47 protein-coding genes, 1 tRNA gene, 1 other RNA gene and 1 pseudogene (1 of these 50 only partly in view) are annotated in these 46,713 nt (G+C 56.4%); 18 read left to right on the top strand and 32 right to left on the bottom strand.

Translation table 11 applies throughout. The features are described from left to right. Positions 1-446 (bottom strand): IS6 family transposase (locus ABJD00_RS07510; protein ID WP_413858170.1); only part of this gene is annotated, 446 nt, incomplete at its 3' end. Here ABJD00_RS07510 and ABJD00_RS07505 point away from each other — a divergent pair. Together ABJD00_RS07505 and ABJD00_RS07500 are read left to right on the top strand one after the other, a co-directional pair. Beyond that, entirely contained in the window at positions 397-942 is a 546-nt protein-coding gene (locus ABJD00_RS07505) for a recombinase family protein (protein ID WP_413831569.1), read from the top strand. The two genes, ABJD00_RS07510 and ABJD00_RS07505, sit on opposite strands and share 50 nt — an antisense overlap. Positions 943-1,037: 95 nt before the next feature. Then, positions 1,038-1,496: a hypothetical protein gene (locus ABJD00_RS07500; RefSeq protein WP_413831567.1), complete on the top strand. Its 459-nt coding sequence runs from the start codon at positions 1,038-1,040 to the stop codon at positions 1,494-1,496. Between the two features lie 392 nt (positions 1,497-1,888). On the opposite strand, the gene ABJD00_RS07495 is transcribed toward ABJD00_RS07500, so the two are convergent. The 20 genes and pseudogenes from ABJD00_RS07495 to ABJD00_RS07400 all read right to left on the bottom strand — a co-directional run bounded on the left by ABJD00_RS07495 (position 1,889) and on the right by ABJD00_RS07400 (position 24,060). Then, positions 1,889-2,554 carry a VPLPA-CTERM sorting domain-containing protein gene (locus tag ABJD00_RS07495; RefSeq protein ID WP_413831565.1) on the bottom strand — a complete coding sequence of 222 codons (666 nt, stop codon included), beginning with the start codon at positions 2,552-2,554 and terminating at the stop codon, positions 1,889-1,891. A 524-nt stretch (positions 2,555-3,078) separates the two neighbouring features. Next, positions 3,079-3,663 carry a hypothetical protein gene (locus ABJD00_RS07490; protein WP_413831563.1) on the bottom strand — a complete coding sequence of 195 codons (585 nt, stop codon included), beginning with the start codon at positions 3,661-3,663 and terminating at the stop codon, positions 3,079-3,081. After that, positions 3,660-5,201: a hypothetical protein gene (locus ABJD00_RS07485; RefSeq protein ID WP_413831561.1), complete on the bottom strand. Its 1,542-nt coding sequence runs from the start codon at positions 5,199-5,201 to the stop codon at positions 3,660-3,662. The genes ABJD00_RS07490 and ABJD00_RS07485 overlap by 4 nt, the downstream gene beginning before the upstream one ends. Before the next feature lie 841 nt (positions 5,202-6,042). Then, positions 6,043-6,132, bottom strand: a tRNA-Ser gene (locus ABJD00_RS07480). Positions 6,133-6,359: 227 nt separating this feature from the next. Continuing rightward, positions 6,360-7,079, bottom strand: coding sequence for an alanyl-tRNA editing protein (locus tag ABJD00_RS07475; protein WP_413831559.1), 720 nt, complete (start codon positions 7,077-7,079; stop codon positions 6,360-6,362). Continuing rightward, entirely contained in the window at positions 7,076-9,499 is a 2,424-nt protein-coding gene (locus ABJD00_RS07470; RefSeq protein ID WP_413831557.1) for a DUF3772 domain-containing protein, read from the bottom strand. Before ABJD00_RS07470 ends, ABJD00_RS07475 begins: the two co-directional genes overlap by 4 nt. After that, positions 9,499-10,533 (bottom strand): cysteine synthase A, encoded by a 1,035-nt coding sequence (locus ABJD00_RS07465; RefSeq protein WP_413831555.1) that lies wholly within the window; start codon positions 10,531-10,533, stop codon positions 9,499-9,501. The genes ABJD00_RS07470 and ABJD00_RS07465 overlap by 1 nt, the downstream gene beginning before the upstream one ends. A gap of 58 nt (positions 10,534-10,591) precedes the next feature. Then, entirely contained in the window at positions 10,592-11,707 is a 1,116-nt protein-coding gene (locus ABJD00_RS07460) for an NUDIX domain-containing protein (protein WP_413831553.1), read from the bottom strand. Between the two features lie 4 nt (positions 11,708-11,711). Then, positions 11,712-12,158, bottom strand: a complete 447-nt coding sequence (locus ABJD00_RS07455) for a TrgA family protein (protein WP_413831551.1) — start codon at positions 12,156-12,158, stop codon at positions 11,712-11,714. A gap of 20 nt (positions 12,159-12,178) precedes the next feature. Next, on the bottom strand, positions 12,179-13,387 hold the full coding sequence (locus ABJD00_RS07450; protein WP_413831549.1) for a class I SAM-dependent methyltransferase: 1,209 nt from the start codon (positions 13,385-13,387) through the stop codon (positions 12,179-12,181). 177 nt (positions 13,388-13,564) lie between these two features. Continuing rightward, positions 13,565-14,962, bottom strand: coding sequence for a cryptochrome/photolyase family protein (locus ABJD00_RS07445; protein ID WP_413831589.1), 1,398 nt, complete (start codon positions 14,960-14,962; stop codon positions 13,565-13,567). Between the two features lie 97 nt (positions 14,963-15,059). Further along, a complete protein-coding gene (locus ABJD00_RS07440; protein WP_413831547.1) occupies positions 15,060-16,286 on the bottom strand; it encodes an aminotransferase class V-fold PLP-dependent enzyme in 1,227 nt (408 codons plus the stop codon). A 226-nt stretch (positions 16,287-16,512) separates the two neighbouring features. Then, the gene (locus ABJD00_RS07435) at positions 16,513-16,818 is read right to left on the bottom strand and encodes a hypothetical protein (protein WP_413831545.1); all 306 of its coding nucleotides are present in this window, start codon (positions 16,816-16,818) and stop codon (positions 16,513-16,515) included. A gap of 348 nt (positions 16,819-17,166) precedes the next feature. After that, positions 17,167-18,861, bottom strand: a pseudogene (locus ABJD00_RS07430) (BCCT family transporter). A gap of 318 nt (positions 18,862-19,179) precedes the next feature. After that, positions 19,180-19,596, bottom strand: coding sequence for an HIT family protein (locus tag ABJD00_RS07425; protein WP_413831543.1), 417 nt, complete (start codon positions 19,594-19,596; stop codon positions 19,180-19,182). Between the two features lie 280 nt (positions 19,597-19,876). Continuing rightward, positions 19,877-20,863, bottom strand: a complete 987-nt coding sequence (gene acuI / locus ABJD00_RS07420; protein WP_413831541.1) for an acryloyl-CoA reductase — start codon at positions 20,861-20,863, stop codon at positions 19,877-19,879. 90 nt (positions 20,864-20,953) lie between these two features. Next, the gene (locus ABJD00_RS07415; RefSeq protein WP_413831539.1) at positions 20,954-22,057 is read right to left on the bottom strand and encodes a dimethylsulfoniopropionate demethylase; all 1,104 of its coding nucleotides are present in this window, start codon (positions 22,055-22,057) and stop codon (positions 20,954-20,956) included. Continuing rightward, on the bottom strand, positions 22,057-22,539 hold the full coding sequence (locus ABJD00_RS07410) for a DinB family protein (RefSeq protein ID WP_413858158.1): 483 nt from the start codon (positions 22,537-22,539) through the stop codon (positions 22,057-22,059). The genes ABJD00_RS07415 and ABJD00_RS07410 overlap by 1 nt, the downstream gene beginning before the upstream one ends. 23 nt (positions 22,540-22,562) lie before the next feature. After that, entirely contained in the window at positions 22,563-23,270 is a 708-nt protein-coding gene (locus ABJD00_RS07405; RefSeq protein WP_413831535.1) for a DUF1326 domain-containing protein, read from the bottom strand. Position 23,271: 1 nt separating this feature from the next. Continuing rightward, complete coding sequence (locus ABJD00_RS07400) at positions 23,272-24,060, bottom strand: DUF2182 domain-containing protein (RefSeq protein WP_413831533.1); 789 nt, start codon at positions 24,058-24,060, stop codon at positions 23,272-23,274. 69 nt (positions 24,061-24,129) lie between these two features. Between ABJD00_RS07400 and ABJD00_RS07395 the strand changes: the two genes are divergently transcribed. The 4 genes from ABJD00_RS07395 (at position 24,130) to ABJD00_RS07380 (ending at position 27,542) form a co-directional block, all read left to right on the top strand. After that, positions 24,130-24,885, top strand: coding sequence for a FadR/GntR family transcriptional regulator (locus ABJD00_RS07395; protein ID WP_413831531.1), 756 nt, complete (start codon positions 24,130-24,132; stop codon positions 24,883-24,885). 75 nt (positions 24,886-24,960) lie between these two features. Further along, positions 24,961-26,361 (top strand): selenium-binding protein SBP56-related protein, encoded by a 1,401-nt coding sequence (locus ABJD00_RS07390; RefSeq protein ID WP_413831529.1) that lies wholly within the window; start codon positions 24,961-24,963, stop codon positions 26,359-26,361. A 13-nt stretch (positions 26,362-26,374) separates the two neighbouring features. Next, positions 26,375-27,028, top strand: a complete 654-nt coding sequence (locus ABJD00_RS07385; protein ID WP_413831527.1) for a hypothetical protein — start codon at positions 26,375-26,377, stop codon at positions 27,026-27,028. A 121-nt stretch (positions 27,029-27,149) separates the two neighbouring features. Then, positions 27,150-27,542, top strand: coding sequence for a DUF805 domain-containing protein (locus ABJD00_RS07380; RefSeq protein WP_413831525.1), 393 nt, complete (start codon positions 27,150-27,152; stop codon positions 27,540-27,542). 9 nt (positions 27,543-27,551) lie between these two features. On the opposite strand, the gene ABJD00_RS07375 is transcribed toward ABJD00_RS07380, so the two are convergent. Beyond that, on the bottom strand, positions 27,552-28,358 hold the full coding sequence (locus ABJD00_RS07375) for a nucleotidyltransferase domain-containing protein (RefSeq protein WP_413831523.1): 807 nt from the start codon (positions 28,356-28,358) through the stop codon (positions 27,552-27,554). A 152-nt stretch (positions 28,359-28,510) separates the two neighbouring features. Between ABJD00_RS07375 and ABJD00_RS07370 the strand changes: the two genes are divergently transcribed. Next, a complete protein-coding gene (locus tag ABJD00_RS07370; protein WP_413831521.1) occupies positions 28,511-28,957 on the top strand; it encodes a universal stress protein in 447 nt (148 codons plus the stop codon). 106 nt (positions 28,958-29,063) lie between these two features. Here ABJD00_RS07370 and yghX read toward each other — a convergent pair whose 3' ends face one another. Next, on the bottom strand, positions 29,064-29,951 hold the full coding sequence (gene yghX, locus ABJD00_RS07365; RefSeq protein ID WP_413831519.1) for a YghX family hydrolase: 888 nt from the start codon (positions 29,949-29,951) through the stop codon (positions 29,064-29,066). A gap of 101 nt (positions 29,952-30,052) precedes the next feature. Between yghX and ABJD00_RS07360 the strand changes: the two genes are divergently transcribed. Further along, a complete protein-coding gene (locus tag ABJD00_RS07360; RefSeq protein WP_413831517.1) occupies positions 30,053-30,406 on the top strand; it encodes a DUF4345 family protein in 354 nt (117 codons plus the stop codon). 46 nt (positions 30,407-30,452) lie between these two features. Here ABJD00_RS07360 and ABJD00_RS07355 read toward each other — a convergent pair whose 3' ends face one another. Both ABJD00_RS07355 and ABJD00_RS07350 read right to left on the bottom strand, forming a co-directional pair. After that, positions 30,453-30,818 carry a VPLPA-CTERM sorting domain-containing protein gene (locus ABJD00_RS07355; protein ID WP_413831515.1) on the bottom strand — a complete coding sequence of 122 codons (366 nt, stop codon included), beginning with the start codon at positions 30,816-30,818 and terminating at the stop codon, positions 30,453-30,455. Beyond that, the gene (locus ABJD00_RS07350) at positions 30,815-31,195 is read right to left on the bottom strand and encodes a hypothetical protein (protein ID WP_413831513.1); all 381 of its coding nucleotides are present in this window, start codon (positions 31,193-31,195) and stop codon (positions 30,815-30,817) included. The genes ABJD00_RS07355 and ABJD00_RS07350 overlap by 4 nt, the downstream gene beginning before the upstream one ends. A 279-nt stretch (positions 31,196-31,474) precedes the next feature. Here ABJD00_RS07350 and ssrA point away from each other — a divergent pair. From ssrA to ABJD00_RS07320, 6 genes are all read left to right on the top strand, one after another. Further along, positions 31,475-31,823, top strand: a transfer-messenger RNA (tmRNA) gene (gene ssrA / locus ABJD00_RS07345). A 113-nt stretch (positions 31,824-31,936) separates the two neighbouring features. Then, positions 31,937-32,365 carry a hypothetical protein gene (locus ABJD00_RS07340; protein WP_413831511.1) on the top strand — a complete coding sequence of 143 codons (429 nt, stop codon included), beginning with the start codon at positions 31,937-31,939 and terminating at the stop codon, positions 32,363-32,365. Positions 32,366-32,429: 64 nt separating this feature from the next. Next, positions 32,430-32,795, top strand: coding sequence for a hypothetical protein (locus ABJD00_RS07335; RefSeq protein WP_413831509.1), 366 nt, complete (start codon positions 32,430-32,432; stop codon positions 32,793-32,795). A 336-nt stretch (positions 32,796-33,131) separates the two neighbouring features. Beyond that, positions 33,132-33,947 (top strand): chromate resistance protein ChrB domain-containing protein, encoded by an 816-nt coding sequence (locus ABJD00_RS07330; RefSeq protein ID WP_413831507.1) that lies wholly within the window; start codon positions 33,132-33,134, stop codon positions 33,945-33,947. Next, a complete protein-coding gene (chrA, locus tag ABJD00_RS07325) occupies positions 33,944-35,197 on the top strand; it encodes a chromate efflux transporter (protein ID WP_413831505.1) in 1,254 nt (417 codons plus the stop codon). Before ABJD00_RS07330 ends, chrA begins: the two co-directional genes overlap by 4 nt. 77 nt (positions 35,198-35,274) lie before the next feature. Further along, a complete protein-coding gene (locus ABJD00_RS07320) occupies positions 35,275-35,778 on the top strand; it encodes an SspB family protein (protein WP_413831503.1) in 504 nt (167 codons plus the stop codon). Between the two features lie 7 nt (positions 35,779-35,785). Here ABJD00_RS07320 and ABJD00_RS07315 read toward each other — a convergent pair whose 3' ends face one another. Then, positions 35,786-36,355 (bottom strand): hypothetical protein, encoded by a 570-nt coding sequence (locus tag ABJD00_RS07315; RefSeq protein WP_413831501.1) that lies wholly within the window; start codon positions 36,353-36,355, stop codon positions 35,786-35,788. Between the two features lie 171 nt (positions 36,356-36,526). Between ABJD00_RS07315 and fumC the strand changes: the two genes are divergently transcribed. The 3 genes from fumC to ABJD00_RS07300 all read left to right on the top strand — a co-directional run bounded on the left by fumC (position 36,527) and on the right by ABJD00_RS07300 (position 38,439). Next, a complete protein-coding gene (fumC, locus tag ABJD00_RS07310; RefSeq protein WP_413831499.1) occupies positions 36,527-37,918 on the top strand; it encodes a class II fumarate hydratase in 1,392 nt (463 codons plus the stop codon). Further along, a complete protein-coding gene (locus ABJD00_RS07305) occupies positions 37,915-38,130 on the top strand; it encodes a DUF4169 family protein (RefSeq protein ID WP_413831497.1) in 216 nt (71 codons plus the stop codon). Before fumC ends, ABJD00_RS07305 begins: the two co-directional genes overlap by 4 nt. A 90-nt stretch (positions 38,131-38,220) precedes the next feature. Further along, positions 38,221-38,439: a ribbon-helix-helix domain-containing protein gene (locus ABJD00_RS07300; RefSeq protein ID WP_413831495.1), complete on the top strand. Its 219-nt coding sequence runs from the start codon at positions 38,221-38,223 to the stop codon at positions 38,437-38,439. Positions 38,440-38,643: 204 nt separating this feature from the next. Here ABJD00_RS07300 and ABJD00_RS07295 read toward each other — a convergent pair whose 3' ends face one another. Further along, positions 38,644-39,396: a cytochrome c biogenesis CcdA family protein gene (locus ABJD00_RS07295; protein ID WP_413831493.1), complete on the bottom strand. Its 753-nt coding sequence runs from the start codon at positions 39,394-39,396 to the stop codon at positions 38,644-38,646. A gap of 93 nt (positions 39,397-39,489) precedes the next feature. On the opposite strand from ABJD00_RS07295, the gene ABJD00_RS07290 reads away from it, so the two are divergent. Beyond that, complete coding sequence (locus tag ABJD00_RS07290; protein WP_413831491.1) at positions 39,490-39,720, top strand: sulfurtransferase TusA family protein; 231 nt, start codon at positions 39,490-39,492, stop codon at positions 39,718-39,720. 49 nt (positions 39,721-39,769) lie between these two features. On the opposite strand, the gene ABJD00_RS07285 is transcribed toward ABJD00_RS07290, so the two are convergent. The 5 genes from ABJD00_RS07285 to ABJD00_RS07265 all read right to left on the bottom strand — a co-directional run. Beyond that, positions 39,770-42,454 (bottom strand): Rne/Rng family ribonuclease, encoded by a 2,685-nt coding sequence (locus ABJD00_RS07285; protein WP_413831489.1) that lies wholly within the window; start codon positions 42,452-42,454, stop codon positions 39,770-39,772. Positions 42,455-42,857: 403 nt separating this feature from the next. Beyond that, positions 42,858-43,541, bottom strand: coding sequence for an HAD family hydrolase (locus ABJD00_RS07280; protein WP_413831487.1), 684 nt, complete (start codon positions 43,539-43,541; stop codon positions 42,858-42,860). A gap of 99 nt (positions 43,542-43,640) precedes the next feature. Beyond that, complete coding sequence (locus ABJD00_RS07275) at positions 43,641-43,973, bottom strand: hypothetical protein (RefSeq protein WP_413831485.1); 333 nt, start codon at positions 43,971-43,973, stop codon at positions 43,641-43,643. Positions 43,974-44,149: 176 nt separating this feature from the next. Further along, positions 44,150-45,484 (bottom strand): sigma-54-dependent transcriptional regulator, encoded by a 1,335-nt coding sequence (locus ABJD00_RS07270; RefSeq protein WP_413831483.1) that lies wholly within the window; start codon positions 45,482-45,484, stop codon positions 44,150-44,152. A gap of 7 nt (positions 45,485-45,491) precedes the next feature. Next, positions 45,492-46,713, bottom strand: partial view of a sensor histidine kinase gene (locus ABJD00_RS07265; RefSeq protein WP_413831481.1) — the 3' portion only. It continues 563 nt past the right edge of the window; 1,222 of the gene's 1,785 nt are visible here — the last part of the coding sequence; the start codon falls outside the window, past its right edge; it ends in the stop codon at positions 45,492-45,494.

Raw genomic sequence — 46,713 nt, 5'->3', positions numbered from 1 at the left:
AACGCCGCGCCGTAGGAGCCCAGTAGATCCGTGACGAATACATCTGGACAACCATGCTTACGCATTGCTTTCTTTAAGAATTGCAACGCAGCCTTCTTGTCTCGCGTCTTCGTGACGAAGCTCTCGAGGACTTCGCCCTCGTGGTCCACGGCGCGCCAAAGATAGTGTCTCTCGCCGTTGATCTTCACGAACATCTCGTCCAGGTGCCAACGCCACTTGCTTGATTTCATGCCGTCGATCCGGCGCTTTCGGATCTCCGCAGCAAACACCGGGCCAAACCTATTCCACCAATAACGGACAGTTTCGTGCCTGACATCGATCCCCCGTTCGTAAAGCAGGTCTTCGACATTCCGCAGCGAAAGTGGAAACCGAACGTACAGCATCACTGCAAGACGAATGATCTCGGGATTGGTTTTGAAGTATTTGAATGAGGCGGGTTTGGTCATGGAAGAAAGCTATGCGACCGCCCTACCCTGCTCAAGCCAAGTTATTCTGACAAGACCCTATGACGAACTAAGCTGCCTGAATGCCGTCATGCACAAAGCCAACGAGTTGGGCTTGCGGTCCAAATTGCACCGCTTCAAATCTGGGCGGGTCCAGGGGGACAATCCATTCTCACGCGGCCACATCTACGCACTGCTCCGCAACCCGATCTACATCGGCAAAATCCGACATAAAGCAAAGGTCTGGGACGGTCAGCATGACGCCATCATCGACATCGAACTATGGGACCGAATTCAAGACAAATTGCAGGCCGCCAGCGCACGGCCAAGATCAAGGAGTGGGTCTGAGAACAGTCGCACCAGGAACGGCACGGCACCGCTAACAGGCAAACTTCGGGACGAGACCGGCGATCGATTGCCCCCAACGCACACGAGACGTCATGGTCGGCGGCTTGGGGCGGGGTCAGAAGTGCGCCGAACGCTGGGAGACCGACCCTAACCCAACAAGTTTTCTCAAATCAGAAATACCACATACTGCATGGTGTAGTATGACAGCTAGAACAGGCCGCAACCGCAGCCAGAAAGAGGGATCAAATGGGCAGACGCACAGGATCAAACGAGGCCCGTCGCCGTATCGAGGCGTTCGCGCAAATCGACATGCGGGTCGAACCGCCTGCCAACGCAAACCTATCGCCAGACGAGCGTGAGATATTCGACGACCTGACCCGCGCCCGAGAACCCACGGCATGGCTGCCGCACGAGGTGTTGACCCTCGCCGACATCGCCCGACTGCGCGCCAAGATGGCCCAACTATGGCACGCGGCAGAGTTGCTAGGGTTCACCCAGACGACAGCCAGCGGCAAGGGCTGCATTAGCGCGGAACTTGAGGCCTACGCAAAATTGGATGCCATGCAGATGACAAAGGCGCGCTTTCTGAAACTCGGATCATTGGTCGATCCCAAAACCCTGCTTAACAGCGCCAAGGTCTACGATGAGGCCCGCCAGATCGAGCAGGTGGCAGAGGTGGACCCCGACACTGTCCTGCTGGCCTAGGCTCCGGACCTGTTAAACGACCAGAAGCAGTCGTTCATTGCGTAGTGCACGAATGACCGCTCTGCGGACGAAGCAGCCTGATGCTGATGCAGAAAACTTCGCCGCCTCGCATCCACCAAATCTTGGAGCTGGTCGCGGCAGTGCAGCGTGATGTCCCGAAAGCGGACATTCAACGTGGCTAAAAACCGCAAAACCCAAAGCTGCCGTTCGCTGCGAACCTGTCGGACGTCTGAGTTGCGGACAATGAAGACTTTGGGTGCGGCTGCGCCAAGGTCAGCTTCCAGCGATTTCACTTAGACAAGCAAAAAGAGCATCGGCGCAGACCGACACCCCTTCTGCAGTATCTCGTACGTTGGAGCGCTTGGTTCCAAGGTGGTCATCAGGGCGTAAACCTATGCGGCGCGTTTTTTCCGGCGCAGTAGGCCAGCAGCACCGGCCAAGCCAGAGAGAAGAAGCAATCCACCTGCAGGCAGTGGAACCGCGGTCAACGACACGTTATCAATCAGGCCACCGAGCGTTTCATCGCCACCGGTCGCCGCAAACAGGAGCTCATACGTGCCGCCCACGTCAATTTTGACGGTTTCCTCAATTAGCGTCCATTCACCAAAGCTGAAATCGTCGTTGGGGCCGGATGCGGACCCGCTCACGCCGGCAATGCTGTAATCAATACCGTTGGTATCGGTTCCGATAGAGTTCACGCGGGGCGAATAGAAGAACGACAGCAAGTAGTTCCCAGCGCTCAGAAAAATGTCCTGCCCGATCACCGAATTGGACGACCCGGTGGACGCACCACCATTGCCGTTGTGGCTGTCAAGCTCAACGTATTTCGTGCCCCAGAGCGTATCTAGAACGCCGCCGACAGAATTTGTTTGGATTTCGACGCCTGCGCCGGACTGGACTTCCCAACCACTCAATTCCGTCCCCTGAAACACTCGCCAGCTTCCATTGAAGTCTGGAGTATCTTCGAAACTGCCGTTATCGACGAGGTTCACGGTCGAAGCTTGAGCAGCCGCTCCAAAGCTTGCAGCTGCAATAGCTGCGATAATCAAGGTTTTCATAAAACTAGTCCTCATTACAGGGCAAGGCCCGTCACACTTCTGCCTTGTTTTAGACTTGATGTCCGTAAGTCACAACCAAAAATTCTGATCAGCCCCTGCAGAGTGGTCCAGTTTGATGTTTGTGCATGTTAGCGGCCTTGATCTATGACAACATGAAAACCCTTGGCGACAAGGCTGCTTTGGGCTCAATGCCGTCGTAGTGGGCCCCGTAGTCCAACGACCGCTTCAAACAGCCGAATGTCCGAGCATCGGGCCACGCGGTTGAAAGTGTTGATTTTCCTGTGCTTCAGGAATGGCTGCTTATGGAGCGCAGTCCAAGCTTACCTCGCTGCGCCGCCGCATGTCCGCTCTGAGCCCGAAGCAGACGTTAATGCACAAAGCAGGGAATGACGGTTCCAAGCCCAGAACGGACATAGCCCTTTTGAGGCATCGGCAGCTCTCACCGTCGCTTAAGTTCTGTACTTAGATATGATACGAAAACGAGGCTGGGGTCGCCAATTAGCCCAAAATGAGAGAAAGTAGTCTCATCTGGTTTGGGAAAAAAGCTGCGTCAGGGTTGACTGGTCTGGCAGCCCTGTCGGCTCAACGCCAATGGACAGCTGGTAGTCTTTCAAACCGTCGAGCGGTTCGTCATCTGAACCAAATCCCTTTTCTTTGAGCGACGCGCGCATACGTTCAATAACAGACTGATATTGAACCACCACTTTTTCGCCGACTCGAAGGGACGTTTTGTCTTCGTGTGACGCAATGCGCCAAGGCATTAGAAATGCTGTGTACTGCACCATTCCTTCGGCTAGGCTTGCCTCTGGGTTGCCCTCGCAGAACTGTCTGATTTGCAGCAAAGACAATTCCAAGGTCTGCCACGGCGTAATGTCAAAAGTATCAGATGCAAGCGCGTTTGACGCACTGAGGTAACCGGAAACATACCCGGCTGAGATCGCGTACTCCCGAGAGTCCTGAGCCAGAGATAGGAAGGACGAACACTTTTGACGGCCTGGACCTTCGACTGAATAACGTCCATCCGAATCTGCGGCGAAGCCCGGTGTGACCGCAACTAAAAAGGCGACCACGAGGGCCGCCTTTCCGCAGAGACGTGAGGCATGCGTCATGCTTGCTTCCGACGACGGCGAAGTGCTGCCAGACCACCAAGGCCCGTCAGAAGCATCAGAGCCGGCATGGGCAGGGGCACCGGTGCCAATTGATCATCATCCGGTATGAAGGTGGTAATCGGCGTCTGCGAGATATTGAAAAGACCCGCCGTGGTTTCGAAACCCAGACCCGTTTGGAATACCAAACCGTTTTCCGGATCCAACATCAGGGCTTCGGAAATGCCCGTCAGCTCAAAAATGCCAACACGTTCATCGAACGACACTGTTTGACCGGGCAGAATCGAATAGGTTGGGCGCGTACCAACATCGGGCAACTCAACCAGATTACCATCATCATCAACGATATGAGTGACGGTCAGTGTGTACCCGTCCGCGTCATCCACAAAGTCGAGACTCGGGGCTTGAACCGCAGTGAAAACAGCATTTTGCTCGACATCAGCGATGGTCTGGGTTGCTTGATAAACATAGCCCGTTGCAATGTCGGGGTCGATCCAGACAATACCTTCGTCGTTGATGAGTTGTTCGATGGCGACCTCAAACGTGAAGCCGCCGTCCTCTGACGGTTCTGCGTCAGGCAGAAGCGCGGATTGTTCGGAAGCACCACTGGTTTCGGTGGTGAGCGAAGCAAGTGCGCCTTCAATTTCGAGTGTCCCGAGAGGCACGTAACCGTTCACTTCATCGAAACCCCAGCGTCGCTCTTCCAGAATAAATTGCGACGTCAAGTCATAGTTTTCGTTTTCCAGTGAATCGAGAAGGTTGCCCTCGCCTTCGTCCGAAAACACGGTTTCAAACCAGTTTGTGTCACCGACAAAGACGGTAGCAAAGAGCCCGATACTGTCCGGACCACTTTCACCTTCTTCAATACCTGCAATGACCAAAATATCGTTTTCTTGAAGCAGATTATCATTTTCAAAGGTGCCGGTAGAGTTTAGCGCAACGGCAGCAGTTGTACGAACCAATGCTCCTTCGCCGGAATTTGTTGTAAACAAGGAGCCGAGCGAGTTGGTTTCAAAAAGTGTGTTGATAATATCTGAGTCGAGCAGGCTGAAGTTCTCGCCGACGACGTCGTCATTGATGTTTTCAGAAACATTTGCGAACCCGAAATCATCACTGTCCAGGACAAATCGCGCTGTGATCTCGTCAAATTCCCAAACGTTCTCAGGCAAGACCCATTTATTGATGAAGTTGTCACCCGCGTATGGATCGTTGGCTCCTGCCGAGTAAATCGGAACGGGCGTACCCGAGTTGTTCTCTCCGTTCCACTCAGCCCCGCCATATGGCAAGCCGTCAACGAAGATTTCTTCGCGCAGCTCGCGTTCAGCGGCACCGTCGACATAGTCTGTGTCACCCGGACCAGTGCCCGTTTGCGGGGACATGAAACCACCGCTGATATCATTTGCAAAAGTGTTTTCGGCCGGTTCCTCAGGAGCGAACGAAAACGCGGTTACATCGAAAGTGGCAATTAGGTCTACTGGGGCGGCGTATGCAGTTGGAGCCCCAACTATTGTCGCCACAAGAGCGGTATAAATCGGTTTCATAATCGTCCTTCTCTAATCTTACCATTTAACAGGGCCGATTTTCTCAGAATATTCGGAAATCTCTGTACTTCACATCTGTATATTGCAACCTGTAGGCCTCTGTCAAAGAACAATTTTTACTGTTTCCAATACCCGTCCAAACTGTTTCCACCGAGGTGGTTTTTTGCATTTTTTTGCACGTCTGTGGATTGCCAATGAGGGTTTCTTTGCATGTATAGCTTGTGGCATCGCGACACAGCGACCGGGTAGGCATTGATGCGGTTTCAGCCTTGGTTGAATTTCCTCATTCATGGCAGATTTTGATATCTTGAAGGAACTTCAACTGAACAGACTTCGAAGCGGATATTGGCGTGTGTGCAACCGGAGGCGGCTAAGTCCGCAAGGCGGTCGCAGGTGCAATCCAAGGCGAACGGCGGCTTCGTCCGCAACTCGGTCATAGACCCCTCGAAATTCCCTGCGGTCGAGACCAATGTCTGCTTTTCTTGCTGCTATGCAGCGCGTAGCCAAGGCGCTCAGCTTGCTGCACATGCGAAAGGCGCGATTTCCTTCCGTCCGCTTTGGGCTCTAACCAGACGTTCGCTACGGAGCGCCCAAGGTCCGCTTTGCCGCCAATCATCAGCTTTTGGCCTTCTAGGTCCAGAGCCTAGCGATCTCTGAAATTGAAAAGCCCCCGACAGCAGCATGACGCCGGGGGCTTGGTTGCGTCTTCGCGCTGGACACAAGTTTGGGAGCCTGCAAAAACGGCTGATCAGCTTGCGAATCCTAGCACTTTTCAGATTGGCGGGTAAGATTATTGACCACGGAAAAAAAATCAATAGAAAAAACATATTGCGGGGGTATCTGGCGGACAGACAGGGATTCGAACCCTGGAGACGGTCTCCCGCCTACACACTTTCCAGGCGTGCGCCTTCGACCACTCGGCCACCTGTCCGTGCGGGCGGTTTACCCAATTCTGCCACCCGAACGCAAGCGGGTTGACGAAAGAATATTTGCGTTGCGTTCATTTGTTGACAGCGGGTAGCCGTATTGGAAACGACCATAAACGTAATTTGCGACTGAACCCGCCTTTATTACAGGGCAACCCACGAACCGCCCTGCATTCTAACGCACTTCTGGGAATACCACCGTCATCTCAAGGGCCGTCCCCTACTCCAATGGTTAGCCGTTCAGATGCAGATAGATGCGGCGGTTCATCCGCCCCTTCTTTTCGATCTTACCGATGCGCAGAGGGCCGATTTCACCTGTGCTGGTCACGTGCGTTCCGCCGCACGGTTGCAAGTCGATGGTGTCGGTGCCGTCGCCGATCCGGACCAGCCTGATTTGTCCGGCGTCACGCGGAGGTTGCACGGACAGCGTTTTAACCATCCCAGGATTGGCTTCAAGTTCCGCTGAGGTGATCCATTCCTCGCTGACGCCCAGATCGGCGCTTACGTGCGCGTTCAGCGTCGCCTCAAGGGCCGCGCGGTCTTCTGGCGCGTCTGCCATATCGAAATCCAGTCGGCTGCGCTCTGCCCCTATTGAACCGCCCGTGACTCCGAACGGGACCACAACCGACAGCAGATGAAGAGCGGTGTGCATCCGCATGTGTCCATAACGACGCTTCCAGTCGACTGCTTGTTCGACCACGGAGCCAACTTGGGGCAATGCGCGCGGTTCGGCGGGCACAAGGATGATGGTCTCGCCCTCACCCTTGATTGCCGTGGCTATTGCCATGCTTTCGTCATCCCAATGCAGCACCCCATTGTCGCCAGGTTGGCCACCACCGGTTGGATAAAAATTGCTTTGATCCAGCACAATGCCACCCTCGGACGTATGCGCCAGCACCCGAGCCTCGGCACGTCGCAGATAGGCGTCTTCACGAAAAAGGGCTTTCGTCATCTCCCTTCTCCATCGCCGTCACCGTCACCGTCAACATCTGGGTCAAACTCGGGTACTGGGGTGGCCGCTGGCGGTTCCTGAGCGGCAGGCGCTGAAGGGGTGCTTTTGGTGTCCGTTTTCAACGCCTCTGGGTTGCGCAGCCATACGTCCCTTTGAGCAAAGGGAATTTCGATCTCTTCTTCGGTAAACCGCGCTGCAATCTGGTGATTGACCTCGCTCTTCACGACGAGCATCCAGTTCACGTCTCGCAAGATCATACGGATTTCGAAATCAAGACTGTCCGCCCCGAACCCTGCAAAGACAATCGCGGGGGGCGGGTTCATCAGTGCCATTGGATGTGCTTCGGCGATTTCGCGCAAGATGGCTTCGACACGGCGGGTATCCGTGCCATAGGCCACGCCCACTGGTATGATAACGCGGCCCACGGTGTTGCCGCGCGTAAAGTTGGTCACTGTTCCCGAAATCAGATCAGCATTCGGGACAATCACATCGGTGCGGTCAAAGGTCTCGATCCGGGTCGAACGCACTGAAATCGAGCGGACATAACCCATCTGCCCGCCCACTTCGATCCAGTCGCCTTCTGAGATAGGACGCTCGATCAGCAGGATAATCCCAGAGACGAAATTGCTGACGATGGTCTGCAAACCAAAGCCGATGCCGACCGACAACGCGCCCGCGACAATCGCAAGGTTCGACAAATCCATACCAGCAGACGTGATGGCCACAAGACCGGCAAGGAATATCCCAACATATCCCAGCCCCGAGACAATCGCGACTTGTCCGCCCGGATCAATCCGAGTCTTGGGCAGCACGGCCACCTTGAGCGCATTTTGCGTCGCTCTTGTGATCGCGTAGCCCAAGCCAAAGACGATGATCAAAGTGAAAAAGCTGGCCGGGGAAATGGTTATGCCGCCAACGGTCAGTCCGCCACGCACCCTCGTCCACATTTCGGACATGTCCGTCACCCGAGCGCCCCAGATCAGCGGCAAAACAAGCAAGGCGGCAAGCACAAGGACAAAGCTGCTGAGTGTCGGGATCAGGCTGTCATCGATGCTATCTTTTCCGGAGACGGCCCTGAAAATATCATAAACAAGTACCTGCAAAAGTCGGACTGTTCCGAAGAGGTACAATGTGACGATGGTGGGATAGATCAGGTACTCGGCCGCGTTTCCATATCCAAAAGTTGCCAAGGCCGGGGCGACAACCCCTACAACAATCAGGACCTGTCCAAGCCACACGACAAACCGCAGGTATAAATCTCGATCTGCCGCGATATCTTCTTCGCCGATGTTGCGGCGCGCTTGACGCATGATCCAGCCCATCCGCATCAACAGCAGGCTTGCCACTAAGGTAAGTGGATAGTGCAGGACGGCATCAGTCGCACGGCTATAGCGATCGAACTGTGACAGCTCCAAAAGCAGGACGTATAACGCGAGCATTCCGCCCATTGCCAGCACATAAAGCCTTGCCTCGGCGCGCCGTCTGGGCGTCAGACCGCCCGGCCCGCTGCGATGAAAATCGTCACGCGGAAACACCCGACCCACCAGCCAAAGCGTGAAAAAGAGCACAAAACCAACGGCCTCTAATGTATCCAGCAGTGACTGGCCCCGCGCTGCAAATAAGCCCGTTGCTCCGGCACCGCGTACAATCGCCCACAAGCCCAGCATCGGCAGAATGATCTGGCCAAGGGAGACAACAAAATCAGCAATTTGCGCTGTTGCGCGGTTGTCATCGCGTAGCAACCGCTGTGCCAGCCATTCCGACCAACGACGCGCCCGAGCCAGAAGAATGGCTCCAAGCGTTATCAAAAAGAGCACGAGTGGCAGGTTATCGCGGGCTTGTTCCCGCCGTGATGGGGTTCCCCATGACTGCTGGGCGCCCGCTACCGCCGCAAGTGCGCTGTGGCGCAGTTGGCGAATGGCATCTGCCCAGTGTGCCGGATTGATCGGCCATGGGCCTGCATCCAGCAGGGCGTTGGCTTGACGGTCACGGATAATCTGGTCGATTTCAGAAATTATTCCATTGGTGCGACTAAACGCTTCTTCGGCGATGCGACGTGGCGTGGTGAGCCGCTCAATTTGGGCGTTCAGCTCCGCGCGCCGGTTCGCGATTTCTTCGGCCTCGGTCTCGCCCTCTTCCGGGGATGGACCCAACGCTTCCACTTGTTCCTGCAAAGTAGCGATACGGTTGTCATTGCTGTTTAACTGGCCTTGGAACTCTTGGCGCCAATCCACGATTTCGGCGCGCAGATCTTCCAATACCTGATTTGAAGCTTCGGCATTCTCAACAGCTTCTTCTGCGCGCTCGGCAACGGTCTGCCACGCGGCGTAATCTGGCGCTGTGTCTTGTGCAGCACCGATGCCGACCCAAATCAGAAAAGCGAACGCAGCAACAGCTGCGCGCACCGCGCTCCGTGCCATCATACGTCCTCAAACACGCCGGGGATGCTGGCAGGCGCACGATCCAGCCAATCCGGAACGGGCAGTCCCTTTTCCTTAAGGAATTCGGGGTTGAACAGTTTGGACTGATAACGTGTTCCATAGTCACACAGGATCGTCACAATGGTGTGTCCGGGCCCCAGATCCCGTGCAAGACGCATCGCACCTGCCACGTTCACCCCTGTCGATGCTCCCATGACCAACCCTTCGTGTTGCAGTAGGTCAAACACGATTGGCAGCGCTTCGGCGTCCGAAACATTGTAACAGAAATCTGGTTTGAACCCTTCGAGGTTCTTGGTGATGCGCACCTGCCCAATCCCTTCGGCGATGGAACCACCCTGCATTGAGATCTCTCCGGTGGTGTAGTAGCTAAACAAGCCCGCACCGTCCGGATCGGCCAGTCCGATTTTTACCCCCTTGGGTTGGAGCACCTCGGCAACGCCCGCAAGCGTACCTCCCGACCCGCAGGCGCAGATGAAACCGTCGACTTTTCCATCTGTTTGTTCCCATATTTCGGGTGCCGTGCTGTCGATGTGCGCTTGCTTGTTCGCCACATTGTCAAACTGGTTTGCCCAGATCGCTCCATTCGGTTCTGTTTTGGCAAGTTCGGCCGCCAAACGCCCGGAATAACGCACAAAATTGTTGGGGTTGCGATAGGGTGCTGCTGGCACCTGGATAAGCTCCGCACCCGCAAGGCGCAACATATCCTTCTTTTCCTGACTTTGGGTTTCAGGGATGACGATCACCGTCTTGAACCCCATTGAGGCCCCGACCACGGCCAAGCCAATCCCGGTGTTTCCCGCCGTGCCTTCGACGATGGTTCCCCCGGGGCGCAACTCTCCGCTCGCGACAGCGTTTTTAATGATCGACAGCGCAGCACGGTCCTTGACCGACTGGCCCGGGTTCATGAATTCGGCCTTGCCCAGAATTGTGCAGCCAGTCAACTCGCTGGCCTTGCGTAGCTTGATAAGAGGGGTGTTTCCAACGGCGGCGGCCAGATCAGGGGCAAAGCGCATGGCGGCGATCCTTTCGGGTGGTGTTACTTTATTGGTGTAGCGGGCGCGCCCTACGACCTCAACCCGCAGCGTGTGCGCGCAAGCGATCACGATGCCGGGCCAACCAGTACGTCAACATTGTTAGCGGGACATTGCCCGTTCGGCCCTCTTCGGCCATGTCCAAAAGTGCCTCGAACGGCATGACATGAGCGCGGATGTTTTCACCCTCTTCGGTTTCACCGCCGACTCGAGCTTGCGTACTGGGCAAATCACACAAGCCGACGAACATATGAAAGTACTCGGTCGTCGCGCCGGGAGAGGCATAGTAGTCACCCACGGCCTCCAGATGCTGCAGTTCCAACCCAGCTTCTTCGCGCGCCTCGCGCCGGGCGGTGTCACCGGGCATTTCGCCGGGATCAATGAGCCCAGCGACCGGTTCCATCTGCCAAGCCACAGGGTCATGGCGCCCTATCGGGCCCATACGAACTTGCTCCACCAGCAAAACGCGATCGCGCACCGGGTCGTATGGCAACACAAGGGCTGCGTCACTGGAGACGAAAACGGACCGGTCGAGAACGTCCGACATTTCGCCGTCAAACGTCTCATGCCGCAGTCTTAGTTCATCGAAACCAAAGAAACCGGTATGGGCACGCCACCGTTTGATCATATCGACACGGCCGTTCAGCACCCCTGCCCCATGGCGCTCGGACTGGGCAAGAACCCGGCTCCACGCCCGTTTTCGAATCTGAGGAAAGCGCGCCGTGATCACTTCCGGGGACAAGTTGCCAAACCCATCCATGACTTCCTCCGCCGCGGCGACACTCATAGCGGCCCATTGCTTCGCCCACCCGTCAAAGTCCCAAGGGGTGTCTGTGGCACGTACATCCGGGGTTGGCATATAGACGTCGGCGCGGCTGCCGTCGGCCAGCGCGTAGTCTTGGATATCGTAGTCAAACCCCGCCTCATAAAAGTTAAGGCGCGCGATGTCCGGTTCTGTCAGTCCCTTGACTTTGAGGCCGTGCACCTCGTCTCCGTTCGATTTGATGAGCACAGGGAAAGGGCCGTCTTGTGCTGCCAATACGGTGTGGTCGGGCAACACCCCTTCGGCGTAGTCCAGGTGTTCAGACCCACGCCCCAATACGCATTCCAACAGCGGCAGATGGCGCATCGTGCCGTAAAAAAATAGGGTTTTCATGGACCTATCGCCAGGTTCGCCAAGCGTATTCGGTCATCAGTCCCACGATCATTCCACCGATCAGAAGGGTGGACCAGATCGGGATGGTCGCCATCTCAATCGCCCAATCGGCCCCAATTTCAAAAATGTCGACGAGGGCCTCGAATGCGTTGTCATACCGGTTCTTCATCGCAATGCGGGTCATTTCGTTGCAGGACTGAATGAACAGACACCAGAACACCAACACCACGGGTGCGGTCAGGCCAACATTTATTGCGGAAACAGTACCGCGCCCGGCGCGGCTGCCAATGACTGTCCAACCCACAATGACGCCAACTACGACGTTCACGTGCACGAACCAGCCAAAGTTTGTGTCTTCTTCGAAAATGGGCAGCCCCATAACCATGAAAGACACAATGAAGCCCAGCACCCCCATGCCACCGGCTGCCATTAATCGGGCTGCGTCAGGCATCGTACATTTCCTTCATATTTCTACCCGGGTCGTTTAATCGTGATCTGCGTTACGTCACAGTTGGCACTTTCAAACGTCGCAGCACAAGACGTCAGGTAAAAATTCCACATTCTGCGGAACCGGTCGTCAAAGCCCATTTCGGCAATCTGGTCCCATTTGTCGTTGAACGTTTCGTGCCATCGGCGCAACGTGATGTTGTAGCTTTCGCCAAACTCCACAGAGCGTTCGATGCCCAAACCGGCCTTTGATATCTGCGCACGCAGGGCTTTGGGGCTGGGCAACATGCCACCGGGAAATATGTACTTCTGTATAAAATCTACACCCCGCTGGTAGACGTCCCATCGGTTGTCTTGGACGGTGATGATCTGCAAAGTGGCGTTCTTGCCGGGTTTCAAACGCTCGCGCACGGTGTCGAAATAGACGGGCCAATATTTCTGTCCTACAGCCTCGAACATTTCGATGCTCGCGATCCCGTCATAAAGACCCACTTCATCCCGGTAGTCTTGCAGCTTGAACTCAACCAAGTCCGAAAGCCCAGCTTTTTCAATGCGATCCTGCGCATACTTAAACTGCTCTTCGCTGATTGTGAGCCCCGTCACCTTCAACCCACGTTCTCGTGCGGCGTATTCGGCGAACCCACCCCAGCCACAGCCAATCTCAAGGATATGGTCACCGGGTTGTGCGCCCATCTGATCCACCATGCTGGCGTATTTGGCGATTTGGGCGGCTTCGTGGTTTTCCTGACCTGTTTTGAACAGAGCGCTGGAATAGGTCATCGTGTCGTCCAGCCATAACCCGTAAAAGTCATTGCCCAGATCATAATGATAGCTGATGTTTTTACGCGCCTGATCGCGGTGATTGCGCTGCAACCAAAATCGGAACTTTTCGAACTGGCGCACAAGGCCAAGGCCCGGAAACCCATCATAAATCGCTTCGTTGTCCGCGTGGACCCAGTCCATAAAGGCTTGCAGGTCGGGCGTAGACCACCATTCATCAAGGTAGGCGTCGCAAAACCCCAGATCCCCCTCGCGGATCAGGCGCGCAAAGAGATCATTGTTATGGATATGCACCTCGGCGACATGGCCCGGCTTGTGCCCTTCGGCGCGAAAGCGGCGTCCGTCTGGCAGCACGAAATCGATGCGGCCCGTATTCAGATCCTTTAACATCGCAAAGGCGCGGGCAAAGTAGCGTGGCAGGTTTTGCTCGCCATCGGTGGTGGTCTTGATCATGCGCTCTCCCGTTCGCAATTATTGCACGCTAGCCAGACAGGATGTTTCGCGCAACTGATTGATGGCGCGTATTGCATAAAGGCACGTGTTTGTAGGTGATTAACTGGTCCAGTTGCCTGCGTGTCAGGCGCGTTTTTCTGGATCAATCGCGAGACGTGTGGTGGGTACGCAGACACCTCAGAACCCTTTGTTCTCATAAGCGCCGAGCGCGCGCTTGCGCCCTTCGTCCGCTGGCACAATCGGATTGGGATAAGTGTCGCTGGCCGACATGCCCCAACTGCGCGGTATCGCGTCGAAATAGCTAAGCGCATCTTTGTGCGGCTTGCTGCGCCCTTCGGCAATCCATCGCGACACATAGTCCCTGTTGCGATCGAACTTGTCGAGTTGCGTCACCGGGTTGAACACACGGAAATAGGGCGTCGCGTCCGGCCCCGAACCTGCAGACCATTGCCAACCCATCGCATTGCTGGCCGGATCCCAGTCGATCAGGCAGTCCTCGAACCACTTTTGACCTATCTTCCAATGGGTAAGCAGGTGTTTGGTCAGGTAGCTTGCCACGATCATGCGGCCCCGGTTGTGCATCCGGCCGGTCACGTACATTTCGCGCAAAGAAGCATCGACAAACTGGATACCTGTGCGCCCTCGCGTCCATGCCGTCACTTCGGTGCTGTGCGCATCCGTGTTCCAAGGAAAAGCGTCCCAGTCTTGTTTCCAGTTCTGATCCAGAATGCGGGGTGTGTGATGCATCAGATGATAGGCAAATTCGCGCCAGACCAATTCTTTCAGAAATGTCTCTGCCCCGGCTTTGCCCTCATGCAGCGCACGCAAGCCTGAATGCCAGCATTGGTGCGGACTGATCTCTCCCAAGGCGAGGTTTTCGGACAAACCAGACGTGCCGTCTGTAGCGGGCAAATCGCGACCCTGATCGTAGTGCGCGACCTTTTCGTCGATAAACGTGCCCAGACGGGATTGCGCAGCACCTTCGCCAAGACGGACATGAGAGCACACGATATCTGCCCCACGCTGCATCTCTGCGCCCAACGCCCATTCGGCGATGTCGTCGCTGTGCGGCCAAGTGTCAGGAGCCGGAATATGTGCTGGCGTAGGCAGTGGTACGTCCACGTCGCGGCCTTTCACCGATCTCCACATCGGGGTGTAGACTTTGTAGTATCCGCCGATCTTCGTCTCGACCGTCCAGGGTTCGAACAACAGATGCCCGCCAAAGCTGCGCGTGTCGATGCCTTGCTTCTTGAGAGTTGCCTTTACTTCGGTGTCGCGCGTCACCGCGTCCGGATCATAGAGGCGCGACCAGAAAACGGATTTAGCGCCGGTCTCCTTGATCAGCTCTTGCAAGACATCTTTTGCGTTGCCGGTGCGCATTATCAGCCGGCTGCCCTTACCGGCCAGCGTTTCGGCCAGATGCGCAACCCCAAGACCCCAGCGCCATTTTGGCGCAGCGCCCAGATCGGTGACGGACCTATCGCGGATCACCACCGGTATGACTGGCGCGCCAGCGGCACAAGCCGCCGTCAATGCCGCATGATCGCTCATGCGTAAATCGCGGCGAAACCACATGATAATGGGGGGCGTGCTCACTGCCTGTTATCCTTTTGTTTACAGGACTTACGTAGCGCGTCGTGGCCTGGATCAACACGCGGTGCAGAAAGTCGCCTCACAAAACCGTTTCGAGGGCGCCCAGCAGCTGATCCACCTCTTGATCATTGGTGTAATGGGTAAAGCTGAGGCGCAACACGCCTCTGGTCGGGTCCACTCCCATCGCCTCTAGCGCACGACCCGCATAGAAATCCCCGCCCCCCGCCATGATTCCATGATCCGCCAATTGGGCAGCCACAGCGACCGGATCGCGCCCTAGATCCAATGCAACGGTGGGGGCACGCACGTCGGCATCTGTCGGACCAAGGACCCGCAAATCGTTGCGCTCTTTCAACGCATCCAAAACGCGAGCCAATGCTGTGACTTCGCGCGCGCGCATCAGATCATGCACCACCTGTCCGCGGGTGCCCGCGTCGCCTGTCTCGTCCGGAATGTGATGGGCATAAAGCGCATCGACATAGTCGGCCATCCCCGCGCAAGCCGCGACTTGCGCATGATCAGGACCTGCGGGCGTAAACCGTTTATAGAGGCTGTCAGCGTTGAAATGGTGCCCCTGATTGGGGAGCAGTTCCCCAAGCGTTCTGCGGATGACCATCAAACCCTGATGCGGCCCGTAGGTCTTGTAGGCGGAAAACAGGTAGATGTCTGGACCCAGCGCACCGACATCAGGAAATCCGTGCGGGGCATAGGATACGCCGTCCACACAAACAAATGCACCCGCCGCATGTGCCAGTGCAGTGATTTCGGTGACCGGGTTTATCTCTCCGACCACGTTCGAACAGTGTGGAAAACAGACAAGACGTACTGACTCGTCCAGCATGTGCTCGAGCGCACCCGGATCCAGATGGCCTGTGGCAGGGTCGACTTTCCACTCGCGGACTTCGATTCCGCGCTCGGTCAAACGACGCCATGGACCTGTGTTGGCCTCGTGATCCTGGTTGGTCACAACAATCGCCTCGCCGGGACGCAACATTTGTCCGAACGCCTGCGCGAGGACGTAGGTGTTTTGGGTTGTTGACGGGCCAAAGCTTAACTCATCCCCTTCGACCCCGAGGATGGCTGACATGCGCGTGCGGGCTTCGTCCATCTCTTCGCCACCAAGGCGCGAGGCGTTGTAGTCTGAATAGGGCTGCACTTTGCGTTGCGTGTAAAAGCGCGTCAGTCGGTCGATGACCTGTGAGCACGCATAGCTGCCCCCGGCATTTTCAAAAAAAGCCTGACCCTGCAAAGAGGGTTCTGCGAACGCCGGAAACTGCGCGCGAACAAAGTCGAGATCGAGAGACATTCAAAACAGCCTTTACCTGAGTTGGGCCAAGACTATGGAAACACGCGCAGACCGCAAGACGTTGCGTGTATACTTGTGCGCGGAAACGTTACGTCGTCGATAAATCAAACGCCGTTGGGGCGAGATCGAGACACCTGCCGCCAATGGCAGGAAAATGCGGTATGGCCCCTTGGGCCAAAACCCGGGCGCCCCCTGACGGGAGCGCTTGGTTCATAAGTGCGTCGCGTTAGCGGAAGACGCCGACAAGATACTCAGGTTCAACTGCGATACTGGCGGTCTGAGTAAATGTCAGGCTTGAAGCCTCGGCACGCGACACGAAAGTCGGCTGTGTATAGACCTGAAAGGCACAGGAGGCTGCCGGCCCGGTGCTTGCATAGATCAGCGCCCAAGTGTTTGCTGTGCCCGCCGGGCTGGGTGTGTAGACGCAACCGTTGCTCAGGGTCATGTTGGAATTGCTATCCAAATAGTTTGGTCCGGCGCTGGCCGCCGACGCTGCGATGCAGAGGCTTGCCGTGATCATTAGTGAGCGCATTTTGCGTCTCCCATTCAGTGGTTGAACTGTTGTATTGAGATCAAGCTAGCCACGGACTTGGGTCACATATTGGCCCAATTGCGATAACACTGGGGCAGATTAAATTTTAAGCAATTTGAACGAATTAGACGATTATTCTACATTTACGGGAGTATTTAAACTTCCCGCAGGGCGTGTCAAAACAGACGCTGCCGTATTCTGAACACGATCGATGAGGCACAACCTGAGCATGCAGAGCCCTCTGATCCGCATTCATCTTGAAGCCGTATCTTTGCAACGAAAAAGGGCCCCAACCGCGATAGTTGGGACCCTTTTGTTTTTCATACGCCGCGCGGGCGCGATTTGGCGTTACTCTGCCGGAGACAGTCCGTTGCCGGTGGCTCCTTCGATCTCAGAGTGAACCGAAGGCACACCAGCCGCTTCGCGACGGCTGTCGTTAAACACCGCCTTAATCAGCGAGATGCACATCAAGACCATCACCACCGAGAACGGCAGCGCACCGATGACCATAGCTGTCTGAATGGCACTGGTGCCCCCCGAGATCAGCAATCCTGCTACAACCAGACCCAGAGCAGCGCCCCAGAAAAGGATATGTGGACGCGCCTTTGGCCCCTCGTCACCAGCTGCGTTGATCGTGTTTACGATCAGAACAGCGGAGTCGGCCGAAGTCACAAGGAAGGTCATCAGCAAGATCACGATCAGCATCGCCATTCCCCACGCCAGAGCCTGAGCAATTGGTGCCAGCATGAATTCGGTCATGGCAAAGATCTTGTCGCCGTTGCCCGCATCAAAGATCACGCCATTTGCGCCACCGTTGAGTTCCAGGTCGATCGCTGTGCCACCGGCCCATGCGAACCAGACAAAGCACATGATCGATGGGACGATCATCGCGCCCAACACAAATTCGCGGATTGTCCGACCGCGCGAGATACGCGCAAGGAATAGCCCGACGAAAGGTGCGAATGCGATCCACCATGCCCAGTAGAACACTGGCCACCAGCCCTGCCACTGTGTCAGCAAGAAACTCTCAGAACCCTCGACGCCGTCTGATGACCAGACATTGAAGCTCATCTGTGGCAGCGCAATCAGGTAGTCCCAGATGCCCACAATGAACGCTGTGGCGCCAAAGAAGGTGGCGCCGAAAATGATAAAGAAGCCAAGCAGAACAATGGACAACACCATATTGATGTTGGACAGCCACTTGATGCCTTTGCCCACACCAGAAAGAGCCGAAATGGTCGAGGCCCCCATGATGACACACAACGCCACGATGATACCTGTCATGTTGGCGTTGTTTTCAGCGTCCACAAGACCGCCGATACCGATCCGGGTCAGACCCGCGACGAACTGATCCACACCAAAGCCCAGCGTTTGCGCCACCCCGAGGATGGTCGCAACGACGGCAACGATATCGATGATGTGACCAAGAACGCCCGACAATGATTTGCCGAACAGAGGCGTCATCGCCGACCGGATGGTCAGCGGCAGTCCGCGACGGTAGCTGAAGAAGGCCAATGACAGGCCCGCGACGGCGTAGCATGCCCAGGCACCCAGACCCCAATGCAAGAAAGACTACTTGTAGGCCATGCGCACGTTGTCCGCGGCACCCCCTGTGGTGATGCCCTGAATGGTTTCGGGGTTCGAGCCAAAGTGCGCAACCGGTTCAGCCACCGCCCACGTCAGCATACCAACGCCGATTCCGGCGCCAAACATCATCGAAAACCAAGAGAAATTCGAGAATTCAGGTCCCTCGCCCGGCTGGCCCAAGTTGAGCTTGCCCGCGGCCGGCCACAACGCGAGGCCAAAACACACGATAATAAAGAAGGCGACGACCCAGATGTACCATGCAGCAAAGTTCGACAGAATTACACTATTGAGCCCTCCAAGCACCCGGCCTGATTGTGTGGGCCAGAAGATGCACCACACCACGAGGATGCTGATTATGATTTTACTTATGACTGTGACGTTGACGCTAAAACCGCGATAAAAACCGACATCCGCGGTTTTGATCGGCAGCTCCGTCAGCGGAGGCTTAATTGCCATGTTTCTCTCTCCCTGTATGTCACTACTGTGACGGCAGTACACCACGGCACTCGGATTTCGCGAAACGTTAGTGCGCGCCAAATGGGTCGCTATGGGCTCCAAATCGGCATTTTTCGACCGATACTGAAATTTAGCCCAAATTCTTCAGATTTTGGTTCGTCAATTGGATTTCCTGCTCCGAAGAGCGTGGATAAGGTTTTGTGCGGTTGCGGTGGTTTGTGTCGTTCACAACCAGCACTTAGTAGATCCGCCCAGACAAAAATACGTTGTGTGCGTAGATGAAGCAAAGCGTGCAATAGCGGCACACGTTTCACGTTTTCACAACTGAGCACTGATCCGTTGGGCGTGCTGCTTGATGGCATCCATATCGCCCATCTGTCCGGCGGGGCGCATCGGCACACCTGAATGGCGCGGATGGATGTGAAAATGCAGATGGAACACCTCTTGCCCACCTGCGGCTTCATTGAACTGCTGCAAGGTGATCCCTTCAGCGTCAAAAGCACCCTTGGCCGCATTGGACACCTTTTTTACTGTCGCCATGACGGCGGCCAGTTGTTCGTCACTTGCATCCAGCACATTGCGACATGGCGTCTTGGGGATCACCAAACAGTGCCCGTCGGTGCGCGGCATGATGTCCATGAAACACAACGTTTCGTCATCCTCATACACTTTGAAGGATGGGATTTCGCCACGCAGGATTTTGGCAAAGATATTCTGGTCGTCATAGGCGGTCATGGCAATGTCTCTTGTCTTTTGTGCAGGTGACGTTGCCGGCAGGTTATCGGGCGCGCGTTAAGATGCCCAGTGTTTAGGTTGCGCCGATACTGTCTTTGTAAAGGTGCAGATGTGATTTTGGCGCCGGGTCCGTCCAACCCGGAAAACCTGCCACATCCGCTGTAGCTCGAGCATCGAACAAGCACGCAACGGCCCTCGTCGTACCCCCAATTTCGCATGTATTAAAAAAGAGCTACGCTAATCGGGCCAGCCTACTTAAGGCTGACCCACTGCTTCAGCCTTAGGCGTTGAGGTCAACGACCACACGGCCTTTGACTTGGCCTTTTAGGATGTCAGAGCCGAGTTGCGGCAAGTCCGAAAGCGTGGCGAGCTGGATCATCGCCTCAAGTTTGTCCATCGGCAGATCCGTGGCGACACGCTCCCATGCCCGCACCCGGTTGTCGTAGGGTTGCATCACGGAGTCGATTCCCAACAGGTTCACACCGCGCAGCAGGAAAGGAATGACTGTTGCCGGCAGTCCGGCACCGCCAGCAAGGCCGACTGCGGCGACGCTTGCGCCATACTCCATTTGTCCCAAGACACGGGCCAGCATTGCGCCGCCAACAGCATCGACGCAGCCGCCCCACGTCTCGCCCTCAAGCGGGCGCTTGGTGGTTTCGTTGATCTCTTCACGGGCCACGATTTGGCTGGCGCCCAAGGACGTCAGATAGTCAGCAGTTTCAGGCCGCCCCGTCACACCAGCAACCTTGTAGCCGAGATTGGCGAGAATGGCCGTCGCCACGGATCCAACGCCACCAGCCGCACCTGTGACCAGCACCGGACCAGCCTTGATACCATGATCTTCCAGCGCCATGACAGCCAGCATGGCCGTGAACCCGGCAGTGCCAACGGCCATCGCTTGACGCGTGTCGAGGCCACTCGGCAGCGGTACCAGCCAGTCGGCCTTCACTCGCGCCTTTTGTGAATATCCACCCCAATGGGCCTCACCCACACGCCATCCGGTCAGCACGACCTTGTCACCGGGGGCATAGCGGTCGTCGTCGGAGGCCTCCACGGTGCCGGCAAAGTCGATGCCTGGCACATGCGGATATTTACGCACCAGACCGCCACCGGGACCAATGCACAGCCCGTCTTTGTAGTTGACGGTGGAGTACTCGACCGCGACGGTCACCTCACCGGTGGGCAGATCATCCAGACCCAACTGCGCGACCGAAGCGGATGTCTTTCCGCTTTCTTCGTCCTTATTCACCACCAGTGCATTAAACATATCGTTCTCCATGTGCGTGCGGACCTGTGATCCGAACTTCTTTTGACTAAACATACCGCGAGGTCATGGGCGACGCCCAAGTCCCGCTGGTCACAACCAGAATGACTCCTGAACCATCGCGCGGCGCATACCATCCGGAGTTTCAACTTCCAACGGTGTGCCGGGATCCCAGTGGGTCATGCGGACCATACCAATGGACACATTGGTGCTGAAATCCGGCGACCAGGCGGCACTTGTCACCTGCCCCACGCGGCGGCCGCCTGCAAAGATGGGCCAAGGGCGATCACATGGACCAACAGCGTCTCCATCGATCGAGATTGGTCGGATTTCCTGTACCGGACCTTCCTTGGTCACGCGCAACAGTGCATCGCGTCCGATACAACCAATGGCCGTCTGGGTGTCGCAAAACCGGCCCAGTCCACATTCATGCGGCGTGTTGTCGTCGGTCATGTCATTGCCATAAGATAAAAGGCCCGCCTCGATGCGCTCGATCCCGTTGGGACACCCGGCGCGGACGTTCAGGTCTTCGCCCGCTTCGAACAGCGCATTCCATAGCGGCATGCCGATCTCTGTACCGTCCACATAAATCTCGAAACCACCCTGTTTGGAATAGCCCGAGCGCGCGATGGCAAGGTCCTTGTCCATGAACTGGAACATGTCGAACTTGAAGAACCGGATGTCGCGAATACGGTCGCCAAAGACGCGTGCCATCAGATCATCGGCTTTGGGCCCTTGAATCGCGAGCGGAGAGACATCGGGTTCGTCCACAAGCACGTCAAGGCGATAGCCATTGGCGATCCCCTTGACCCAGAGTAGCAGGTCAGAATCCGCGATCGATATCCACCAGCGGTCCTCGCTGAGCTTTACGGCCACCGGATCGTTCAGCATGCCCCCTGTCTCATCCACGATGGGCACGTAGTAACACTGGCCGGGCAACATGCGGCGCAAATCGCGCGGAGTTAGCATCTGCATCAGGCGACCCGCATCCGGGCCGCGCAGTTCAACCTGACGTTCGACGGCCACATCCCAGACCTGCACGTGGTCTTTAAGGTGCCGGTAGTCAGCCTCAACACTCTCAAATACCGTGGGCAAGAGCATGCGATTGTAAACGGTGTAGGCTTTTACACCGGCGGCTTCGACGCCGTCAGAAAACGGAGTGCGGCGCAGGCGGCGCGATGGGGAAATGACTGCCATCATTCATCCTCTGGCATAAAGATAATGTCACTGACCGGAGCCTTGAGTCCGGCGGCTGTCATCATCGCATGGACCTGCCCGCGGTGATGGGTTTGATGGTTGAACATATGCGCCACACAGACTTCAAGTGGTTGCTTCATGCTCCGCTCTAAGGTGCCGGAATACCAAGACAAACGACGCTTCATGTCCAGTGTGCGCAACGTGTCGGCCCACATCCGAATTGCCCCATCCATCCGAAAGCGTTCAGCGGTCCACACCCCAAAAGTTGGTGTGTATTCAAGATGGGACGGACCGTTCGGATCCGGTGCCGGAATACGATCGTGAAACCGGCTCATCCAGATGGTGTCGGCCCATAGGATATGGTTGAGCGTTGCCATAATAGATCCGAAAAAGGAACCTCGATCCGCATAAAGAGTATCATCGTCCACCTCCGTCAGGACTTGCGTCAACTGACGGTTCTGCCACGCATTGTAGCGGGCCATGGTCCGGACATACTCCGCCTCGATCAAGGTTTGGGGCCTTTCCAATCAATCGGGCAAATCTCGGCCGATTTTCCACCAAAGTCCCAGATACGGCCATAGTCACGCACTTTGGATTTGGTGCCCCGTGCGGCGATGATATCCGGGCCCATCCAGTATTTGTTGTTGGTCAGCATGACGGGATGATCCGGGCTGGCCCCCTCAATCATCTCGATTTCGCCTTGGATCTTGCGCCCGATATACAGCCCGCGCTTTTTCCCGTCTCGCACGATTTCGACCTTTTCGCGCTCGGCCCCCACGATGTCACTGACCAGCATGGTGAAAAGGCCTGTTGTGCCGCCTGCAACACCTGAAAAAATCTGCAGGATGCCGTTATAGGCCTTACCGCTTGCGCGTTCGTCGACATAGGCTGCGACCTTCCAGCCGCCCTCGGCCATCAGTCCCGGGATCTCGACCATCAGACCGACATTCAGCCCCGCCAGATCTTCGCCCTCAAAGTGGCCTTCGTCGATGGCAATCGCCATCCATGCATAACAGTGCCCTTCTGTAGGCGGGTGTTTTCCAAGGCTGACAACGCATGGGCAAAACACAGTGCATGAACAGTTCATGAACAATTCGCCCTTGATCGCCCACTCGGTGGGTGTCATCTGTCGACGGCCCGGATTGGGCATGCGGCTGTCGATCCGCTGGCTGATGGGCAGCCTGTCCGCATTGGGGCGTTTTTTCACAGCCATCTCATAGTCCTCCGATGTAGGGCCACGCCAACACGGCCAGCCCGGCGGCGATCAGGATCGCCCCCATTGGTTTCGTCACAGCATGCCCGATCTGGGGCAGTTTTTCGAGTACCATGAACAGAGTGGCGAGGCCCATCCAGGCCAGCGACATCACCCCCCCCACAAACCCAAGCGCCATAAAGCCCCAGCAGCAGCCCACACAGAACGCCCCAAGGCCAAGACCCATGCGCAAGCCGCCCCAGAGTCCGGTTTTCCAGTGTCCCATGAAATACATCATGGGGCTGTGGCACACGCCATGGCAGATTTCCTTGGCGCGGGTGAACTGGAAGGCGCCCACGGACACCAGCAGCAGCCCGGCAAACACATTGGTCTTGGCGATGCCCAGCATGTCGATCACGCCGCCATAAAGCAGACCCAGCTGCACGCTTGAGATAATTGCAGCAAACCCAACCCAGACAATGAGGTAGCCCGCAATGACACCCAGCCACCCGGATCGCGTGCCGTTTGCCGACACCATTAGGCGCTCATAACTCTGCAAGGTTGGCACCAGCGTCGGCAACATCATCGCCGCCATCATGATCGCCCACATCCAGAACAGCGGGCCAAAATTCGCCATCGGCATGTACATCGGCATACGCGGGTCCATCGCGGCCATCCGCGCGCCCATTTCGCCAGGACGGCCCAGCAGGTCGACATCCATGTCCGCGGACATCGAATACATGACCCACCATGACGCAAGAATTGCGCCGAAAAAGCCCAGCCACAGGGTTGAGCGAACAAGATGCGACATATGCCCTCCCTGACATTGGCCGACTCAAAGCTTGCCAGATTAAATGTCAGACATTAATATGTATGACAAATGAAAATTGATCCCAATTCATCCAAAGACCTACCAGCCCAGATCGCCACCGCCATCCGCGATGCCATAGTTGCGGGGGATTTGATCGTAGATCAGCGCCTTCCGTCTGAAGCTGAACTGGCCGATCAATTCGATGTGTCCCGCCCAACAGTGCGCGAAGCACTGAAGCGTCTGGCCGCTCAATCCCTGATCCGCACCCAACGTGGGGCAACCGGCGGCGCCTTCGTCAATCGGCTGCGCTACGCCGAGGCGTATACACAACAGGTCACAACCTCGACCCTTCTTTTGTCTATGAACGCGGTCAGCTTTGATGTGGCCTGTGAGGCCCGGTATGCGTTGGAGCGTGCCTGCGCGCCAATGTCCGCACAGCGGCGCACGCCCGATCAACTGGCCACTATGCGCGCCGAAATCCATCGCCAGTCCCAGCCAGATTTGTCTGACGAGGCGTTTTGCGCCTCAGACGTTACGTTTCACCGGGCTTTGGTCGATGGGGCTGGCAACAAAGTGCTCAGCTATCAACTGGCCGGTGCGGTCGAGGCGATGCAGCCCCTGATGAACATGATCACGTTTTCCGCCCGGTCGCGCGAAGCCATCGTGGCTCTGCACACCGAACTGGCTGACGCGTTGACGCACAAAGACGCCGCGCGTACCGACCAAACACTTGTCAAACTAGAAGCCTATACTCGGGAACTGGCACAAAACGTGGCCGATGCCCGTGCAAGAAAGGCCGCAGAAAAGGAGAGCACGACCGCCTGAAGTCCCCCGACGCGTCGTCAAGAACGCCAGCGGGCCTAAGGCACTGATACTCACCATAACGTCAGGGAGGACGATATGAATTTAAGACCAGATCCAACATTTTACCCCTCACCCAAGATGGCCATGGAGGCCCCGGTCGAAAAGCTCGGCTTTACACTGATGCTGAGCCCGGATTTTTCCAAACCTGATGGTGTCGCTGTCGTGGACTTAGACCCGACCTCCGACACTTACGGCGAGATTGTGAATTCTGTCTATGTTCCGAACCTTGGTGATGAATTCCACCACTTTGGCTGGAACGCCTGTTCATCTTCTCTGTCTCCCCTTACGGGTCACGCGTTTTTAGAACGCCGCTATCTGATCATCCCGGGTATCCGTTCGTCCCGCATCTACATCATTGATGTCAAAGACCCGATGGACATGAAAATCCACAAAACCATCGAAGCCGATGAGTTGATGGCCAAGACGGGCTATTCCCGCCCCCACACCATCCACTGCGGACCCGAAGGCATCTATGTCTCGACCCTAGGTGGCGGTGGCGAGGACGGCACGGATGGACCTCCCGGCATCTTCATCATGGATTGCCAGACCTTCGAGATCCAAGGCCGGTACGAGATGGACCGTGGTATTCAGGACAAGCACTATGACTTCTGGTGGAACCTGCCGCGCGACTACATGGTCAGCTCTGAATGGGGCCTGCCTCCGCAGTTCGAGAACGGCATCGTTGCCGAAGATCTGCTGTCCAACAAGTATGGCCATACGATCCACTTCTGGGATTTGCGCGCGCGCAAAGTCGCCAAGTCCATTGATCTGGGCGAAAACCACCAGATGGCCTTGGAAATCCGCCCTGCTCATGACCCGATCAAGGAATACGGGTTCTGCGGCGTGGTGGTCGACACCACGAACCTGCAAGGTGCGATCTTCACGTGGTGGAAGGATGACAACGGAGAATGGCAGGCGAAAAAGACCATAACCATTGATCCTGTCCCTGCGGATGCGGACGATTTGCCTGAGTTGTTGAAAGGCTTTGGCGCGTGCCCACCTCTGGTCACCGACATCGACCTGAGCATGGACGACAAGTACCTGTATGTCGCCTGCTGGGGCTTGGGTGAAATGCACCAGTACGACGTATCTGATCCGATGAACCCTGTCCTTGCGGGCAAGGTTGATGTTGGCGGCATCGTCAAAAAGACCAAGCATCCCAACGGCAAGCCTTTTGTTTACGGGCCGCAAATGGTCGAGATCAGCCGAGATGGCAAACGGGTCTATTGGACCAACTCGCTGTATTCGACATGGGACGATCAATTCTACCCGGATGACGAAGGTGGACAGATGGTCATGGCACATGTGGGTGAAAACGGTGGCCTGACACTGGCGGAGGATTTCTATGTGGACTTCCCAGAAGGCTATCGCAGCCACCAGATCCGGCTGGAGGGTGGCGACTGTTCGACGGATAGTTTCTGCTATCCTTCAGTCTAAGATGGGGGCCTGAATGGACCTCACGACCGCGGCGGGCCTCTGGCTCGCCGTGATCCTTTCTGGCCTGTATCACGGCCTCAACCCTGGCATGGGCTGGCCGTTGGCCGTGTCGTCGGCGCTTTTTGAGCGTCGGCGTAGCGCACTGTGGCCTGCTCTTGGGGCGCTGTCCGTCGGGCATTTCGCGGCTATGCTGGGCATTCTTTTGCCGTTCTCGATGATGACGCTGTTGATCGACTACCAGCGCGAAATCCGCATCGGTGCGGGGATCATCGTGATTGCAATGGGCCTCTACCTTGCCATCACCCGCAGCCACCCGCGATTCTTGGCCCGCATCCCGCCGCATCGCCTCGCGCTGTGGTCTTTCCTTGTGGCACTGGCCCACGGAGCAGCGTTGATGCTCGTACCGATCTATCTAGGCCTCTGCGCGCTGGACGAGCTGGATGCAGGCCACCGCGCTGCCTCAGCGCTCATGGCCACCACAGCCCTTGCCCTTGGGGTCGCCGTTTTGCACACAGTCGCGATGATCAGCTCCGGGGGAGCTCTGGCTTATGCCGTGCACCGCTGGCTGGGTCTGCAATTCCTGTCGCGCAGCTGGTTCGATCTGGAACTGGTCTGGGCGCTCAGCCTTGTTGTGGTGGGTGTCGTCGGGGTCTGGACGGCATTATGAGTCGGCGCCGAACCTGTCGATACAAGTCAAAACGCTTGAGCAAAAAAACAGAACACATAAACTGATCAAAGCGTTTGTCTGCACGGGCGAAAAAGTGCGCATTATTCAAAGGATGAGAACAATGGGATTTCAAGACGCGGTCAAAAAGTGTTTGTCAAACTACGCCAACTTCGGTGGACGCGCGGCGCGCTCTGAATTTTGGTGGTTTGCATTGTTCGTTTTTCTCGGGAACTTCGTTCTGTCTTTGGTCGACAGCCTGCTGTTCGGTACCACCCTGGACGGCCAACAATATTCGGTCCTCGGAGGCCTGTTTTCACTTGGCATGTTGATCCCCTCGATCGCTGCCGGCGTGCGCCGGCTTCACGATCTGGACAAGTCAGGCTGGTGGTATTTGTTGATTTTCATTCCAATTATCGGGGCGCTCGTCCTGCTGTTCTTTTTCGTTCAAAAGGGGACCGATGGGGGCAATCGTTTTGGCACGGACCCATTGTCCGGAGACGGCGCGCTGACGTAAGGCTGCAGATCAGTCGCGATCATAGGGGCATTCAATGCTCAGAGTTTTGCCCAAGCGGGCCCACGTTACCTCTTCAAACCGCTCGGGCCACTCCATCCCCAACGCCTGCGCACGCATCCGGGCCCGTGGCAGGAAAGCCGCCGCATAGGCAAGATGTGCCGCGATCATGCTGTCTCGGTCCGGTACGGGTGCTGGCATCCCGGTTAACACTGCCTTCTGTTCATCCGTGATCAGCCGGTTCAGATGCAAAATGCCACCACGATTTGGGGCAGAGGTTTCCTCGATCATCAACTCTACCAGTGCAGCACGCAGATGGAACACGCCCAACACACCGTTGATGTACTCCGCGCGGCCCACAGCGAGATGCAACAGGCCGAGGATCCGAATGAACTCTTCGATCTGATATCTGAGCTTTTTGGCATTGGGCTGCGCAGGGCTGGGCGCCTTGGCCAATGTGCGGTGCAGTTCCTTGTGATCGAACAACGGTTTTAACCCTGCTTGGGTCTGGTGCCCCATCTGGTCCGGCTTCAGAATGATGACATCGGTGCGCGTCCAATCGGCGGTGATTGCATTGATCAGCACGGGGACAGTGGTGCGATCCCACCACAGCACAATTTCCCCCGTCTGCGCGACGGCGTCACGCCAAAGGGCGGACACAGCGTCCGTCGCACCAGCTTCCGCCACCATGACAAAGTCGATGTCACTGTAGGTATCTGCCAGCCCGGTGGCATGGCTGCCGCTCAGAAACATCGCTTGGATGCCGCCTGTATGCTCAAGTGCGGTCGAAATCGTGGCGATGGTGCGCTGGTGATCCATAGGTTGCTCTTTGCTTTTCCAGTTGGCGGGGGCTGAGATTCGACCGGTATGCGTGCGTGCCGGCGCAGCCTCAGGGCGTTGATCCACATCAAGGCGCCCCGCCTGTCCCATCCCTAATGTTGTAGCCCAATCGAAGCAGAGGAGGAACGGAGATGTTTAAAACAATCGTGGTCGGGCTGGATGGATCGGAACCCGCACAGCATGCATTGCGTCTGGCCTGTGACATGGCCGGAAAATACGGCGCAGCTCTGCACCTTGTGCACACACCCCAACCGCAGACCGTTGCCTTTGCGATGGGTGCCGTGGCCGGCTATCACGCTGCCACCACCATGCCCTCTCCGGATGAAGTTCAGGCGGCCGGCGATAAGATTCTCGCTGACGGCGCGCAGGTTGCCGCCGATGCTGGCCAAAGAGTGGCCGGAACCCTTCAAAAACTGGGCGATCCAGCAGATGTGATGATCGAATATGCCAATGAATGTAACGCCGATCTGATCGTGACCGGACGACGCGGGCTGGGGTCCGTCGGAGCTCTGGTACAAGGCAGCACGACACAGCGAGTTAACCACCTAGCGCAATGTGCGTGCCTTTCGGTGGTCTGAACAACTCTTTGGTCGCGCGATTTTTGCGCGACCAAAGAGTTTTCAAAGACGTCAAAGCTGCTGACAGAGTGCTCCAGCAGCAGTCACGCCGGGCTGGTTCAAACGGTCAGGTGAGGTACGTCTCGAAATGCTTCAGGGTCCGCTCCCACGCCAGAGCTGCGGCGTCAGGGTCATAACGCGGCGTTGTATCATTGTGGAACCCATGCGGCGCATCCGCGTAGATGTGCGCCTCGTAGGTCTTGCCTTCAGCTTTCAAAGCCGCCTCAAACTCTGGCCAGCCAGCATTGATGGGCTCGTCCAACTCTCCGTAGTGCAAGAGCAGTGGCGCCTGAATGTTCGGGACATCCTCAGAGGCTGCTTGGCGACCGTAAAACGGTACAGATGCGGCCATGTCAGGATAAGCAACCGCCAACGCATTGCACACACCACCGCCGTAACAGAAGCCCACGGCGCCAACTTTCCCTGTCGAACCTTCGTGGGTGGTCAGGAACTCGTAGGCCGCAAAGAAATCCTGCAACAACTTAGTGCGATCGAGTGAACGCTGCATCTCGCGCCCTTCATCGTCTGTGCCGGGATAACCGCCCAAAGGGGACAGACCGTCTGGGCCAAAGGCGAGGTAACCAGCCTTGGCCGTGCGGCGTACTACGTCTTCGATATAGGGGTTCAAACCACGGTTTTCGTGGATCACAAGGACGGCAGGTAACTTACCTGTGGCACCAGCGGGTTTGGCCATCAGTCCTTCGATGGCACCATGACCATCCGGGCTGTCGTATGTTATGCGCATCGTCTCGATGCTGGGATCATCCGGGGATACCTGTTCAGCCAATGCGTAGTTGGGTTGCAGGCTTTCCAGAACCGCCGTCGCTGATACGCCGGCGGCGAGATACTTGCCCGCTCCGCGCAGAAAATCGCGCTTACTCATGTCGCCGTGCACATAGCCGTCGAACAGTTTGAGGATATTGGGATCGAAGTCTTTGGCAGTCATGCGTGTCATCGCGTTCTCTCCAAAAGGTTGCGTACCTTAACATCGAGATCAGAGATCACTGTCGGCCAAGCTCGGTTGCCTGATGGGGGTGAGCGCGCTAGCTAACAAACATGATTGATATTCTGAATGTGATCGCTGCTCTTTTGACAATTGGCTTTGGCCTGTTTGGGTTTCTCGCGCCACGCTACACTGCGTCGGCTCTGGATCTCGCCCCCACTGACAGCACCATGGGCCTAAGCGAAATGCGAGCCAGCGTGGGCGGCCTGTTCGTCGTAGCGGGTGCTGCTGCGATCTGGCTCGGCCAACCTTTGGGTTACGCAATGATCGGCTTTGCCTTCGCGGGCGCCGCGTTGGGTCGCGTTCTGTCGTTGGTTTTTGACAAACCTCCTGTGGGCAAAGTGCTCGTGTTTGGCGGCATCGAAGCCGTGTTGGCCGTGTGGTTGCTTTGGGCCAATATTTCATAAAAAAAGGCCGCCCCTTAGGACGGCCTATCCGACAGTTTTGTAAGCGCTATGCCGCTTTTTGACGACGCCGCAGGACGTACAGGCCCCCAAAAGCTGTCAGGACCAAAGGCAGACCTGCGGGCAGTGGCGTTGGAACCAAGTTGACATTGATGTCGCCACCTTTCCAGTCGCTGCTAGTGCGCCCCACTCCGCTTGTGTTGTTGAGGACGGAATACTTGAACCAGTTTGAATATCCGAATTCTTGATCCCACCAGTTGGCACCGTACCCCAGTTGACCGGGTTTGTAGTCGTTCGGGAAATTCAGGGGGCGCATCACAACGTCGATGACAACGCTACTCAAAGCACCTTCGCCAGTGATTTGACCCATCGTTGGGTTGTTGCCCATGTCGAAATACTGGACGTTGTCTTTCATTTGTTGGGTCGCATTGCTGCAAGTGCTGCTGCCGCAGTAAGGATTTGTGGGTTCGTCCGACGTTTTGAAGACGCTGAAGTCGAAATCAAGAAATAGTCTGAACCGCCTGTGGTCTGTTTTACCTTACCTTTTAGAGACAATTCCGTTCCGTCGTATTCAGCCCGACCACTTTCGATTGTCCAAGACTCTTCTCCAAGGAAACCAGGCAGGTAAAGCCCATGGGTGAACGAACGGTGCGTGTCTGGCGTAAAGACATCAGCAAGGCGGTAGCTGCCCTCATAATTGCCATCCACTGCTGGAAGAGATGACGCCGATGCCGATACGGCCCCAAACAGAAGGCCTGCGGACAGAACCGCAGATGTGAAAAAGTGCTTCATTATATTTACCTCACCATAAAATCAGAAAATGTCTGACAGTCGTTAATTCACTTGTAGCTTTGTGTATGCCTTTGGCGAATGCCTTGAGTCACCATATTCTTGCCATATTGCAATCTGCGGTAGGCAACTGATTTAAAATGGAAAACACCTCGTGCCGCCTTGGCGATGATTGGCTATCATGACGCGAAAATCATCCACCTTAACGCGCAATTGTTTCCGAAAAAATTGCCCGCCAACTTCTCAAGTTTTAGCTGGGACGAATCAAGCATCAACGCACTTGCCCTTTTCATCATGAGGTTGATTGACTATATATGGGATGTCGCTTGCGACTATGGACATAAACGCGCTCGTAATAAGCGGATCGGACCCGGGGGCGGTACCCGGCGACTCCACCAAACATCCTTTCATTTGGGATCATGGGGTCGAAATAGGATCGACGGACGTCTAAAGGGGTTTGCTTTGTCTCGGCTGTCTGCCACCGTTACCGGCGAAAACTGTACAATTGCAAATGACAATCGTGCTCCGATGGCAGTAGCAGCGTAAGCTGTTCCTAATATCGAAAATTAAGTCCTTACGCTTTGCAGCTTAAGGCGGGGTTCGCAGGCACCTGGCAACAGAAGCCTGCACTTTCCAAAAATGAGAACCTAGCAGCTAACTCGCTCAAAGCTTTGACGGCCTTGAACCTTTCTTAAGCACCTGCCGCTATCTTGCCCTTCGAAACTATAAATATGGCGAGGGCTGATGCCGCACAAACTCAAGACACTCGAGACCTATTTTCAGGAATTGTGGGTTAAGGGAAATCTTGACGCTCTGGATACTTTGTTCGCGCCAGGCGCCCGAACCCTTGGGATCATGGGGGATACCGAATTTGATGCGGAAGAATTGAAAGAGTTGGTTGCGATGGTACGGCCTCTCCTCGGTCCGATAACCGTTAGAACCCCCAAGATGATGGAACAGAACGAATGGCTGTCTGCCCTCGTCGAGATCAAGAGCCACGCGATCGACAACAACAACCCGGTCCACGTGTTCAACCACGTCATGGCGCGTTTTGACGGTGAATGCATGATCGAAATCTATAGCAATCTGGATGCGCTTACATTTTTCGAACAGTTGGGCCTTTTGCCAGACAACGCAATGGCTGTGATGTTGGGCGGAACCCGTTTGCGATGACGGTTGCGGATTTCACAGACAGTTACGCAAGGCAGTCGATCAAATATATTCGGATACCGATTTAGTGGAGCCGACATCCGCAATCTTGCGTCGTTTTTACACCGACGTCTGGGAACACCTGCACTATGACCGTATTGCGGATTACTTTCAGCCGGATTTGACCGGCAATATTCTGATCCCAGAACGCGCTGTGGATCCGGAGGAAGTCCGTGAGTGGATGCAGATTCTTGACGCACTGGTTCGCGACAAAGAAGTGACCTTTTTAAGCAGCATCGACGATGGAAGCTGGTGTTCAGCTTTCCTGAAAATCTCTTGCGTCTCTCGAGCGACCGACAAACCCGTGACGGCGTATCAGCAGATTCTATGCCGTCAGACAGACGGGTTGCTAAGCGAAAGCTACCCTCAGTTTGACTTGTTGGGGTTTTTCTAAAAACTCGATCAGTTGCCTGAAGACGCATATGCGTTGCTGATGAGCGGCACGGTCCTGCGATAGCTCTCGCACAATAGCCTTCGCATTGCCAAGTGCCTGAAAGGAATGCCTTACCGCTTGAACTCGAAACACAATGCTCGAACCGAATTACAGCACTTTTCGCGGATGCGTTACCAACGCCAAGCGACGCCGTGCATCAACCTACCCCCCTTCGCAAAGCACGGGTTGACGAGGTAATGCGCGTGCGGGCAATATATGACCATGGGGTAAACGCGAACACCCCGTGAGGCGCCAAGCCCAACGTTCGCATGTTTCCACATCCAAGGATGCATGCTCATGGCTGCCCCAAACGAAATAACCCCACCTCAACTCCTGCGTCTCATCGGAGCACCAGATGCACCAGTGATTGTCGATATTTCGATTGACCCTGATTTTGACGATGACCCTTTCCTGATCCCCGGATCAATCCGCCATCCCCATACCGATCTGCAGGGGCTCAAAGAGCTCTTAGGGAATGCGCCTTGTGTGATATGCTGTCAGCGCGGCATCAAACTTTCTCAGGGACTAGCGGCACGCCTGCGCGCTGACGGGCACAGAGCCGAATACCTAAAAGGCGGTATGTTCGCTTGGCGTGACATGAAGGACACGATCCGCGTTCCAGCAAGCGCCCTGCCCGCGCCTGTTGATGGTGCGACCCTTTGGGTCACACGTCATCGCCCCAAGATTGACCGGATTGCCTGCCCATGGCTCATCCGCCGCTTCGTGGACCGCAATGCGCGTTTTCTGTTTGTGTCACCGGGCGAAGTGATGGGCGTCGCTGATCGCTATGGCGCAACTCCGTTTGACGTTGAAGACGTGTTTTGGAGCCATAGGGGCGATGCGTGCACCTTTGAAACCATGTTGGACGAATTTGCGCTTCATTCCCCGGCCCTCGACCGGCTGGCACGGGTGATCCGCGCCGCAGACACCAATCGCCACGATCTGGCGCCAGAGGCGGCCGGTCTTTTGGCCATGTCAGTTGGTCTGTCGCGCCAGTATCGGGATGATCAGGATCAACTCAAGGCGGGCCTTGGTCTTTACGATGCTCTTTATCGCTGGGCCCGCGACGGTGGTGATGAGGGCCACGACTGGCCGGGCGTACGCGGGCAATGAACGCGCCATCGTTTCAGTCGTTGTTTGCGGTGTTTGGGCGTATTGGGCTGTTGTCCTTTGGCGGCCCCGCAGCGCAAATCGCTTTGATGCATGACGCGCTGGTCGCACGCCAAAAATGGCTGACCGAGGATCAGTATTTACGTGCCTTATCCTTGTGCATGTTGTTGCCCGGTCCCGAGGCCATGCAGCTGGCGACCTACTCTGGCTGGCGACTGCGCGGTGTCACTGGTGGTCTATTGGCCGGTTTGCTGTTCGTGGTACCAGGGGCTTTGGTCATTCTGGCGCTCGCCCTGCTTTATGTGCAGTTCGGAGGTTTGCCGCTGGTTCAGGCTGCGTTTTTGGGGATCAAGGCGACGGTCGTCGTGGTTGTTCTGCAGGCCTTGCTGCGCCTTGGGCAAAAAGCGTTAAGCGACCGGACCGCATGGGTGCTGGCCGGGATTGCCTTTGCGGCCCTGTTTATCTTTGGTCTGCCATTTCCGGTCATCGTGATCGCCGCCGGACTTTATGGCTATATTACTGCTGATCTGACATCGGCGCAGGCCGCACCTCCGCCTGTCCGCGCGCGCACGGCGCAAACAGTCCTGATTTGGGGCAGTTTGTGGGCCGCGCCATTGGTCATTTTGTGGCTGACGGCACAAGAATTCCTGCTTCAAATCGGTCTCTTCTTTTCCAAACTGGCTATCGTTACTTTTGGCGGAGCCTATGCGGTTTTGGCGTACATGACCCAAGCGGTGGTGCAGGACTACGGCTGGATTACCACGCCCCAGATGATTGATGCGCTTGGGTTGGCCGAGACCACGCCGGGGCCTCTGATTTTGGTGACCGAGTTTGTGGCCCTGCTCGATGGTTACGCCCAAGGCGGATTGGGGCTGGCACTGGCCGCAGGTGCGCTGACGCTGTGGGTGACCTTTACGCCATGTTTTCTGTGGATCTTTGCAGCTGGCCCCTACCTCGATCACATCTCAGCACGGCCCCGCCTTGCTGCTGCGCTCGGGCGAATTACGGCTGCCGTTGTGGGCGTTATCCTCAATTTGTCTGTCTGGTTTGCATTGCACGTGTTTTTTGCACAGGTCGACACCGTTCCCAACCTTGCTCTTCCGGTTCCGAACGTTGCCACGCTTAATATATGGGCAGTTGCACTAACGGCGCTGGCCATGGTGCTAATGCTGCTAGCCCGCGTGAAACTATTACCTACACTTGGTCTTATGGCGCTGGCCGGATGCGGTCTTTCGCTGATCGGGCTCACTTAAATCAGGCTTTGTCGCGACCCCCTCTTTTCACCGCGTGGAAAAGGGATATGCTGAAGACGAAGCTTGCGAGGACAACCATGAGCCGCAGCATTGATTACGGTAACCTGATGCATGAGGCCATGCGTGGCCTCATCCGTAAAGTTTTGGATGATGTGGCCGAGCGCGGCTTGCCCGGTTCGCACCATTTTTTCATAACTTTTGATACGAGCCATCCAGATGCCGAACTCGCTGACTGGCTGAGCGATCGCTATCCCGGTGAAATGACGGTGGTAATGCAGCATTGGTATGAGAAGCTGGACGTCGGCGACGACGGTTTTGCCGTGACGCTGAATTTTGGTGATGCGCCAGAGCCGCTCTATATACCTTACGATGCCATCAAGACATTTGTGGACCCTTCCGTCGAATTCGGCCTGCGTTTTGAAACGCAGGATGACGAAGACGGGACTGCAACGCCGGGAGCCTCGGCAGATATCCTGCCCAGTACGCCGGCGACCAAGCCAATGCCCGTCACGGACGAGGAAAGTGACGCCTCTGACGGCAAGCCTGCCGAGGTCGTGTCACTGGATAGCTTCAGAAAGTAGACGGCCCTCAGTCGCGCGCCAGAAACGTTTCGACCGCACGCTGGATTTCGCCGTCCCTGATGGTTTGGAACCGTAAATTCAGGCCTCCATCCGCAAGCGTTCGGTCATATTGCTGCAAGCTGTACCCACCGTCTGCTCCTACAAACAGCGAATACACGGTGAGTGTTTCGTCGACGATGCGTGCCCACACATAAGGTTCACCTTTCATCGGGTCGAGCTGGACCACGTGTCCAAAAACATTCTTGCGTTGCGCCGCGGCAAACACGGCGTCCCGATCACTGTCGACAAAGTCGATTTCATATGACTTTTCACGCACGGACCCGTCGCCGCGATAGGTGACAGACGTCCATTGGACGCGAAACCCATCCTTGGTCTCGGAAATCTCGACGCTCATGTCGCGGGGAATCAGGCTGCCATCCAGCGCGACCACCTCTGCCGATCCACTATACGTGCCAATGAAAGCAGAGGCGTCTGCGCGTGCTTGAAGGCACAACAGGGCCAGCCCTGCTATCAGCGTCGAAAAAGCAAGGGCGACATGATGCAGAACAGGACGAATGGTCGTGCGGCTGGCTGACATTGATCAAAACTCCCTTAAAACTTGCGCGCCCCTATTATATAGCGTGGCACCCCACAACTTTCATCACCCATTGTGTGAATTCGACATGTGGATGGGTCGTCTGCTTGTCTGCAAGGCCCCTGCCCGATAAACGACGTGGCAAGAAACAGATAAACCCATAGGAGCCTCTTCATGGCCGACACCCGCACAGAATCCGACAGCTTCGGCCCCCTTGAAGTTCCGTCCAACAAATACTGGGGCGCACAAACCCAACGTTCGATCATGAACTTTCCTATCGGGTGGGAAAAACAGCCCATCGCGATCGTGCGCGCACTGGGTGTGATCAAGCAGGCTTGTGCCATGCAAAACAAGGCACAGGGCGATCTGGACCCTGTGCTGGCGGATGCAATCATCTCGGCCGCGTCCGAGGTTGTCGCTGGGAAATTCGACGACAATTTTCCGCTGGTGGTGTGGCAGACCGGGTCTGGCACACAATCCAACATGAACGCCAATGAGGTGATCGCAAATCGTGCCATCGAGATTCTTGGCGGTGTTATTGGGTCTAAAGACCCGGTGCACCCTAACGATCATTGCAACATGGGCCAGTCCAGCAACGACACCTTCCCGACGGCCATGTATATCTCTGCTGCGATGACGGCGCACGAGGTGTTGCTGCCGGGTTTGAAAAAACTGCACGGCGCACTGGTGGCCAAGGTTGAAGCCTTTGATGGCATCATCAAGATCGGCCGCACACATACGCAAGATGCGACACCACTGACGCTCTCTCAGGAATTTGGTGGGTATGCCCATCAGGTCGCCATGGGAATTGAGCGGGTAAAGGACGCGCTCCGGCGCATCTATGAACTGGCGCAGGGCGGAACAGCCGTGGGCACGGGCCTCAACACCAAAACAGGTTGGGCCGAAGCTGTGGCCGCGCACATGGCCGAGATCACAGGCCTGCCCTTTATCACCGCACCCAACAAGTTCGAAGCACTTGCGGCCCATGATGCGATGGTCGAGATGTCAGGCGCACTCAAGACAGTGTCTGCGTCGCTGTTCAAGATCGCCAATGATATTCGCCTGCTGGGATCCGGTCCGCGCTGTGGTCTGGGCGAGTTGGTTCTGCCCGAGAACGAGCCCGGTTCATCCATTATGCCGGGCAAAGTGAACCCTACCCAGTGTGAGGCACTAACCCAGGTTTGCGCGCATGTGATGGGCAACGACGCTGCAGTCGGCTTTGCCGGATCACAGGGGCATTTTGAACTGAACGTTTATAAACCGATGATGGCTTACAATGTGCTTCAGTCGATGCAACTGCTTGGCGATGCGTCCAGCACATTTACTAACAATCTTGTTGTCGGTTTGGATGCGGATCGGGTGCGGATAGACAAGCTGATGCGCGAATCTCTGATGTTGGTCACAGCGCTTGCGCCGGAAATTGGCTATGACAACGCGACAACGGTTGCCAAGACAGCGCACAAGAATGGCACCACTCTTCTGGAAGAAGCGATTGCCCTCGGTTTTGTGGATGAAGAGACCTTCAACCGTGTCGTCCGCCCCGAAAACATGATCGGCCCCAAGTGAGCGGAACGCCCATAAACCTGAACAAAGTGCGTAAAGCACGTGCGCGCGCGGCTGCAAAAACGCGCGCGGAAACCAACGTGATGGTTCATGGGCGCAGTAAGGTGCAAAAAGAAACAGACGGGCTTGAAAGTGCGCGTCTGAGGCGAGAACTTGATGGCAAGGCCTTGAAATCGACCGATGATGTCACCGGTCAGGGCAGCAAAAAGCCATAATGCCATGTGATAGACGCACCCGTAAAAAGTGAAGTGTGTGTAAATGATTATCCAGTTCGACCCAATTAAAGCGCCAAGCGGGTGTAGGCCATGAGTGCCGGGCCGCAGAAACACTCTCTGACCCTCAAAGGGCATCGCACCAGCGTGTCCCTCGAGGCAGAGTTCTGGCGCGCTTTTCGCGACATCGCCGAGACAGATGGCAAGCCGATCAATGCGTTGGCCAGTGAAATTGATGCAGAACGTGCGCCCGGTGTCGGGCTGGCATCGGCTATCCGCGTATTCGTGCTGAAGCGACTGACCGATCATTGAACAATTGCGCGCTAGCCTGTTGGCCACGCAAAACAGTTTGCAAGCTGAACCGCCCTGCCCTGATCTCCTGCAAGTCTGAACCTGAGTGCGTTACAATCTGACAAGTCAGAACAACCCAGTCTTCAGCCGTCTTCCGAAGGATCAAACAGCGGGGGTTTCAGAAGTTCGTGTCAACTTTCAACTGGTTTTTGCTTCAAAGGCCGCCTAGCCGAAAGTTGCTAAAACCGGAAACTGCTCAAGCAACCAGAACGAAAAGCGTGTGAAAAGCCCGAATAGCATCGCCGCCCCGACAAGTAAGAGCAGCCCCCCCATCACCTTTTCGATCAGTCCCATATGACGCTTGATCCGGTTCATGAACCCCATGGCGCGGCTCATGAACATCGCGGCCAGCAAGAATGGGATGCCGAGGCCCGCCGCGTAAACGCCCAGAAGGACTGTACCGCGCGTCACAGACGCCTCAGAGGCGGCAAGGGTCAGGATCGCGCCCAGTTGCGGCCCGATGCATGGCGTCCAGCCAAATGCGAAGGCCAAGCCCAACACATAGGCACCAAAGGACGATCCGCCCTGATCACCCGCATCCATCCGGGCCTCTTGGTCGAGGAACGGGATGCGGAACACGCCCAAAAAATGCAGGCCGAATATCATAATGATTGCGCCGGATATCTGCGAGAAAAGCACCTGATTGGACAGGAAAAACGCACCAAAGGCAGACGCTGCAAAGCCAAGGAATAAAAACACCGTGCTGAGCCCGAGGACAAAGAACAACGCGGTGATCGTCGCGCGGTTGCGCCCAGAGCGCCCGTCAGCCATCTCCGACACGCTCATGCCTGACATATAGGCCAGATAAGGTGGGACGATAGGCAGGACGCAAGGACTGAGAAAGCTGATGATGCCTGCCAGAAGGGCCACGCTCATAGCCGGAAACAGGCTCGCGTCGATGATATCAATTCCGAACATGTCCCACCCCTATCCCGGCATGTGGTCCGCGTCACGTCCCACACAGTCACATGTCTGTGGACAGTCTGAAACATCGCGCCTAAGTGACAGGGCATGAGCGATACCGATCACAGTTTAGACGCGACCGGCCTTCTTTGCCCTTTGCCCGTTCTAAAGGCACGCAAACGCTTGCAAGGGCTGAAGGCAGGCGAGACGTTGATAGTGCAGGCTGATGATCCGGCTGCTATCGTTGATGTCCCGCACTTTTGTGCCGAAGCGGGTCATACGCTGGTTTCAAGCGAATTGGACGGCCCCGTCCAGACCTATGTGATCCGCAAACGCTGACCCGACAGTCTGCGACGAAAAAGGGCGCACCCGAAGTGCGCCCCTGATCTTACTTGCCTAACGACCACCAGCCGCGCTTTTTCGGCTTTGGTGGTGCGTCATCGACCACAGTTTCCGCCGCGACTGGCTCAGGCTCTACTGGCTGCGCAGCAACGGGCTCTGGAACTGGCTCCGCTGCCGCTTCTTCCGCGGGGGCCTCTTGGACAGCCGCTTCAGGCTCAGGCGCAGGTTTGGGTGCTTTCGCCCGCGTCCGTCTTGGCTTGGGTGCGGGTTTGGCTTCAAGCGCTGCCACGGCTGTCTCGCCTTCGGATGCGGCATCAACTGCTTCGGCGGTCGGGCTGTCCGCAACGGGCTCTTCTGAAGTGGCTTTGGCCGCAGCCTTTTCACCAGATTTCGACCGACGTGTCCGTGTCGGTTTCTTCTTGGGTGCAGGCGCATCCTCATCGGCAGCCTCTTGAGGCACAGTTTCCGAGCTAACGGCATCCTCTGCGGTTTCCGCAGCAGGGCTGTCTTCGGACGATTCATTTTCGTCGGACGCAGGGTTGTCCTGCCCGTTGCCTTTGCCGCGGCCACGACGCCGACGACGGCGGCGACGTTTTGGCTTTTGCTCGCCGTCCTCTTGGGTTGGCTCAGAAACAGGCGCGGAACCAGCGGCGGCAGGTGCTTCGTCGTCGATCACCTCGCTGTCATCCTCGTCCACCTGATCCATCAGAGACGTGTCCACAGAGACCACAGCCGTCTCCACCGCCTTCACGACGCGCGTTGCGGTTTTGAATTTTTCGATTGAGAAGTCTGGGCTGATCAGATGCGGTTCGCCTTCGATGCGCACGGACAAGCCATAGCGCCCTTCGATCTGAGCGATGTGCTCGCGCTTCTGGTTCATCAGGAAGTTGGCGATTCCAACGGGGCATTTCACCAAAACTTCGCGCGAACGGCGGCGCGTGCCTTCTTCTTCGATCTGGCGCAGGATAGACAGGGCAAGATTGTCATCCGAACGGATCAAACCGGTGCCATGGCAAGCATTGCAAGGCTGTGTCGTTGCCTCGATCATACCAGGGCGCAGGCGCTGGCGCGACATTTCCATCAGGCCGAATCCCGAGATACGTCCCACCTGAATGCGGGCACGGTCAGTCTTCAGCTTGTCCTTCATCCGCTTTTCGACGGCAGTGTTGTTCTTGCGCTCGTCCATGTCGATAAAGTCGATGACGATCAGACCCGCAAGGTCGCGCAGACGCAACTGGCGCGCGACCTCTTCAGCCGCCTCAAGGTTCGTCTTGAGGGCCGTGTCTTCGATCGACCCTTCTTTGGTGGAGCGACCTGAGTTCACGTCGATGGCCACAAGCGCCTCAGTGATGCCGATCACGATGTAGCCGCCGGACTTCAGCTGCACAGTCGGATTGAACATACCGCCAAGGTAAGTTTCGACCTGATAGCGCGCAAAAAGCGGGAGGCTTTCAGTGTAGAGTTTCACGTTCTTGGCGTGGGACGGCATGATCATCTTCATGAAGTCCTTGGCCGTACGATAGCCACGCTCGCCCTCGACAAACACCTCGTCGATGTCGCGATTGTAAAGGTCACGGATCGAGCGTTTTATCAGGTCGCCTTCTTCGTAGATCTTGGCGGGCGCGATTGATTTCAGCGTCAGCTCGCGGATCTGTTCCCACAGGCGTTGGAGGTACTCATAGTCGCGCTTGATTTCGGCCTTGGTGCGCTGGCTGCCCGCCGTGCGCACGATCAGGCCCGCGCCTTGAGGCACGTCAATCTCGTTGGCGATCTCTTTCAGTTTCTTACGGTCTGCAGCATTGGTGATCTTGCGGGAAATCCCGCCACCCCGGGCCGTGTTGGGCATCAGCACGCAGTAGCGCCCTGCAAGGGACAGGTATGTGGTCAGTGCTGCACCTTTGTTGCCGCGCTCTTCTTTGACAACCTGTACCAGCAGGATCTGGCGAACTTTGACGACTTCCTGAATTTTGTACCGCTTAGGGCGCGGTTTGCGTGCAGGACGGATGTCTTCCTGATCATCTTCATCGGCGACGGATTCGATGCTGTCGTCTTTGGCGGCCGCGTCGGGCCCCTTGGGTGTGTCTTCTTCGTCATCATCGCTGTCGGTTTCGGCGACTGCCTGATCGTCATCGCTATCCGCTTGGGCGACTGGTTGTTGATCGTCCTCAGATGCATCCGTATCGGTCGCCACTTCTTCGGGGGTCTCATCCGCAGCAGGCGTTTCCACAGGCGTTTCAGCCACGGTTTCCATTGGAGAAGCCGCTTCATCCGCTGGCACTTCTGCCTCGACGTCTGTGTCTGCGTCGAGGTCGATGGTTTGCATACCATCGATCTCTTGCGTCGCCTTCGGATCCTTGTCCTTGGCCGCAGCAGCGCGTGAGCGAGACCGTCTTTTGGGTTTGGGTTTCTCTTCGGCTTCGTCGCGGGCCTTCTGAGCCTCGACGTAAGCGCGCTCTTCCTCCATCAGCGCCTCGCGGTCGGCGACGGGGATTTGGTAGTAATCTGGGTGGATTTCCGAGAACGCAAGGAAACCATGACGGTTGCCGCCATAGTCTACAAACGCCGCCTGAAGCGACGGTTCAACCCGTGTTACTTTTGCAAGATAGATGTTGCCAGCAAGCTGGCGTTTATTTTCGGATTCAAAGTCAAACTCCTCGACCTTGTTTCCGTCAACCACCACAACGCGGGTCTCTTCCGCGTGGGTGGCATCGATAAGCATTTTCTTAGCCATTTAAGTCCATTGCGCGCGTCAGGCCGCACCGCCCCCGGGGGATCGGGCCGTCGTGATGCGTGTCTTGTCTGGGCGATATGCGGCACGCGGCAGGCCTGACCGGGAGGGCCTTCTGCTGGAACTCTCAATGTTCTTGCGCGTGTCATCGCGGTTTTTCTCCGACGCAAAACACCCCTCGGGGCGTTGCATCCGTTCATTAGCTGCACAAGACATTTGCCTGCGTCAGCATCTCGTGGCCTCTTTCAAGGCCCAATCGGTCTGTCGCCATGTCCGGGGGCTGGCCCGCCAAAAACAAGTCGACAGCGAAACTCGTATCCGGGGCGACGCGAAACAGCGTCGCAATCCCGTACTGTTAGATAAGGTGAACAGGTGGCGAAAGACAATGGTCAATTGCAGGTTAGCTTTAGGCCTGTGAACTTTCTGCGCTTTTGAGCGCCCCAAGACCCTCCAGAGCCGCCCAAAGGTTAGGCGCAACGCGTTGCCCAAGATCTGGCAAGGCTTGCCCGATAGGTCGAAGGTCGGGGATTTGCGTGGTGTGGCATCCAGCAGTTACTGCAGATATCGTGCCCGGGTCGCTGTCCTCAAAGGCTGCGCAGCAACGCGGGTCCAACCCGAATAGCTCGGCTGCCTGCAAATAAGGCGCAGGATCTGGTTTGTTGGCGCTTACTTCGTCGCCGGCCACCACAAATTCAAAATGATCGAGCAACCCGGAATGGACCAGATGACGACGAGCATTGGCACCGTGCGTGGAGGTCACAACGGCTATACGCGCACCCTGCCCGGCCAATGCCGCAAGAGCTTCACGCACCATTGGACGCAACGGAACATGGACTTCAAGCGCTGCCTTCACCCCGGCATGCATTGCATCGTTGAAAGCTACAGCATTTTCCCGTGATCCGGCAAACGCAGCGATCCGGCGCAATCCTTCTGGCCCGGAATTGCCAACAAGGGTCATGAAATGCGTCTCTGCTTGCGCATGGTCGAACCCCATAGGCCGCATCAATGCGATAGCCACATCGCGGTAGACCCGCTCGCTGTCGAGCAACAAACCGTCCATATCAAAAAGAAATGCCCCTGGCCGATTCATGCCGTGACCTACCCATCTTTGCTTGCCTTGGGTGATCAATGCCATGCGGCTTGGAAAATGGAAATGTCCCGGCGGCAGGATGCCGCCGGGCATCTCAGATCAGTCGTCGATTTCGCACAGGCCCGCAGACAGGCAAGTCGCCACGAAGTAACATGAGGTCGCGAACCCGTCCAAAGTGCACCCGCAGGCCATGAAGGGATTGGGCCAGCACGTGCGTTCAAGTCCACCGATGGCGATCAAGGTCAGTTCCTTCATCTGACTGTCCCCGCGCATCTCTTCACGAAATTTGTCGGTCAGACGGAAATTCGCCTGTCCCAGAGAACGTTGAATGCCGATGGAAGTGCTGTCCGAAGTCGAGTTGTACTGTGCGGTCACAATTGCAGGGCTGACAGCAAAAGAAAGTACGGCCAAAGCCAAGGAAAAACATCGCATCATAAATCTCCAATAAAAAAATACAGACAAAAAAGTAACAAAACTAGGCGCGCCCGCCAGAAATATGTCAACCCATGCGTGTATTTCCGCACAGTGATCGGCAGTATTCGGCGCAGTTCTCACCACCGTCAAAAAGAGACGGCAGAGCAGAAAGTTTTATTTTTTAGGAGTTCTGTTCAGAGGTAATCCGAACGCTGAAGTCCATATTTGGCCATCTTTTCGTTCAACGTTCGGCGTGGCAAACACAGCTCGTCCATAACCGACGCGATAGAGCCCTTGTGGCGGCGCATCGTGTTGTCGATCAGCATCCGCTCAAACGCCTCAACGTATTCCTTGAGTGGCTTGCCCTCTGTTGTCATCACGGGTTGCATTTCCTCGTGATCGTTCATCAGCAGCGAGGCGATCGAGCCTGTGCCCCTGCGCGACTGCAACACGGCCCTTTCCGCAATGTTGATCAACTGGCGTACATTGCCCGGCCAAGGGGCTTGTAACAGCTGTGCCGCCTCTTGCGCCGAAACTTTGGGAGCATCACAGCCATACTCATCCGCAAATTGATCGCTAAGCCGCGTGAACAGGGTCAGGATGTCTTCGCCCCTTTGGCGCAAAGGCGGGACGGTGATCTTGAGTGCCGCAAGACGGTAATAAAGATCGGGGCGCAGCGCGTCTTCACAGGTGCGCCCGGCCTCTTGCAAATTGGAGATGCCCACAATGCGCGTCTCAGCCGGCGTGCCCTGTTCGTTGATGACGCTCAGCAGACGAGCCTGCAAAGTCTCGCTGAGGGCTTCGATATCCTCAAGGACCAGCGTGCCGCCCCGCGCTTCTTCTATGGCTGGCAATTGCGCATCTTCTGGGTTCATGGCGCCAAACAGGCGCTTGGCCAGCGCGTCTTCTTCCCAAGCCGAACAACTAATTAGGACAAAACGTTTGCCCGCCCTTGATCCAACGGCATGCAGCGCATGGGCGACCAGCGTTTTGCCCGTGCCTGTTTCACCGTCGATTAGGACGTGGCCATCGGCCTGACCGAGATCAAGGATATCCTCACGCAGCCGCTCCATGACTGGAGACTGGCCAATCAACTTTTTCATCAACTGACCACCGTCGCTCAATTCGCGGCGGAGGGCCCGGTTATCCATGACAAGCCTGCGCTGCCCCGTTGCCTTCTTGGCCAGCTGGGACATTCGATCAGGGTTAAACGGCTTTTCGAGAAAATCAAACGCGCCAACGCGCATCGCCTCGACCGCCATCGGGACGTCGCCGTGGCCGGTGATCATGATCACCGGCAGCGCACTGTCATTGCCCATCAGCTTTTTGAGGAATTGCATTCCGTCCATGCCAGGCATCCGGATGTCAGAAATGACAATGCCGGGGTAATCGGGCCCAAGCACTTTCAGCGCGTCCTCGGCACTGGCGAAAGTCTCAGTGTCGTAGCCCGAAAGGGCCAGCCACTGACTGATTGATTGGCGCATGTCCTGTTCATCATCAACAATGGCGATCTTCATGGCTTGGGTCATGTCAAACTTACTCCGCCGCTTTAATTTTTCTGTCGCCGGTATCGGCGTCAGCACCCATGATGGGCAATTGCATCTCGAACACGGCGCCGTCGGACGTACTGTTGCGCGCCGTGAGCCGTCCACCCAGATCGTTGACAATGCCGGATGAGATGGCAAGCCCCAACCCAACGCCGTCGCCCGGCTGCTTGGTGGTATAAAAAGGTTCGAACAGGGCATCGAGATCCTCGATGCCGGGGCCGTTGTCGCGCACGGTCAGCGTGGCGGTTTCCCCAGCGGACAACATGATATCGATCTGAGGAGCACGCACTGTTTTTGTGGCATCAATGGCGTTGCGCAACAGGTTGACCATCACCTGTTCGATGCGCAATCGGTCGCCCATTACTTCAACCGGCTCACTCGGCAATACCCGGTTGATCTGAACTCGCCGCTGGCGCAACTGAGGTTCCATCATTGACAGGGATGAGGCGAGTGCGTCGCCCATATTTACAGGGCTGAGCGCGTCCTGACCTTTGCGGGCATAGGACTTCAACTGGCGCGTTATAGCACCCATTCGTTCGATCAGGTCGTCGATGCGCCCAAAGCTGACGACCGCCTCATCGGGCCGATTGCGACGCAGCAAAAGCCGGGCGCCTGCAAGATAGGTTTTCATCGCCGCGAGCGGCTGGTTCAATTCGTGACTGACGGCCGCGGACATTTCACCCAAAGCGGCGAGTTTTGACGATTGTTCAAGGGTTTGCTCGGCCACGGCGAGGTCTTCCTGCACACGTTGGCGCTCGGCGACTTCTTGCTGCAGCTGGATGTTGAGATGGCGAAGCTCTGCCGACTCGCGGGTAGACAAAGCGAGGCGCAGCGCAGAGCGACGGTTGAGTGCATAAAAAGCCAGCGCCAGCAGCAGAGCGAATCCCATAATTTCCAGAGCCAGCACCCCATTCACACGCTCACGCACCGACTCGTAGCTGGTGAAGGAGGTCATACGCCAGCCGCGAAATGGTATCCGACTCTCCAGACGCATGACCGCCTCGCCCTGGACATAGGCGTCCGCGGGCAAAGCTGTCCAATCTGCGGTGGCCCGAATGGCCCTCTCGATCGCGCTCTGCGGGGTTTGTTGGGCCAGGGCGACCTCTTCAGTGCGACCGCGCCAGCGTGGTTCGGTGGCAAGGACGATCTGTCCTTCACTGTCGGTGACGAACACGGCCGCTGAAATCCCGGCCCATGCTTGTTCGAACTTC

Origin of the sequence: Tateyamaria sp., from assembly GCF_039945315.1 — a bacterium.
In the GTDB taxonomy this organism is placed as follows: domain Bacteria; phylum Pseudomonadota; class Alphaproteobacteria; order Rhodobacterales; family Rhodobacteraceae; genus Tateyamaria.
The sequence above is the reverse complement of the archived record's forward strand: the minus strand, read 5'-3'. Positions and strand labels throughout refer to the sequence as shown.

Excerpts from the sequence above, each read along its gene's own strand:
- ABJD00_RS07505 (WP_413831569.1), top strand. The coding sequence starts at position 397 with ATGATCTCGGGATTGGTTTTGAAGTATTTGAATGAGGCGGGTTTGGTC.
- ABJD00_RS07500 (WP_413831567.1), top strand. The coding sequence starts at position 1,038 with ATGGGCAGACGCACAGGATCAAACGAGGCCCGTCGCCGTATCGAGGCG.
- ABJD00_RS07495 (WP_413831565.1), bottom strand. The coding sequence starts at position 2,554 with ATGAAAACCTTGATTATCGCAGCTATTGCAGCTGCAAGCTTTGGAGCG.
- ABJD00_RS07490 (WP_413831563.1), bottom strand. The coding sequence starts at position 3,663 with ATGACGCATGCCTCACGTCTCTGCGGAAAGGCGGCCCTCGTGGTCGCC.
- ABJD00_RS07485 (WP_413831561.1), bottom strand. The coding sequence starts at position 5,201 with ATGAAACCGATTTATACCGCTCTTGTGGCGACAATAGTTGGGGCTCCA.
- ABJD00_RS07475 (WP_413831559.1), bottom strand. The coding sequence starts at position 7,079 with ATGACGAAAGCCCTTTTTCGTGAAGACGCCTATCTGCGACGTGCCGAG.
- ABJD00_RS07470 (WP_413831557.1), bottom strand. The coding sequence starts at position 9,499 with ATGGCACGGAGCGCGGTGCGCGCAGCTGTTGCTGCGTTCGCTTTTCTG.
- ABJD00_RS07465 (WP_413831555.1), bottom strand. The coding sequence starts at position 10,533 with ATGCGCTTTGCCCCTGATCTGGCCGCCGCCGTTGGAAACACCCCTCTT.
- ABJD00_RS07460 (WP_413831553.1), bottom strand. The coding sequence starts at position 11,707 with ATGAAAACCCTATTTTTTTACGGCACGATGCGCCATCTGCCGCTGTTG.
- ABJD00_RS07455 (WP_413831551.1), bottom strand. The coding sequence starts at position 12,158 with ATGCCTGACGCAGCCCGATTAATGGCAGCCGGTGGCATGGGGGTGCTG.
- ABJD00_RS07450 (WP_413831549.1), bottom strand. The coding sequence starts at position 13,387 with ATGATCAAGACCACCACCGATGGCGAGCAAAACCTGCCACGCTACTTT.
- ABJD00_RS07445 (WP_413831589.1), bottom strand. The coding sequence starts at position 14,962 with ATGTGGTTTCGCCGCGATTTACGCATGAGCGATCATGCGGCATTGACG.
- ABJD00_RS07440 (WP_413831547.1), bottom strand. The coding sequence starts at position 16,286 with ATGTCTCTCGATCTCGACTTTGTTCGCGCGCAGTTTCCGGCGTTCGCA.
- ABJD00_RS07435 (WP_413831545.1), bottom strand. The coding sequence starts at position 16,818 with ATGCGCTCACTAATGATCACGGCAAGCCTCTGCATCGCAGCGTCGGCG.
- ABJD00_RS07425 (WP_413831543.1), bottom strand. The coding sequence starts at position 19,596 with ATGACCGCCTATGACGACCAGAATATCTTTGCCAAAATCCTGCGTGGC.
- acuI (WP_413831541.1), bottom strand. The coding sequence starts at position 20,863 with ATGTTTAATGCACTGGTGGTGAATAAGGACGAAGAAAGCGGAAAGACA.
- ABJD00_RS07415 (WP_413831539.1), bottom strand. The coding sequence starts at position 22,057 with ATGGCAGTCATTTCCCCATCGCGCCGCCTGCGCCGCACTCCGTTTTCT.
- ABJD00_RS07410 (WP_413858158.1), bottom strand. The coding sequence starts at position 22,539 with ATGGCCCGCTACAATGCGTGGCAGAACCGTCAGTTGACGCAAGTCCTG.
- ABJD00_RS07405 (WP_413831535.1), bottom strand. The coding sequence starts at position 23,270 with ATGGCTGTGAAAAAACGCCCCAATGCGGACAGGCTGCCCATCAGCCAG.
- ABJD00_RS07400 (WP_413831533.1), bottom strand. The coding sequence starts at position 24,060 with ATGTCGCATCTTGTTCGCTCAACCCTGTGGCTGGGCTTTTTCGGCGCA.
- ABJD00_RS07395 (WP_413831531.1), top strand. The coding sequence starts at position 24,130 with ATGAAAATTGATCCCAATTCATCCAAAGACCTACCAGCCCAGATCGCC.
- ABJD00_RS07390 (WP_413831529.1), top strand. The coding sequence starts at position 24,961 with ATGAATTTAAGACCAGATCCAACATTTTACCCCTCACCCAAGATGGCC.
- ABJD00_RS07385 (WP_413831527.1), top strand. The coding sequence starts at position 26,375 with ATGGACCTCACGACCGCGGCGGGCCTCTGGCTCGCCGTGATCCTTTCT.
- ABJD00_RS07380 (WP_413831525.1), top strand. The coding sequence starts at position 27,150 with ATGGGATTTCAAGACGCGGTCAAAAAGTGTTTGTCAAACTACGCCAAC.
- ABJD00_RS07375 (WP_413831523.1), bottom strand. The coding sequence starts at position 28,358 with ATGGATCACCAGCGCACCATCGCCACGATTTCGACCGCACTTGAGCAT.
- ABJD00_RS07370 (WP_413831521.1), top strand. The coding sequence starts at position 28,511 with ATGTTTAAAACAATCGTGGTCGGGCTGGATGGATCGGAACCCGCACAG.
- yghX (WP_413831519.1), bottom strand. The coding sequence starts at position 29,951 with ATGACACGCATGACTGCCAAAGACTTCGATCCCAATATCCTCAAACTG.
- ABJD00_RS07360 (WP_413831517.1), top strand. The coding sequence starts at position 30,053 with ATGATTGATATTCTGAATGTGATCGCTGCTCTTTTGACAATTGGCTTT.
- ABJD00_RS07355 (WP_413831515.1), bottom strand. The coding sequence starts at position 30,818 with ATGAAAGACAACGTCCAGTATTTCGACATGGGCAACAACCCAACGATG.
- ABJD00_RS07350 (WP_413831513.1), bottom strand. The coding sequence starts at position 31,195 with ATGAAGCACTTTTTCACATCTGCGGTTCTGTCCGCAGGCCTTCTGTTT.
- ABJD00_RS07340 (WP_413831511.1), top strand. The coding sequence starts at position 31,937 with ATGCCGCACAAACTCAAGACACTCGAGACCTATTTTCAGGAATTGTGG.
- ABJD00_RS07330 (WP_413831507.1), top strand. The coding sequence starts at position 33,132 with ATGGCTGCCCCAAACGAAATAACCCCACCTCAACTCCTGCGTCTCATC.
- chrA (WP_413831505.1), top strand. The coding sequence starts at position 33,944 with ATGAACGCGCCATCGTTTCAGTCGTTGTTTGCGGTGTTTGGGCGTATT.
- ABJD00_RS07320 (WP_413831503.1), top strand. The coding sequence starts at position 35,275 with ATGAGCCGCAGCATTGATTACGGTAACCTGATGCATGAGGCCATGCGT.
- ABJD00_RS07315 (WP_413831501.1), bottom strand. The coding sequence starts at position 36,355 with ATGTCAGCCAGCCGCACGACCATTCGTCCTGTTCTGCATCATGTCGCC.
- fumC (WP_413831499.1), top strand. The coding sequence starts at position 36,527 with ATGGCCGACACCCGCACAGAATCCGACAGCTTCGGCCCCCTTGAAGTT.
- ABJD00_RS07300 (WP_413831495.1), top strand. The coding sequence starts at position 38,221 with ATGAGTGCCGGGCCGCAGAAACACTCTCTGACCCTCAAAGGGCATCGC.
- ABJD00_RS07295 (WP_413831493.1), bottom strand. The coding sequence starts at position 39,396 with ATGTTCGGAATTGATATCATCGACGCGAGCCTGTTTCCGGCTATGAGC.
- ABJD00_RS07290 (WP_413831491.1), top strand. The coding sequence starts at position 39,490 with ATGAGCGATACCGATCACAGTTTAGACGCGACCGGCCTTCTTTGCCCT.
- ABJD00_RS07285 (WP_413831489.1), bottom strand. The coding sequence starts at position 42,454 with ATGGCTAAGAAAATGCTTATCGATGCCACCCACGCGGAAGAGACCCGC.
- ABJD00_RS07280 (WP_413831487.1), bottom strand. The coding sequence starts at position 43,541 with ATGAATCGGCCAGGGGCATTTCTTTTTGATATGGACGGTTTGTTGCTC.
- ABJD00_RS07275 (WP_413831485.1), bottom strand. The coding sequence starts at position 43,973 with ATGCGATGTTTTTCCTTGGCTTTGGCCGTACTTTCTTTTGCTGTCAGC.
- ABJD00_RS07270 (WP_413831483.1), bottom strand. The coding sequence starts at position 45,484 with ATGACCCAAGCCATGAAGATCGCCATTGTTGATGATGAACAGGACATG.